Origin of the sequence: Halomonas sp. DQ26W (assembly GCF_003339685.1) — a bacterium.
Classification (GTDB): Bacteria; Pseudomonadota; Gammaproteobacteria; order Pseudomonadales; family Halomonadaceae; genus Halomonas.
Window position 1 is genome coordinate 1 of the sequence record NZ_QPKI01000031.1, and the last position, 48,855, is coordinate 48,855.

Genomic DNA, 48,855 nt, shown 5'->3' on the forward strand with positions numbered 1-48,855 from the left:
CACGGCAGGAAAATACAGCTGTTGGAGCGCTGGTTCCCATCGCGACTGGCGCCGCCAGGCGCCTTGGTAGGCACCACCACGGCAGGAAAATACAGCTGTTGGAACGCTGGTTCCCATCGCGCCTGGCGCCGCCAGGCGCCTTGGCAGGCACCACCACGGCAGGAAAATACAGCTGTTGGAGCGCTGGTTCCCATCGCGACTGGCGCCGCCAGGCGCCTTGGCGGAGGCTGCCGACGTCAGGTCGCCAGCTCCAGGGCGGAGATCCGCTCCAGCGCTCGATAGCGATCGTTGCCGCACAGTGAATGGTCGTAGTCGAAGCGTTCACAAACAGCGGGGCGTCGCGGGTCACCAAACAGCCGGCAAAGGTTGGCGTCGTCTAGCTGTACGCAGCGCACCCCGGCAGGCTTACCCTGGGGCATTCCGGGTATCGCCGAGCTGATCGATGGCGCAATACAGCAGGCACCGCAGCCGGGGCGGCAGGCGCTCAAGGCTGTGCCTCCGCAATCGCCCCCTTGTCGACTCCCTCGAAGGCCTTGACCCGCGTGGCGCGTCCGGTCTCCTTGGTGATTTGTCGTGCCAGCCAGCCGGCGATATATTCCACGGTGGTAGGGTTGGGTAGCGTCAGGCAACGCTCCGTGGGCAGCCGGATCATGAAACGGCCCTGCTCGGCCTGGTAGCGGCTGGTCATCATGCCGCGAACCACGGAATCGGTGCCGGTTGCGATGTCCGCCGCGTCGACCAGGTAGCGATCTCCCAGGCGCTCGGCCCATTCCGCTTCCAGCCCCGGCATGCGCACACCGCGCTGCCAGATATGCAGGCGAGAGCGGTGCCCGTGGGCGATGCGCTGACAGTTGCCGACATGGCGCTTGAGCCCATGGCTATAGGTATAGGCGGCTCCGTCGATCACTTCATCGCGAAGGCGCAGGCGAATGTCGCTGACCCGCGGCGGCGGTCGCTTCATCATCTCCTTCGCTAACAGGTCTGCCAGGCGCTCGGTGGTGATCGCCGGCCACGGCAGCAGGGTAAAGGCCTGCCGCGGGGCGCGAATCTCCATGGCGTAGGGGTGGGTGGCGCGCACGCAGAGCCCTTCATTGCATTCGAAGATGTCCAGCCCGGGCGCCTTCGTCGGGATCAGCAGCGTATGGTCGACGCCGCCATCCAGGCGCGACTTGATCCACGGCTTGACCTCGCCGAAGTCGAACAGCATGCCATCCTCGCCGAGCTCGCCATCGAGCTCGGCATCCACGTGCCAGCTGGCGCCGATCAGGCCGCGCTGCGGGCACCACAGGGAGATATCGAGATGGCTCAGCCGGTTGACGAACAATGTCATCAGTCGAACCCCGCAATTTTGTGGGTTTGCAGCGACAGCCGCCACTGCGGATGGGCCAGGCAGTAGGCCACGGTGGCGCTCATATGGTTTTCCCGCTTGCCCAGGGGCGCGCTGTCCATCGGCTGCAGGAAGAAATGGCGAAAATCGAGCCGCTGAAAGCGCTCCGGGGCTGCGTCCTGCTGGGGGTAGACCAGCTTGATCTCGTCGCCGCCGGTCACCGCCAGCTCCGAGGCCCCCTTGGGGCTGACGCAGAGCCAGTCGATGCCCGGCGGCGGCATGATAGTACCGTTGGTTTCCACCGCCACCTCGAAGCCCTGCCGGTGCATGGCGACAATCAGCGCCTCGTCGAGCTGCAGCAACGGCTCGCCGCCGGTGAATACCACATAGGGAGTCGCAACCCCATCGTGGTCTGGCCACAGCGCGGTCAGATGGGCGGCCAGGGCTTCGGCTTTATCGAAACGACCGCCGTTCTGGCCGTCGGTGCCGAGGAAGTCGGTATCGCAAAAGGTGCAGGCGGCGGTGGCACGGTCCCGCTCGCGGCCCGACCACAGATTGCAGCCGGTGAAACGGCAGAACACGCTGGCTCGCCCGGCCTGGCCGCCTTCCCCCTGCAGCGTATAGAACGCCTCCTTGACGCTATACATCGGACGCCCCTCTGGAAGCCAACGCGGCGGCTTCGGGCCGCTGAACAGTGTCGGCGGCTTCGGGCCGTGTAGAACTGGCGGCGGCTTCGGGCCGCTGTAGATAGCCGAGTGGGTCGCTGACACCATTGGCAGCAAAAGCTTCTAACCGCTCACGGCAGCTGCCGCAGTGACCACAGGCGAGCTCACGGCCCAGGTAGCAGGTCCAGGTGTCGGCGTAGTCGAGCCCCATGGCCAGACCCTCGGCAAGAATTTCTGCCTTGGTCGAACCCAGGTAGGGCGCATTGATCTGCACCGGCTCGAAGTTGGCGATGCCCGCCACCGCATTCATGCGTTCGACGAACTCCGGCCGACAGTCGGGGTAGAGCACATGGTCGCCGCCGTGGGCGCCGTAGTCGACGCGCCCGGCGCCGATATTCACCGCCTTGGCGATGGCCAGCGACAGCAGGATCATGTTGCGATTGGGCACCACCGTGGCGGTCAGGTTGTCGCTGGCGTAGTCGCCTTCGGGCATGTCGCGGCCGGCATCGGTCAGGGCCGAATTGTCGATCAGGCCGTGGATGGCGCGAATATCGACCACCTGATGCGGTACGTCGAGCTCGCGACACACCCTGGCGGCCACCTCGAGTTCGCGGGCGTGGCGCTGGCCGTAGTTGAAGGAGAGGGCGTGTACCGCCAGCCCCTCGCGCAGGGCGCGGTGCAGCACGGTAAAGGAATCCATGCCACCGGAGTAGATCACCACGGTAGCGGGCACGGAAGAAGTATCAGACTGGGTCATTTGAAAACTCGTTGTCGGAGAATTTATCGGGCGGCTTAAAATGAAAGCCGCTGGCCGGGGTCCGGTCCGGCGCGGGCCAAGTTTACGTAACGGGACGAAATCTGGCCAGGACCGGTGCCAGTTGCTAAGATTCTCGCCCCTCATCAAGCACCCAGTGGGCTATCCGAACGAGCGCTGTGGCCTTCCAGCAGAGCGCGTCAGCTAGCACCCGGTGCCATCGTCCTGAAAACGGTGACCTTATGAAAGCCCCTGAACTGCTGTCCCCCGCGGGGACGTTCAAGAACATGCGCTACGCCTTCGCCTATGGCGCCGATGCCGTGTACGCCGGCCAGCCGCGCTACTCGCTGCGCGTGCGTAACAACGACTTCAAGATCGATAACCTGCACAAGGGCATCGCCTACGCCCACGAGCGGGGCAAGCAGTTCTACGTCGCCTCCAACATAGCGCCGCACAACAGCAAGCTAAAGACCTACCTGCGCGACATGCAACCGGTCATCGAGGCCGGGCCCGATGCGCTGATCATGTCTGACCCCGGGCTGATCATGATGGTTCGCGAGCGCTGGCCCGACCAGGTGATCCACCTCTCGGTACAGTCCAACGTGGTCAATTACGCCGCGGCGCGGTTCTGGCAGAAGCAGGGTATCAGTCGCATCATCCTCTCCCGCGAACTGTCGCTGGCCGAGATCGGCGAAATACGCGCCGAGTGCCCCGACCTGGAGATCGAGACCTTCGTCCACGGCGCCCTGTGCATCGCCTATTCCGGCCGCTGCCTGCTGTCCGGCTACTTCAACCACCGCGACCCCAACCAGGGCACCTGCACCAACGCCTGTCGCTGGAAGTACAACACCGTGGCTGCTGCAACCGACGAGACGGGCGACATGGTACCCGCCAACTCCGCCCGCGCCCACGCCGGCAGTGGGGTGTGGACTCCTGATCAAGGTGGGCTGATCGCCTCCGGCGGTGGCAGCGCCGCGTTCGCCGAAGTGGCCGAAAGCACCGCCACCGCCGGTGGCGTGGAAGGCCAGGATGAACTCTCGGCACTGATCGAAGATCGCACCCGCCCGGGCGAGCTGATGCCGGTCTTCGAGGACGAGCACGGCACCTACATCATGAACTCCAAGGACCTGCGCGCCGTCCAGCACGTGCCGCAGCTCACCCAGATGGGTGTCACCTCGTTGAAGATCGAAGGGCGCACCAAGTCCCACTACTACGTGGCACGCACCGCCCAGGTCTATCGCCGCGCCATCGACGACGCTGTAGCCGGTCGTCCCTTCGACATGTGCCTGATGGACGAACTCGACAACCTTGCCAACCGTGGCTACACCGAAGGCTTCTACCGTCGCCACGTCCACGACGAATACCAGAACTACCAGCAAGGCAGCTCCGTCGGCGTGCATCAACAGTTCGTCGGCGAAGTGATGGGCTACGACCCCGGCTGCGGCGTGATGGAAATCGACGTCAAGAACCGCTTCGAAGTCGGCGACGGCATGGAACTGATGCTGCCCGGCGGCAACCGCCGCTTCACTCTCGAACACATCGAGAACAAGCACGGCGAATCCACCGGCGCCGCCCCCGGCTCCGGTCACATCGTCCGCATCCCCATCCCCGGCGAACCCATCGAACCGGAGCGTATCGAATACGCGCTGCTGATGCGGGATCTCGTTTAGGTCGCTGACTTTGTTGGAGCGCCGCTCTGCGTCGCGACTGGCGCCGGCAGGCGCCTCGGCGGAGGCCGCGGCGTCAGCAGTAGCCGCCAGCATCGGCAACACCGCCGGGAGTCCTTCGGCCTCCAGTCGTGATCTGAAGATACTCCTACAGGGTGGTAGTCGCCTGTTATGGCAGGAAAAAGCAGCTGTAGGAGCGCTGCTCCGCATCGCGACTGGCGCCGCCAGGCGCCTCGGCGGAGGCGGCCGAGGTTGGCAGTGGTCGCCACACCGGCAACACCGCCGGGAGGCCTGCGGCCTCCAGTCGTGATCTAAAGATTCTCCTACAGGGTGGTAGTCGCCTGTTATGGCAGGAAAAAGCAGCTGTAGGAGCGCTGCTCCGCATCGCGACTGGCGCCGCCAGGCGCCTTGGCGGAGGCGGCCGAGGTTGGCAGTGGTCGCCACACCGGCAACACCGCGGTCGCGAGCTAAAGCTGCCCCAGCAGTTAATAATCATCAATCCAGCCATATCGCATTCCAATAGGGATACTCCCCGATATTCTCCACCAGCCCAGCCCGTAGCGGATTGGCGACGATATAACGGGCAACGGTTCGAATATCCTCGTCAGATCGCAGGGCGCGGTCGTAATAGCCGGTATCCCATACCCGCAGCCCGACTGACATCGAAACATGGGATTTGTATAGCCTCACGGCATGCGCGAGATTACCTTTCAGTTGCAGCAGCCAGTGGACATGGTCGGGCATGACGACAAAGGACTGTGTCTCGCATTGCGCTTCAAGGGTGGAAATAGAAAACGTACGGCAGGCTTTGCACGCGGTACGAAAATCAGCAAAGAACGGATAGCGACGTCGCGTAACAAGCGTGATGTGGTAATAGTGGCCGGGGATAGAGCGACGGCCTGTTCTGAGAGCGTGCATACCGGGCGTTGTCATTATATAAACTCATGTTGGGCTGGCTCTATTTAGAGTATTTGACTGGGCTAATATGTCGGTAAGCTATTTGCGGATCTTGTTGTAGGCCGTGACCAACAGAGCGTGTAATCATTTTGTGGCGTTTTGTCGCCACACCGGCAACACCGCCGGGAGTCCTTCGGCCTCCAGTCGTGATCTAAAGATACTCCAACAACGGCGTGGCACCGTCGGTGGAGAGAGCAGCTGTTGGAGCGCTCGGTTCGGCGCTCCGAGTCCCCATCGCGACTGGCGCCGTCAGGCGCCTCGGCGGAGGCTGAAACGCTGGCAGTGGTCGCCGGCATTGGCAACACCGCCGGGAGGCCTGCGGCCTCCAGTCGTGAGCTGAAGCTACTCCGACAGCGGCGTGGCAACGTTGGTGGAGAAAGCCGCTGTTGGAGCGCTGCTCCGCATCGCGACTGGCGCCGATAGGCGCCTCGGCGGAGGCGGCCGAGGTTGGCAGTGGTCGCCACACCGGCAACACCGCCGGGAGTCCTTCGGCCTCCAGTCGTGAGCTGAAGCTACTCCGACAGCGGCGTGGCAACGTTGGTGGAGAAAGCCGCTGTTGGAGCGCTGCTCCGCATCGCGACTGGCGCCGATAGGCGCCTCGGCGGAGGCGGCCGAGGTTGGCAGTGGTCGCCACACCGGCAACACCGCCGGGAGTCCTTCGGCCTCCAGTCGTGAGCTGAAGCTACTCCGACAGCGGCGTGGCAGCGTCGGTGGAGAGAATCGCTGTTGGAGCGCTGGTTTCCATCGCGACTGGCGCCGATAGGCGCCTTGGCGGAGGCGGCTGAGGTTGGCAGTGGTCGCCACACCGGCAACCCCGCCGGGAGGCCTTCGGCCTCCAGTCGTGATCTGAAGCTACTCCAACAACGGTGTGGCAGCGTCGGTGGAGAGAATCGCTGTTGGAGCGCTGGTTTCCATCGCGACTGGCGCCGATAGGCGCCTTGGCGGAGGCGGCTGAGGTTGGCAGTGGTCGCCACACCGGCAACACCGCCGGGAGTCCTTCGGCCTCCAGTCGTGAGCTGAAGCTACTCCTACAGGGTGGTAGTCGCCTGTTATGGCAGGAAAAAGCAGCTGTTGGAGCGCTGCTCCGCATCGCGACTGGCGCCGATAGGCGCCTTGGCGGAGGCCACGGCGTTGGCAATGGTCGCTGGCACTGGCACTGGCAACCCCGCCGGGAGGCCTGCGGCCTCCAGTCGTGATCTGAAGATACTCCTACAGGGTGGTAGTCGCCTGTTATGGCAGGAAAAAGCAGCTGTAGGAGCGCTGCTCCGCATCGCGACTGGCACCGATAGGCGCCTCGGCGGAGGTGGTAACCCTTTTTCACGCACTCCGGTAGCGGAAGACTCTCAGGCTGGGGAGGAAGGGGGTCTCTTCCAGGCGTTCGTCGCTGCGCCGGGCGCGGGTGCGGGTTTCCGGCGGTGCGGCGGGGGGCAGGTTGTGGTCGGGCAGGCGGCCGCGGGGGGTGGGCAGAAAGAGGGGCAGGGCGACGTTCATGGCGCGCCGGGTGCGCCCGTCGTCCAGCGGTTCGGTGTAGAACAGGTTGGCGCGCATCAGCGGTGCCTGGCTCTGCACCTGGGCGAGGGGTTCGTCCGCGGGCAGGCCGGCGAGCTTGCGCAACTGGATGCGCACGTGGGGCGCGTCGGTGTCCAGCGTCATCAGCTTGTTCTCGACATCGCCCACGCTGAGCCGCTTGATCGAGCGGCCGCTGGAATACCAGGCCAGGCGTACCCGTGCCACCGGGGCTTCGGCCACGGGAATGGCTCGCCAGCACTGCTTGAGGTGCAGCCGGGCGAGGCCGCTGCCGCGCAGGTGATCGTGAAGCTCGGGATGTCGAAACGGCAGCACCGCCTTGGCTTCGAGCAGCAGTGGCGGGTGGTGGTCGCGGATATGGGCCAGCTGTCTGGCGAATTCGGCCTTGGCGCCATTCACCGCGGCGACCTTCTCCAGCAGGATGTCGTCGGCGGCGACCAGCCCCACATGGCTGCGAGTGGCGCGGCCGTCCTGGCCATCCTGATACCAGAAGTCGAGCAGGGCACGGCGTAGCCATGCCTCACTGGCATCGGCCTGGAAGGCCCAAGCTTCAGCAGGCGAGCGGCTATAGGCCGCCAGCAGTTCCTCGCTGCACTCGATCAGCGCATCGAAGGCCGCTTCCAGCTCGGCCAGCAGGCGGTAGGAGGGCGCCGGCGCCGTGCTCACCGGTCGTCGCCTCGCTCGGCCCGGGCCAGCCACTCTTCGATGTTGTGCTCGTCCATCGCTGGCTCACCGGCGATACGGTGCGATTCGTCGGCCCAGGCACCCAGGTCGAGCATCTTGCACCGCTCGCTGCAGAAAGGGCGGTAAGGGTTTTGTTCGCTCCATTCCACCTTGGTCTTGCATTGGGGACAGGCGACTTTCAGGGGACGTTGGTTCGGTTGGCTCATGAATCCGTTAGGCGTTGGTGGGTATAGGGACATTCTAGCGCCCTCGGGCCAACTCACGATACAGGCGATCCAGCTCTGCCACCTGGGCCTTCAGCCGGGCTTCATCGCCGCCGTTGTCGATCACGTCGTCGGCCCGGGCCAGGCGCTCGGCGCGGGGCATCTGCGCGGCGACGATGGCGCGGGCCTGGTCCTCATCGACATCGTCACGGGCGGCGGTGCGGGCGATCTGCAGGCTTTCCGGCACGTCGATCACCAGGCAGCGGTCAGCCATCTCGCTCTGGCCTGACTCGAATAGCAGCGGCGAGACCAGCAGCACGTAGGGCGCGCCTTCGGCCTGCAGCCGTTCCAGGTGGGCGACGATGCGCTGCCGAATACGTGGGTGCGTCACCGACTCCAGCCATTTGCGCTCGGCCGGGTCGGCGAAGACGATCTCGCGCAGTGCCCGGCGGTTGAGGCTGCCGTCTTCCTGCAGCACCGGCCGGCCCTCCTCTCGGGAATAGCGTTCGGCGATCTCGGCAAGGGCCGGTTCGCCGGGCTCGACCACTTCGCGGGCCACGTCGTCGGCATCCACCCAAGGGGCGCCCAGCGCCGCGAACGCCCGTGCCACGGTGGACTTGCCCGAAGCGATGCCGCCGGTCACGCCAATGATCACATGAACTCTCCGTGAATTCGGGATGGAATCAGAGCATCACGCCGAGATAGAGCGCCATCAGCGGCTCGCCTACCAATAGCGCGATCCAGCCGGCCATGGCCAGAAAGGGGCCGAAGGGCATCGGCGCGCCGCGCAGGCGGGGAATGGCCAACTGTGCGAGCACACCAACGATGGCACCGACGCCGGCGGACAAGATCAGCATCATCGGCAAATACTGCCAGCCCAGCCAGGCACCCAGCGCCGCCAGCAGCTTGAAGTCGCCGAAGCCCATGCCCTCCTTGCCGGTCACCAGCTTGAACAGCCAGTAGAAGCTCCACAGCGACAGATACCCGGCCATGGCGCCGATCACCGCATCGGAGAGCAGCAGCGGCTGGAACAATAGCTGGTAGAGCAGCCCCGCCCACAGCAGCGGCAGGGTGACGATGTCCGGCAGCAGCTGGGTGCGCAGGTCGATCACCGCCAGTGCCAGCAGTGAAAGGCAGGCACCGAAGATGAACAGCCCCTGCCAGGTGGGGCCGTGCAGCGCCAGCACCGCCAGCGCCAGGGCGCCGCCGGCCAGCTCCACCAGGGGATACTGCGGGCTGATGCGCCCTTCACAGTTGGCGCAGCGGCCGCGGCGCTTCAGCCAGCCGATCACCGGCAGGTTGTCGTGCCAGGCGATGGGCGTTTCGCAGCGGGGGCAGATCGAGCGCGGTACCATCAGGTCGAAGCGCGGCGGGGTCTCGTCCGGCAGCTCCAGCGCCTCGCGGGCCTCGGCCCGCCAGCCCAGCATCAGCATTACCGGCAGGCGCACGATCACCACGTTGAGGAAACTGCCCAGGCACAGGCCCAGGAAGGCCACCAAGGGCCAGAGAAGGGCGGGGGGAAGGTCAGTCAAAATAATTCCTTATCAAGCTGCCTCACTTTTCAGCAAGGGCCAGGCGCCTTGCTTGGAGGCATCGAGAATTACCACTTCCACTATACTGCCATCATCGGCATAGCTAACGTGCGTATGCCAGTCCTGTGACACTTCCTTTACGATAGGCTTTTCTGATAGATGCAGTACAAGGATGTCATCAGCTTCGTCGTAAGTGGTTCTCACTGTTACTCCTCCCAGCTGAAGTGGTGCATGATCGTCTTTACGACGAGTCTATCTTCGAGCACCACTGCCGCACAAATCATGTTGTCTTGCCTATCGGCGACGCTCATGGCAATCCAGAGCCGCATGGAATCCTTATATCGAGTATCTCCGATATCCAGCAACTCGAGTAGTAAGGCTTCAGGTATGTTGCGCTCAGCCATACGCTCGCGAGCATGACGCGTAACATGCACATGGCGTGCAAACCGTTGGCAATACAGTGCTTCGCTCACAACACCGTGCCGAGTTCAAATATCGGCAGATACATGGAAATAACCAGGCCACCGACCAGTACCCCAAGCACCACGATGATCAGGGGCTCCAGCAGCGAGGTGAGGGCGTCGACCTTGTTGTCGACCTCCTCCTCGTAGTAGTCGGCCACACGGTTGAGCATGGCGTCCAGCGAGCCGGACTCCTCGCCGATGCCCACCATCTGCACCGCCAGGGGCGGGAATTGCTCGGTCAGGCGCATGGCGAAATGCAGCTGCTGGCCGGTGGCGACATCCTCGCGGATCTGACGGGTGGCGCGTTCGTAGACCAGGTTGCCCGCCGCACCGGCGGCGATGTCCAGCGCCTCGACCATGGGCACACCGGCCCCGTAGGTGGTGGCCAGGGTGCGTGAATAGCGCGCCACCGACGACTTGTCGAGGATATCGCCGATTACCGGGATCTTCAGCGAGAACTTGTGCATGCGATAGGCGAACGCCTTGGAGCGCTTCATGCCCTGGCGCATCAGGTAGACAAAGGCCACCACGATACCGATGCCCCACAGCCAGTACTGCTGGGCGAATTCCGACATGGCGATGGTCATGCGGGTCATGGCCGGCAGCTCGGCGCCGAAGCCATGAAACAGGCTCTCGAACTGGGGCACCACCTTGATTAGCAACAGCGCCGTGACGCCGATACCCACAGCGATGACCGCAATGGGGTACCACAGCGCCTTCTTGACGCGCCCTTTTAGCGACTCGATCTTCTCCTTGTAGGTGGCGATCCGCTCGAGCATGCGGTCCAGAGAACCGGAGCTCTCGCCGGCCTCCACCAGGTTGCAGAAGAGATTGTCGAAATGGTTGGGGTGCTGGCGCAGTGCCTGGGAGAAGCTCGACCCGGCAGCCACCTCGTTCATCATCTGCTGCACCACAGCGCTCATGGCCGGCTTGCGGATGCTTTCAGCGACCACCTGGAAAGCCTGCAGCACCGGCACCCCGGCGCGAATCATGGTCGCCATCTGGCGGGCGAACAGCATGATGTCCCGCGGCTTGATGGTACCCATGCCGCCGCCGAACCCACCCTTGCGGCGCACGTTCTTGACGATGATGTTCTGGTTGGCCAGCTCCCGCTCCACCTCGGATTTCTGGGCTGCCACCACCTCGCCACGTACCAGGCGCCCGCCCGGGCCTTTTCCCGACCAGTTCCAGCGGTAGAGTTTCAGCTTCCGAGGCGCCTTCGCCGTTCTGGTTGCCATTGGGATTCCTGCTGCGTAGGAGAAAAGTAATGATGTATTTTTAGGGATTCCCGTCATCAACCGCTATATCGACTCGTTTGTCAGTTGATTTAGTGTGAACTCACTCAATCTTTCGTTACACGGTTGACCTCAGTCAAGCTTGTAATGCCCTGCATCACCTTCACCAGGCCACTTCGGCGCAGGTCCGGATGGCCTTCCTTGCGGGCCAACTGGTCGAAATCCATGGAGTTACCCTGGCGCATGATCAGCTGGCTCATGGCGCTGCTCACCGGTACCACTTCGTAGATGCCCACCCGGCCCTTGTAACCCAGGGTGCAGTGCATGCAACCCACCGGCTCGTAGACAGTGGCGCTGCCCACCTCCAGGTCGGTGAAACCCTCGCGCAGCAGCGCCTCGCGGGGAATCTCCACGGGCTGCTTGCACTGCTTGCACAGCCGACGCGCCAGTCGCTGAGCAATGATCAGGCTGACCGAGCTGGCGATATTGAAGGGTGGCACGCCCATGTTGGCCAGGCGGGTCAGGGTTTCTGCCGCCGAATTGGTGTGCACCGTGGAGAGCACCAGGTGCCCGGTCTGGGACGCCTTCACCGCGATCTCGGCGGTTTCCAGGTCGCGAATCTCGCCGACCATCACCACGTCCGGGTCCTGGCGCAGGAAAGCGCGCAGGGCACTGGCGAAGTCCAGCCCGATCTTGGGCAGCACATTGACCTGGTTGACCCCCGGCACCTTAATCTCCACCGGGTCCTCCGCGGTACAGATATTGCGCTGCACCTCGTTGAGAATGTTCAGGCCGGTATAGAGCGTTACCGTCTTGCCGCTGCCGGTGGGGCCGGTGACCAGGATCATTCCTTGGGGGTGGTCGAGCACCGTTTCGTAGAGCTTTCGCTGCGCCGGCGTGAAGCCCAGCGCATCGATGCCGATCTGCGCCGAGGCGGGGTCGAGGATACGCAGCACGATCTTCTCGCCGTACACCGTGGGCAGCGAGTTGACGCGAAAATCGATGGAACGGGTCTTGGAGACCTTGAGCTTGATGGCACCATCCTGAGGCAGGCGGCGTTCGGAGATATCCAGCCGTGCCATCACCTTCAGGCGCGCGGCGATGCGCGCGCGCATGGAGAAGGGCGGGCGTGCCGCTTCCAGCAGCATGCCGTCGATACGCATGCGCACCCGGTAGCTGGTCTCGTAGGGCTCGAAATGAATGTCCGAAGCGCCGCGGCGGATGGCATCGAGCAGGATCTTGTTGACGAACTTGACGATCGGGGCATCGTCGGCGCCACTATGCGCGGCGTTCTGGCCTGCCTCTTCGCTGAGGTCCACCCCCTGGTCGAATTCCAGCTCGCTGACCGCATCGTCGACCCCGGCCAGGTCGTCCATCATGCTGGTCTCGTTCTGGGCCAGGTAGGCCTCCAGCACCGGCAGCAGCTGGTCGACGGGGCAGAGCACCGCCTCGATGCCCAGCCCGGTGGCAAACTGCAGCTCATCGAGCTGGGCCAGAGTCGAGGGGTAGGGCACCGCCACTGTCAGGCGGTGGGAGCGGCGCATCAGCGGCACCACGCACAACTCGCGCAGCAGCTTTTCGGGGTACTCGCTGGAAGGCGGCAGGCTGGCCAGGCGCAGGGCGTCCAGGTCGACGATGGGCAAGCCATATTCCCAAGCGGCGCACAGGGTGCCCTGGCGGGCGGTAACCATGTTGGCATCGATCACATGTTGAAGCAGCGTGACCTCGGTTTCGCGCGCCTCCTGTTCGGCACGTTCCGCCGCGGGGCGTGACAAAAGGCCATATTCCACCAGGCGCTTGGCCAGGCCATGCAGGCCTTCGGCTGCCTGCATCATGGCGGTGGAGTCATCGGCAGTGCCGGCTTCCGAAAAGGGGCGGTTACTGTTCATGGCGCCTCTGTCGTTGGGCCGCATGGCGGGTGGCAATAGGTGAATGGAATACCAATATACTAGTCCTTCGCCTGGTGCCAGCACAGCGCTGATCTAACGTGGACTCAACCCTGGTATCAACCCGCTGGTACATTATCATGAGTGATGATTGTGAGGCAGACGCATGTTGACCTTGCACGTTGCCAAAGTGTAATTTAGTGTAAGTCATAAGGTGTGGTTTCAGTCACGGTCCGCATCACAACGAAAGGGGCGTTCGCCCCGGCTGCAGGTCAGGGCTTGTCGCAACCGGACGACACCGCTGCAGAAAAGCAAGACAAGAAATAAAGCAAGAAAGACAGAAAGACAGAGACAGCAACCGGAAGCCTGTGGCTTCCAACCAAGGCCACGACCGGGCACAGAGCAGGGGAATAGGGCGATGAACATGATGAAAGAAATGCAGAACCAACGGGCAACCAGGAAGGGCCAGGGCGGCTTCACACTGATCGAGCTGCTGATCGTGGTGGCGATCATCGGCATACTGGCGGCGATTGCGATACCGCAGTATAACAATTACTTGGATAGAGCTTCTGCAAACGCTTGCCAAGGCCAGCTTGTCGCATCAAGAAATGTCTATCTTGCAGAGTTGACTCAGGATGATGATGCAGTAATGGCTGTCGGAGGGGATGCCTGTGAAAGTATTACGGGGATTCCTGCGGCCGGTGTGGTGACGGGAACTGTGAATGCAAAGTCTCCACGCGGAGCTGATCTTGCTCTTAATGTCGAAACTGGACAAACAACCAATAGTCTTAATTAAATTGTAATTTTGATAGATAATAAGGTGACGTCCCTTTATTGTCTAGATTAAGCATAGCGGCCGGCATCATGCTGGCCGCTTTTTTGTACATGGCCTTTAGCGCCAGGCTGGTGCAGTAACCGTAGCTGTGCACGCCTCCCGAATGGACGTTCACGGCTCATGGCGTACAGTTACGTATCTTAGCGTAATCATATCGTCGTGTCGGAGATGAGGCTTTCTGGCTCAAAACAGCAGGGCGCTGCCCTGATAGTGGTGTTGGTCCTCCTGACCTCCTCGCTTATGGTGGGTGTGTCGGCCATGCAGGGCAGCCTGCTCAACGAAAGGCTGGCGGGTAACTACCGTGCTGCCGCTCAGGCGCAGATGGCCGCCGAATCCGCCGCAGTTGAGCTCAGCAACTACCTGCAGCAACTTCAAACGACTCCCGGCAACGTGACATCCGTTCTCGCTAACCTTCCCTTCCACGACGGGTTGCAAGCCCCGCAAGACGACTGGGCGGCGTGCCGTGGTGAGTTTTGCTGGGAGGACGCCGCCGTGAGCCCGATAAACCTGGCGCCTGGAAGAGCAAGGTTGTTGCCTTGCCGCGATGAGGACAATGGCGATGACTCTCATATTCTTATCGAAGGGCAAGCCGGCCACATAGATACCCCTACCGTATATCGCCTTGATGGCACTCGATCCGCTCTTTTCACCCAGCCGCCTGGCTGCCACCAATTTTTATTGCTGGCATTGCCGCGGATGCGGATATATCAGTGGCCCTCTTCTAGGCAGTCGCGAATCGGTGCGACGGATTAGCAGGGCAACAGCGACCCGAATTGGCCGGCTATCTACTTCGATCACTTGCAGGGTAAGCCTTCGTCGGCCTTGTTACGTTCTCCAAGGCCGAGTTGATTGCCACTATGGCAATCGATCTATTCTCGGACCTGGAAATGACACGTGCTGGGGTTTTGACAGCTCTAGCGCCAACGGCTTTCTTAGAGATGGCTGAATGCACTAGTTCTGGTAAGCCTGTATTAGCCAACTTCCATCTTCCCTGCGCATTCACCGCCTAGACTGTCGATACGTGCCCCACTGGAGGTCGACAGTATGAAAACGCGTAATGGATTGACGATACTTGCCGCTGCCACGCTCAGCCTGGCGTTGGCTTCTACCCAGTTGCAGGCGCAGCCGGTGGAGCCCCGTGGGCAAGGACAGGGCCAGGGTCAAGGTCAAGGGCAGGGCAACAGTCAGCGTGGCCAGGGCCAGGAGCATCGTAAGGAGCATCGCCAAGAGCATCGCCAGGGGCGAGGTCAGGCAAGTGAGCGCCGCCAGCAGGTTACCGAGGATGGCGAGCGCCGCGAATGGCGCCGGGATGGCGAAGCGCGACGTGAAGGCCGCGGCGACTGGGAGCGCGAGCGCCGCTCCGGCAGCGATGGTTTTCGCGATGACTATCGTGAAGGGCCAAGAATCGATGAGCGGGAGATACGGCGCTTCTTCGGCGAGCGACGTGAGTGGATCGACGTCGATCGCTCACGCGATAGCCTGCCGCCGGGCATTCGCATGAACCTGGAGCGCGGCAAGCCGTTACCGCCGGGAATTGCCAAGCAGTTTGATGGCCGCCTGGCTCAAGACCTGCCCCGTTACGAAGGTTATGAGTGGCGCCGTGCTGGGCCTGACGTGATACTGGTGGATATGGTCAATGATGTCATTTACGAGGTGCTGCGGGACATTCTTTACTGATCGTCTAAAGCAGTGATTCGCTCGCGCAGGCATTTGTGCAGTGTTCCCTTGACTATCAACAGCCGCCCACAGGGCGGCGTTTTCGTTTCCGCACTAAGTCGCTTGATCGTTGACGCCTCAATATTTGCCGGTTGCCACCTACTTTGGCCAAACTGATGTAACGTATAAAAAATAGGCTTACATATTGTCATAAGGCGCTGCTTGATGTATTTATAGTCTCCGCATCCTGTAAATTTTCTCGACCCAAGGAATACACATCATGTCTCTTCTCAGTGAATTCATGCAGAAAGAGCAACAGCTCAAGCAGCTCCAGGCCGAAATGGATCGGCTGCAGAACGATGATCGCCTGAAGGCCGAGCTGGCATTCAAGGACAAGCTTGAAGCACTGATGCGCGAATTCAACAAGAGCTCTGCTGACGTCATCGGCCTGCTGGACCCGCAGGGTAACAAGCCAGCTACCGCCAAGTCTTCGCCGGCAGCCGGTGGTCGTCGCAAGCGCAAGCTCAAGATCTACAAGAACCCGAACACCGGTGAGGTCGTGGAAACCCGCGGCGGTAATCAGAAGACGCTGAAGGCGTGGAAAGACGAGCACGGTTCCGACAAGGTCGAGAGCTGGCTGGTACGCGTCGAGGAGTGATCGTCTCCTCCGCGCTGAATTGATAGCCACTGGATTGGCAGCAGTAGAACAGTTTCAAGCGCCGGGCCCAGTGGGCCCGGCTGTTGTTAATTTCCAGCTTTCAATCTCGGTGTTCAAGAACTGTTGAGATGGCTTTGCTGGCACCAGTCAAGGGCGCGTGACAAACACCGGTAGTAGTACTTCGGCCCCTTGCTGCAACAGTCGTACCTGAGCGGGTTCGCCGCTGGCGTAGCAATGCTTTTTAGCCAAACCCTCCCTTACCAGGTACTGCAAGGCATCGGGAATCTCTTCCGGATTTTTTACCGTAAGGCGGGCGTGACGCTGCTCCGGTAATTCCAGCACTCGAAAGGAAGCCGGGATGGCTAAACCGTCTGCGGCCTGCTGATCGATTAGCGGCCCGATATCGATGCGCTCAAATTCGCAGGGAAGGGGCGTGCTATGGAGAACGGCAATGGTGGGGGCTTGTTTGATTCGTTCGGGTAGAGTCTCGGCTCCTTTGGCTAGATGTGCCCACTTGTGGAGGTTGGTAAGGCTGCTGGCACCGCTCTTCTGATAGAGGCGGGTTACCAGCGCCTGTCGAGGCGGCAAGCTACGAATATCGAAGTCTGGCGGGGCGCCACTGTGACCCTGGCAGTAGGTGGGAGAGCGTAACTTAAAGCGTTGAGTCTGCCGGTATTGGCGGGGCGTTTGGTGATAGCGCCGCTGGAAGGCGCGGCTAAACGCCGAATGGTTTTGATAGCCGCTCCTGATGGCGATGGTATGAATGCTGGAGGGTGTCAGTGCGAGTAGGCGCGCGGCTTTTTCCAGTCTCAAGGTGTCGCGATAGGCACTAGGCGAGAGACCGAAGCACTGTTTGAACCTGCGGCGTACCTGTGAGGTCGAATAACCGAGTCGATTGGCGAGGTCATCGATTCCCAACTGGCTAGTCAGGTGGTCCTGCAGCCAGATTTCCGCTCGCATCATCTCGTTGAACATTAGCTGGTCCCTTGCGCTGGATCCTGCAGTAATTCTTGACTACTGCTTCCATTTTATGTTGGCGCTTTCTAGTGGCGCCGCTGGGTGGTCACATAGTTGTTCCAACCCGAAGTATTTATTGGTTTTATGCATCCCTTTATGCGCTGTTGCGGTTGTCGAAGGCAAGTTTGGTGACGGGAGTTGATCGTTTGTGCATAATTTGTAGTCTAGCTGTAAATTCAGATTAACAAAAAATGCAAATAGTTATCAATGCCAGTCGAGCGTTCCCGGCTTCGCTCCGAGAATCAATGGCGGTATACTCATCAACAGACATTAAATCGAGTGCTGGTCGGTACTTGAGCTTTAACGGAATCTAATGAAACAACACAAACCCAACCGACACATGGACGAGCGCGAAAAGCTGCGCAAGTTTCGTGAACTGGACGACGCCTTCGCCGAAGCGCTTCGCGAGCTGGAAAAGCCCAGCTCACGGCTCGTCATCCCCACCGGTCCGCCGGTTCGCAGCCTGGCGGAACAGGAAGCGGATGACGAGCAGGCTCGCCAGCATCTCTTTGAAGAGCGGCTAAAAACGCTGATGAGCGAATACGCTCAACCCAGAGATAGCGTGGCCGTTCTGCTGCGCACAATGCAGTCACTCGGCCTCATTGCTTGAATGGCTGCCTGAGTCGCCGCCTGAGTCGCATATGACCTATTTCGTCGTGATGGGCAGCCTGGCGCTGTCTGTCTTGTTCACCTTTAGCTGGGCGCTATGGCGCACGGCTCGCTGGGCCAGTTCCAGCTTGCCCGGCGGTGGGCGCCGCAAGGGCGCTACTCGCAAGCCGGCCAAGCGTCCCGCGCAAGCCAAAACACGCAAGCCCGCCCCCAAGGCTGCCGCGAAACCCGTCAAGAAGCCTTCTGCGAAAGTCAGGCGTGGACCCAGCCGCCTGACCCAGTGGCTGGCCGGATGGCAGGCGGCACTACCGCTGGCTGTGGTCACCACGCTGATTTACCTCGTCGCCCGGCTGGTCGAACACGGTATGAGCTTTCGTCCGCCCCACACCGTGCCCGGCGGCTTCCACAGCTTGATTATCGTGCTCGGTTGGGTCGCCGCGGCAATGCTCACCCTCGCGCTGATCAACCGGCTCGCCGCCTGGCGCTGTCGTTGAAGCCGCGTTTTATTCCCAAGTACCACCGCGGTGGTAGAGCATTCCAACCGACTCCCGTAGAATCGAACGATTAGCTCGAAAGGGGAAGTCGAGCGCCTGCTCGGCTCAGGATCGCGATATGGCGGGACAGGCGAGTGAACGCCTTACACCACCGAATGCTCGTAATTCGTCACTCCAAGCTCTTTTTCACGCTAACGACTAGTCAGCAGGGCAAGGGAATTGCCCGTAACAATCCCTGGGCGGTAGCGTGCCTGGAAAGTGGGGAAGCGCCCCGACGGAAAGGATCGCTGTAGGAACGCTGGTTCGGCGCTCCGAGTTCCCATCGCGACTGGCGCCGCAGGCGCCTCGGCGGAGACTGCCAGCGTTGGCGGTAATTACCAACACCGTCAACACCGCCGGGAGTCCTTCGGCCTCCAGTCGTGATCTGAAGATACTCCGACAGTGCAGTATTTGCCGACCTTGTTGGAGCGCTGCTCCGCATCGCGACTGGCGCCGCCAGGCGCCTTGGCGGAGGCCACGCCCGAGGCGATAGCCGCAACGTTTCCAATGCCCGCTGCCGCAAGAGAAGATGTTTCCCGAAACCTCAAGGAAGAGAGTGAAGACCCCATGAGCGATCCACTCCCTCGTCAGGATCACGACAGTCCATGGAAGGAGGCCTTGGAGTGGCACTTTCCCGAGTTCATGGCCCTGTTGTTTCCCGGCATCTACCCCGAAATCGACTGGTCGAAGGGGCATAGCTTTCTCGACAAGGAACTCCAGCAGATCACCCCGGACGCCGATAATGGCCGGCGTTACGCAGACAAGCTGGCCAAGGTCTACACCTACGACGGTCTGGAGACCTGGGTGTTGATCCACGTTGAGGTGCAGAGTGAACCCGAGGCCGATTTTGCTGCCAGAATGTATACTTACCATTACCGGCTGCTGGATCGTTACGGCGTCGATGTGGTCAGTCTGGCGGTGCTGGCCGACGCCAGCCCAGGCTTCCGACCGCAGCGCTTCCAGCGTGGCCGCTGGGGCTGCGAAGTGGACTTCCGCTTCCCGGTCGCCAAGTTGCTGGATCTCGATGCCACATGGGCTGACCTGGAAGCCAGTGACAATGTCTTTGCGCTGGTGGTGATGGCCCAACTGAAGGCCAAGCAGCTTGATGACGGACACGAACTCAAGCGCTGGAAGGCACACCTCACGCGATTGATGTACCAGCGTGGCTACGCCAAGCAGCAGATCATCGAACTGTTCCGGCTGATCGACTGGATGATGCGGCTGCCGGATGCTCTGGAACGTGAGTTCCTCGACGAACACTATGCCTTTGAGGAGGCTCAGCACATGCCCTATGTCACCAGTGCCGAACGTTTCGGAATTGAGAAGGGTCGCCAGGAAGGCCGTCAGGAAGGTGAGTTGTTGCTGCTCACCAGGCTGATCACGCTGAAATTCGGCGAGTTGCCCGCCTGGGCGCGAGAAAGGCTTGAACACGCTACCACCGACGAGTTGGAAGCCTGGGCAGAGCGCATCCTGAGTGCCGATAGCCTGGAAGCGCTGCTGAAAGAGTGAGCGATTCAGTAGCCACCACCAAGGCATGGAAACCGTTGTTGGATCTTGTAAAGGAAGGCTGCTATGAGCATCCGCGAGTCCGACTGGAAAGCCTTCAAGCGGCTTCGAGCAGTGGCACTGGAACGGTTTTCGCAGCGCGTTCTGGATGAGTGCCAGCAGATCTGTTCAAAAAGGGATGCTACGGCTCATGAGCGCTACGGCGAGTTGTATGACTTAATCCATAAGCGTAATCGCGAGATGGCGCATGCCTTTGATCACTTCAGCCGTTCTAGAGCGCTTTCGTGCCTGCGGCTAATCCGGATGCATAACCTGTTGACGGAAGCTGAGGTGGCCGAGTTCAGCGAGGAAACGCAGAGAGCGACCAATATCGCCAGGTAACGGAAATCCAACCTTGGAGCCCTCGGTTCGGTGCCCCGAATTCCCATCGCGACTGGCGCCGCAGGCGCCTCGGCGGCGGCTGAAAGCGTGGCAATAACCGCAACGTTTCCAACACCGCCGGGAGTCCTTCGGCCTCCAGTCGTGATCTAAAGATACTCCGACAGGGTGGTAGTCGCCTGTTATGGCAGGAAAAGGCAGCTGTTGGAGCGCTGGTCCCCATCGCGACTGGCGCCGCAGGCGCCTCGGCGGAGGCTGCCAGCGTTGGCGGTAATTACCAACACCGTCAACACCGCTGGGAGTCCTTCGGCCTCCAGTCGTGATCTAAAGATACTCCAACAACGACGTGGCACCGTCGGTGGAGAAAACAGCTGTTGGAGCGCTGGTTCCCATCGCGACTGGCGCCGCAGGCGCCCGGCGGAGGCTGCCAGCGTTGGCGGTAATTACCAACACCGTCAACACCGCCGGGAGTCCTTCGGCCTCCAGTCGTGATCTAAAGATACTCCAACAACGACGTGGCAACGTCGGTGGAGAAAACAGCTGTTGGAGCGCTGGTTCCCATCGCGACTGGCGCCGCAGGCGCCTCGGCGGAGGCTGCCAGCGTTGGCGGTAATTACCAACACCGTCAACACCGCCGGGAGTCCTTCGGCCTCCAGTCGTGATCTGAAGATACTCCAACAACGACGTGGCAACGTCGGTGGAGAAAACAGCTGTTGGAGCGCTGCTCCGCATCGCGACTGGCGCCGCAGGCGCCTCGGCGGAGGCTGCAGCCGCTTGATAACTGCTACGCTTTCATGACCGCCTTGGCGCACCAGATGCTACATTTCAAAGAACGCTAAGCGCAGGCCGCCCTCCAGGACGACAGCACACAAGGTTAAAATAGTGAAACTGCTGATCACCGGCATGGCCGGTTTTATCGGATATGCCGTGGCCAAGCGCCTTAGCGGACAAGGCCATGAGATCGTCGGCATCGACAATCTCAATGAGTACTACGATGTCTCGCTCAAGCAGTCACGGCTTGACGACCTTGCCGTCAACTGCGGCGACGTGCGCTTCATCAAGCTGGATCTGGGCGACCGTGTCGGAATGGCGGCGCTGTTCCGCGACCAGCGCTTCGACCGGGTGATTCACCTCGCCGCCCAGGCGGGCGTTCGCTACTCGCTGGAAAACCCCCACGTCTACGCCGACTCCAACCTGATCGGCCACCTCAACGTGCTCGAGGGCTGCCGGCAGCAGATGGTGAAGCACCTGGTCTACGCCTCGTCCAGTTCGGTCTACGGCATGAACGGCAAAATACCGTTTTCCACCACCGACAACGTCGACCATCCCGTCAGCCTCTACGCGGCCACCAAGAAGGCCAACGAGTTGATGAGCCACACCTACGCGCATCTATATAACGTGCCGACCACAGGGCTGCGTTTCTTTACGGTCTATGGCCCCTGGGGCCGGCCCGACATGGCTATTTTCAAGTTCGTCAAGGCGATGTTCGAAGGCAAGCCAATCCAGGTCTATAACCATGGCGATATGTCACGGGATTTCACCTATATCGACGATATCGTCGAAGGCATCGTGCGTGTACTCGACGTGATACCCCAGCCCGACGCCGACCGGGCTGGCTCTGTGGCTACACCAGACAAGAGCACCGCCCCCTATTCGCTCTACAACATCGGCTATGGCGCCCCGATATCGCTGATGGCCTTCATCCGCGCCTTGGAAGCTGCCACCGGCCGCGAAGCCATCTGCGAGTACCTGCCCATGCAGCCCGGCGACGTCCCCCGCACCTGGGCCGACACCGAAGCCCTGCTGCAAGCCACCGGCTACCGCCCCAAAGTCAGTATCGACGAAGGTGTAGCGCGATTTGTCGAATGGTACCGCGGATTTTATAACGTCTAATTGTGTCAGAAGTGTCGGTCGCACCCACCACGGCATGACAAAACAGCTGTTGGAGCGCTGCTCCGCATCGCGACTGGCGCCGGTAGGCGCCTTGGCGGAGGCCGCAACGGCAGCTGTTATCGCCACCATCGGCAACACCGCCGGGAGTCCTTCGGCCTCCAGTCGTGATCTGAAGATACTCCAACCACGACGTGGCAACGTCGGTGGAGAAAACAGCTGTTGGAGCGCTGCTCCGCATCGCGACTGGCGCCGGTAGGCGCCTTGGCGGAGGCCGCAACGGCAGCTGTTATCGCCACCATCGGCAACACCGCCGGGAGTCCTTCGGCCTCCAGTCGTGATCTGAAGATACTCCAACAACGACGTGGCAACGTAGGTGGAGAAAACAGCTGTTGGAGCGCTGGTTCCCATCGCGACTGGCGCCGCAGGCGCCTCGGCGGAGGCCACGCCCGAGGCGGTAGCCGCAACGTTTCCAACACCGCCGGGAGTCCTTCGGCCTCCAGTCGTGATCTGAAGATACTCCAACAACGACGTGGCAACGTCGGTGGAGAAAACAGCTGTTGGAGCGCTGCTCCGCATCGCGACTGGCGCCGCAGGCGCCTCGGCGGAGGCCACCGCCGTCGCAAAACCACACCACAGACTAACACCGCTCTACGGATATCATGGACGATTACCCCCAGATCCTTCACCACGGCGGCGCGGCCGGCGTCACCGGCAGCTGCCACCGGCTGCAACTTGCCACAGACCGTGCACTGCTGATCGATTGTGGCTTGTTCCAGGGCCAGGATGCCGATCACCTCGACAGCCTCGAACAACACACCGTGCGTTTCCCGGTGGAGGACGTACTGGCCCTGGTGGTCACCCACGTGCACATCGACCACATCGGCCGGCTGCCGTACCTGCTGGCGGCGGGCTACAAGGGGCCGATTCTCTGCTCGGTGCCATCGGCACGGCTACTGCCCTTGGTCATAGAGGACGCACTCAAGGTCGGCTTCACCCGCGACCGCGCCCTGATCGAGCGTTTCCTCGAAGAGGTTCAAAGCCGCCTGGTCGCCATCGACTACAAGACCTGGCACACCGTCATCGACGACGAGCGCCACCGCATCAAGGTCAGGCTCAAGCGTGCCGGGCATATCCTCGGCTCCGCCTACGTGGAAGTGGATTTCCACGACAAGGCCAGCGGGAAAAGCCAGCGCACCGTCTTCTCCGGCGACCTGGGCGCACCCCATTCGCCGCTGCTGCCCGCGCCCAAGCCGCCGTACCGGGCTGACGTGCTGGTACTGGAGAGCACCTACGGCGATCGCCTGCACGAAGACAGGCGCCACCGCCGCGACCGGCTCAAGGCCGCCATCGACAGGGCACTGGAGAATGGCGGCACCGTGGTGTTCCCCGCCTTCAGCGTGGGCCGCACCCAGGAGCTGCTCTACGAACTGGAAGGGCTGATACACCACGGGCGCGACGCGCGCTGGCGCGAGCTCGAGATCATCGTCGACTCACCCCTGGCCGCCCGCTTCACCGAGGTGTACCGCGAACTCAAACCCTGGTGGGATGCCGAAGCACACAACCGCCTGCGTAGCGGCCGTCACCCGCTCAGCTTCGAGAACCTCTACACCGTGAACGGTCACGAAGCCCACGAGCGCACCGTCGATTACCTGGCCGAGAGCCACCGCCCCGCAGTGGTCATCGCCGCCAGCGGCATGGTCAGCGGGGGCAGGGTGGTGAACTATCTCAAGCGCATGCTTCCCGACGAACGCCACTGCGTACTGTTCACCGGCTACCAGGCCCACGGCACACCCGGCCGCGACATCCAGCGCCATGGCCCCGGCGGCGGCTGGGTGGAGCTGGACGGCCAGCGCATCGATATCCGCGCCCGGGTGGAAACCGTGAGCGGCTACTCGGCCCACGCCGACCAGTTCGATCTGCTCAACTTCGTGCGCCGCATGCGCCAACCGCCCCGGGAAGTGCGCCTGGTACACGGCGACCCCCGCGCCCAGGCCGCCCTCAAGACGAAGCTGCTTGAGTGGGCCGAAGGGGCAGGGCACGAGTTGAGGGCGACGTTAGGTAGCGACTACCTGAGCAACAGCAAGTGAAATTTTTGTAATGCCCTCTGAACGCTTACGCTATGATCCGGGCGAACATCGCCTCAAGCATTGCTGGAACAAGCCCGAAGCGGTATTTGTGCGCCAAGGTAGTGCGCTGATTGGAAAATGCCCATCGACATTGAGCAAGCAGCTGGCTGAGCAGCTGCTGAATGATGGTATCGGCTACCCCATTGGGCAGGAAACCCCCGAACGTATCTACAATCTGTATGATGGCGTTGTGTATGAGGCGGTATGCTCAGGTGACAGTTGGCATGGCTATCCTTGGCGTTACCGACCGGGACGTAGATCTCTACCTCGCCAGATCAGGCAAGAACTAGAGCGCCGTGCCGAACAGCAGAATTGTTTGTCTGGCTATAAGCACTGGATGAAACAACATGGCCGCTGAACTGGAACTCATCGTAGACACCGCTCCTTCGCAAGGCAGCCTGGAGCACGGCTGGCTGAAAGCGACACTGCTGCTTGATGGCCAGCCCTACTGGTACGGTGGAGATGATCAGGACAATCCGCTCAGCCTGGACTGGACCTGGATCGACTTGCTCCAGTACATCGGCAAGAACTGGTCGGCGCTCATGCTTGAACAAAGTTGCCCGTTGCCTCTGGACGATGTTCCTCACCCTGGCAAACTGCTCCAAAAGGCTGAAGCACGCTGGGAAGACATGCCTGAAGCCTTAGTCATGGCTGAAGAAAACCAAATGCTGCAGTACCTGGATCGCCACAATATTGCTACCGCCTTGAGCGGCGCCAACCTGCCTATGTTGCTCTGGCAGCGCAGCGGCAATACCCTGTGGCTGGTCGATGAAGAAGAACAGGCGCGGCGTGTGGACTTTTTCTCACTACGCCAACGGCTTGAAACAATCGGCGATACCCTGGCCGAGGTGTTTTCAAGTAGCCCCCAACCTCATGTAAAGATGGCTGTCAGTCAATGGCGTCGGCGTGAACAGCAATTGCAAGATGATTATCTTGCATATAGCACAGGGCTGGATGCCAAGCGTCTCGCCACCTTGCGAGAGATGGTTAAGCTTGAAGGCGCCTCGGATACTCGGCAGGAGCCTGTCTACTTGGCAGCTGCCAGAATGACCCGCCATCATCTTTCCGTTGAGCAGATTGCTCAGGTCATACAGCGCCTGCAACAAGCCCCATCGACCGGCAAGCAACCCTTTTCTGCGTTTATTGATGGAGCCAGTTTACAATTGCAGCAAATGGAAGATGAACCTCCTTTCGAGCAGGGATATCAACTGGCACGCTGGCTACGTGAGCAACTGAAACTGAAGGATGATAAACGTTTTGACCCCGAATTGCTTCTTGTCAAAGAAAATGTGGCGATGGACAAGATTTTTTTGGAAAGTGCTAAAATCGACGCCATTGCATGCTGGGGCACTATCGATCCCTTAATCCTTTTGAATAAGAACGAAGAGGCAAGGGTGGCCAAGTCTTATAGCCAGCGCAGCACACTCGCACATGAAGTTTGTCATTTGCTGATCGACCGCGATCGTGCGCTGCCGGTGGCAGAAGTATTAGGTGGTGAAGTAGATAGCGAAAGCGAAAAGCGCGCCAATGCTTTTGCCGCAGAGCTCTTGTTACCCCAAGCTCATGCTACAAGCGTATATAGAACATCTCCCAGCCTGAGCGAGGCAGTAGAAAAATTAGTGCGTACCCATCAGGTCAGCCGTCAACTGGTTGCGTATCAACTGCATAACGCAACCGATGTTATGCTCAATGAGGATGACCGGACTGCACTGCGTAATTATGGGGTAAGAGCGTAGTATCTAGGCTTTGTCTGAAAATTCGGTGCCCCCCACGCCCTGATGTGCCAGTTTTGGAATTGCAAGACGTCGTGCTGTCATAGGAATATCGTTGATAATGTCAATCGACTTCCAGAGTCACTTCAAGAGAAAGTGCTGGATTTCACCTTTTTTTTGATGCAGAAAATTGAGAAAGGCGAGCTGAGAAGCCTGTCCCAAGCTCAGCTGTCTTGCCTGGTGTGCCAAGCCATGACACTTGGCCAGGGTGGTGGCTCTGCCACATGCCGTGCAGCTGCGCAACGCATTCACTAGCTGGCTGAAGCAAGTCTGGACCAGGCACCAGGCACCAGGCACCAAAGGAGCAGTGGCCTAAGCCGCCGCATGATATTCATCATGCTGCAGTAATCTGCCCGCCAATTGCCTCTATACTTACATTTCTATACGAAAAGCCGCATAGAGCCCGAGTGCAACCATCGCGTAGAATACCGGCCTGACCGAAAGGAGCAGGCACTCCGCCACCGGCAGAGACGATGGTCACTCAGGGCATGGGAATGCGCCCGGTTCAATCCCCAGGCGGTAGCGTGCCCGGGACACACCATCAACTCGCAGACTCGCAAGCAGGGATGACATGAACGTTACGGTTTTCGGTACGGGATACGTAGGGCTGGTGCAAGGCGCCATTCTGGCGGACGTGGGGCATCACGTAATTTGCGTGGATGTCGACGCCGACAAGGTCGAACGCCTGAAGCAGGGCGACATCCCCATCTTCGAACCCGGCCTGGCACCGCTGGTGAAGGATAACCACGCCGCCGGTCGACTGGAATTCACCACCGATGCCGCGGCCGGCGTCAAGCACGGACAGGTGCAGTTCATCGCCGTAGGCACCCCGCCGGATGAAGATGGCAGCGCCGATCTCAAGTACGTGCTGGCCGTGGCCGCCACCATTGCCGAGCACATGGAAAGCGACCAGATCATCATCAACAAGTCCACCGTGCCGGTGGGCACCGCCGACAAGGTGCGCGAAAAGGTCGACTCGGTGCTGGAAGCCCGCGGCCGCAAGGAACTGCGCTTCGACGTGGTCTCCAACCCCGAGTTCCTCAAGGAAGGCAGCGCCGTTGCCGACTGCCAGAAGCCCGACCGCATCATCATCGGTACTGCCAGCAAGCAGACCGAAGACGTAATGCGCGAGCTCTACGCCCCCTTCAACCGCAGCCGTGACCGGGTGATCGTCATGGACGTGCGCAGCGCCGAGCTGACCAAGTACGCCGCCAACTGCATGCTGGCCACCAAGATCAGTTTCATGAACGAAATGGCCAACCTGGCCGAGCACCTGGGCGCCGACATCGAAATGGTACGCCAGGGCATCGGCTCCGACCCGCGCATCGGCTACCACTTCATCTATCCCGGTGTGGGCTATGGCGGCTCCTGCTTCCCCAAGGACGTGCAGGCGCTGATCCGCACCGCCGGCGACATCGACTTCGACGCCAAGGTGCTCAAGGCCGTGGAAGCCCGCAACATGGATCAGAAAACCACCCTGTTTCAGAAAATCAGCAAGCACTTCAATAACGATTTGGCGGGCAAAACCTTCGCCATCTGGGGCCTGGCCTTCAAGCCCAGCACCGACGACATGCGCGAAGCCCCCAGCCGCGTGCTGATGGAAGCACTATGGGAAGCCGGCGCCAAGGTGCAGGCCTTCGACCCCGAAGCCATGGAAGAGACCCAGCGCATCTACGGCAGCCGCGACGACCTCTCCCTGTGCGGCACCAAGGAAGCCGCCCTGCGCGGTGCCGATGCCCTGGTGATCGTCACCGAATGGCAGGTCTTTCGCGCACCGGACTTCGACTTTATCCAGGAACAGCTGGCCGAACCAGTGATCTTCGATGGGCGGAATATGTTTGAGCCGAGGCGCATGGCGGTGAAGGGTTTCACTTATTATTCCGTTGGTCGGTGAAGAGTTAAACTATTTGCTGCTTCTCTCCCGCCTGACGAAAGGCGGGATAGGCAGTCGTCAAGAAAACGTGGACCTATTAGATGTCTCAGCTTGAGCAAACGCCTCAGCAACCCCAGCACTACCAAGATGATGAAATCTCTCTAGTAGACTTGGCAAAAATACTGATCAAGCGGTGGAAAGTGATTGTCATCACCTTTCTGGTCGTGGTTTTCGGGGCGTTGGCGTACGCGCTTATGCAAGAGCGCACCTATCAATATGTTTCGATCTACCATGTGGCGGAACAAGTCAGCTCCCAAGGCGTACCAACCGGCTTGGAGTCACCCAGTTCGGTCATCGCCAAGATGGAGAACCTCTACCTGGGAACAGTGAGCCGTCAGTTACGTGAAGCTGAGGGATTGCAATCATTACCTTTGGATGTTTCTGCAAGCCAACCCGCGGATACCTTATTGGTACGGCTGACATCAGAAGCTAGTGAGAATAATGCGAATCTTGTTGTCAGCATGCATGAACAGCTACTGGCCAAAATTACGGAAGATCAAGGTAAGTTGATGGAACGAAACCGAGAACGGTTGGAACAGCAGCTGGAAACAGCCGAACAGGCAATGTCGGCGGTCGAGCAATCCGATAGGGCTGGGGAGTTAATGGCCACGTATATCGATCGTATCGCCGAAATCGAAAATCGCCTAGCCCAGCTCAACGAAGGTCAGGTGGTGCAAGTGGCAGTTCAGAGCCAGGCGCCAACCGGCACCAGCCGAACATTGATAGTAGCACTGGGCCTAGTGTTGGGCGGTATGCTGGCCTTAATGATGGCGTTTCTTTCGCACTTTACAAGTTTGGTACGGGCCAGTCTCCGTGATGAAAAAAGCGGTTGATTGATAGGAATCTACAGAAAGATTTTCGTATTTTTGAAGTAACATAACCCCAATTATCGATAAATACACCTAAAAACAGTGGTTTAGGTGGGATGTTAACAGTGGTCTTAACAGGGTTGTTAACAGGCCAGGCTTGCATTTCTACCGAGGTGCTCTGCATTTTTACAGGGCAACCGATGAAATGACGTTTTCTGCAATTTTGCAGGATTGATATCAAGATAGGTCCTGCGCAGCCAAGTCCGAATTGGCACATTTGATGAGGTACTCTGCAAAATTGCAGAGGAAAGCGCGAAATGCCAATTCATGCATTTTTGCTGATTTTCGTAAGCACGAAACTGATTGTTGTAGCTGTTAGTTTGCTGAAAATTATTTATTCGTTGCTTAATGCCGAATCTCATGAACTAGTTTCAGAAACCTCAATAAACCAAATGCCACACAGATCACTGCTTCTTGAAGCAATCCATTGCCATGCCTTAAAGTTCATAGGCAACTGCAAATTTTTAAATTTGTGAATAGAGAATAATGGTGATATGTCAAATTCACAGGATGTTTTGATCGGCAAGCTTCAAAGCAAGGAAGCTGTCATCAGCATCGTCGGCCTTGGCTATGTTGGCCTGCCGCTGATGCTGCGCTACAATGAGATAGGTTTCCGTGTGTTGGGCATTGATATCGATCAAAATAAGGTTGATCACTTGAATGCCGGAAGAAGCTATATCGAACATATACCGTCCGCGAAGGTGTCCAGCGCGGTTCAGTCCGGCTTCGAAGCTACCACCGATTTCCGTCGCGTTGTCGAAGCCGATGCTTTAATTCTTTGCGTTCCCACGCCACTTAATAAGTATCGCGAGCCGGATATGAGTTTCGTGATCAACACGGTTGAAGCGCTCAAGCCCCATCTGCGTGAAGGGCAGGTGGTTTCCTTGGAGAGCACTACGTATCCTGGTACGACTGAGGAAGTGTTGTTGCCGCGAGTGCAGGAAAATGACTTGGTGGTGGGTGAAAACCTATTCTTGGTCTATTCACCCGAGCGAGAAGATCCCGGTAACCCGAATTTCGAGACTCGTGCCATCCCCAAAGTGTTGGGCGGCCACACATCGGCCTGCCGTGATGTGGGCATCGCGCTCTATGCTTCCGCCATCGATAAGGTGGTGCCGGTCAGTTCTACCAAGACGGCGGAGATGACCAAGCTGTTGGAGAATATCCATCGCGCGGTAAATATCGGCTTAGTCAACGAAATGAAGATCGTCGCCGACCGCATGGGGATCGATATCTTTGAGGTGGTGGATGCCGCAGCCACCAAGCCGTTTGGTTTCACCCCCTACTACCCAGGTCCCGGTCTTGGCGGTCACTGTATCCCAATTGATCCGTTCTATCTGACTTGGAAGGCACGTGAGTACGGCCTGCACACTCGCTTCATTGAACTATCCGGCGAGGTGAACCGTGCCATGCCCGAGTACGTGGTTGGCAAGCTGATGGATGGCCTGAACGATCACAGCAAATCCTTGAAGGGCAGCCGCGTGCTAGTGCTCGGCATCGCCTACAAGAAAAATGTCGACGACATGCGAGAGTCCCCCGCGGTTGAGATTATGGAGTTGATCCAAGCTAAAGGCGCGATGATCAGCTACAGCGACCCGCACGTGCTCGTCTTTCCTAGGATGCGGGAACACTACTTTGAATTGGAAAGCGTCGAGCTTACTGCGGACAGCCTCGCTTGCTTTGATGCGGTGGTACTTGCCACCGATCATGCCCGCTTCGATTTCGACTTGATCAAACAGCATGCCAAATTGATCGTGGACAGCCGCGGCATTTACCGCGAACCCGCTTCACACATCATTAAGGCCTGAGGAAAAATACCTAATGACCAAATTTGCTTTAATCGGCGCAGCCGGTTATATAGCACCGCGCCACATGAAAGCAATCAAAGATACCGGAAACGACTTGGTCGCTGCATTAGATGTAAATGACTCGGTTGGTATAATAGATAGTTTTTTTCCGGATGCGGACTTTTTTACCGAGTTTGAACGCTTTGATCGGCATATCGACAAGCTTCGTCGCAGCAAAAGCGAAAGTCAGGCGGATTACATTGCCATCTGCTCTCCCAATTACCTGCATGACTCACATATGCGCTTTGCCCTACGTTCAGGAGCGAATGCCATCTGTGAAAAGCCGCTGGTGCTGAACCCCTGGAACATCGACGGCTTGCAAGAGATTGAGAAGGACACCGGCCAGAAGATCAACACAATTCTGCAGTTGCGGCTTCACCCTTCCATCATCGCTCTGCGCGACAAAGTCCAAAGCGGCCCCAAAGATCGAAAATACGAGGTAGATCTCACCTACATAACCTCTCGAGGTCACTGGTATCTGCAGTCATGGAAGGGCGACAGCAAGAAATCCGGGGGAATTGCCACTAACATAGGTGTTCATTTCTACGACATGCTGCATTTCATCTTCGGTGATCTGCAACAGAACGTGGTGCATTACAGCTCAGATACTAAAGCTGCTGGCTACCTTGAATATGAGCAAGCACGAGTACGTTGGTTCCTTTCTATTGACGTCAATGATGTGCCTGCAGAGCTACGCGCCGATGGGCAGCGTACCTACCGATCGATTACCTGCGACGGTGAAGAGATCGAGTTCTCCGGTGGCTTCACGGATCTGCATACCCGCAGCTACGAAGAGATACTCAAAGGCAAGGGTTTCGGCCTGGAAGAGAACCGCGTCGCCATCGAAACGGTCTCACATATACGCGATGCAGACCCGCAAGGACTCACAGGTGATTACCACCCCTTTCTGAAGCAGGTAATCGCATGAGTGTCAGGATCCATGACACCGCCGTCGTCGACGAGGGCGCCCAACTCGGGGAAGGCTCCCGCGTATGGCACTGGGTTCACGTCTGCGGCGGTGCGCGCATCGGCAAAGGTGTGTCACTGGGCCAGAACGTCTTCGTCGGCAACAAGGTGGTCATCGGCGACCACTGCAAGGTGCAGAACAACGTTTCGGTTTACGACAACGTGACCTTGCAGGAGGGTGTGTTCTGCGGCCCCAGCATGGTGTTCACCAACGTTTATAATCCCCGCTCGCTGATCGAGCGTAAAAGCGAGTACCGCGATACCTTGGTCAAGCAGGGCGCCACCCTGGGTGCAAACTGCACCATCGTGTGCGGTGTGACCATTCGCGAGTACGCCTTTATTGGTGCCGGCGCGGTAATCAATAAGGACGTACCGGCCTACGCGCTGATGGTCGGCGTACCGGCACGTCAGATCGGGTGGATGAGCGAGCACGGCGAGCAGCTCGACATTCCGCTGGAAGGGAAGGGCGAAGCGGTATGCCAACATACCGGCGACCGCTATGTGTTGGATGGCAAGAAGTTGAAGAAGGTGAACGCATGATTCCGTTCATTGACCTGTCGGCTCAGCAAGCCTGTATCAAGGACAAGATCGACGCAGGCATCCAGCGGGTGCTGGCCCATGGGCAGTACATCCTCGGGCCTGAAGTGGCCGAACTGGAAGAGAAGCTCGCAGCCTACACCGGCGCCAAGCACTGCATCACATGTGCCAACGGTACCGATGCGCTGCAGATCGCCCAGATGGCATTGGGCATCGGCCCGGGCGATGAGGTGATCACACCCGGCTTCACCTATATCGCCACGGCCGAGACAGTGGCTCTGCTGGGCGCAAAGCCGGTCTACGTGGATATCGACCCGCGCACCTACAATCTCGACCCTACCCTGCTCGAAGCGGCCATCACGCCGCGAACCAAGGCCATCATTCCGGTATCGCTCTACGGCCAGTGCGCCGATTTCGACGCCATCAATGCCATTGCCAAGAAGCATGGCATTCCAGTGATCGAGGATGCCGCCCAGAGCTTTGGTGCCACCTACAAGGGCCGCAAGTCCTGCAATTTGTCCACCATTGGCTGTACGAGCTTTTTTCCGACTAAACCGCTGGGATGCTATGGTGATGGCGGGGCAATATTCACCAATTCTGAAGAATTGGCTACCATTATTCGTCAAATTGCCAGGCACGGACAGGACAAAAGATATCATCACGTTAGAGTCGGAGTTAATAGCAGACTTGATACGATTCAGGCAGCGATTCTCTTGCCTAAGCTTGAAATATTAGGCACTGAACTGTCTGAGCGTAATAGAGTTTCTGAAATATATGTAAATTGTCTAAAAAAAATAGGGAAAGAAAAGATTCTAAAGCTGCCGAATATTGCTGCGGATTATGTCAGTGCGTGGGCTCAGTTTACGGTCTTGGTACCTAACCGAAATGCACTTCATGAATACTTAAGTAGTGTCGGTATTCCAACAGCTATTCATTATCCATTCCCTTTAAATAAACAGCCTGCAGTTCGAGATATCAGCGTGAGTTTGCCTGTGGCGGAGAGAGTTGCTGATCGGGTATTGTCTCTTCCCATGCATCCCTACCTAGCCAATGATTCTATACGGACCATCTCCGAATCTATTTTAGAGAGTGTTGATGTTATCGTTAGGTAAAAGTGGATTAGTCTACTTAGTCTCCAATATTGCTGTGGCTGCTGTACCATTTGCTCTTCTTCCTGTGCTTACGCATTACCTTTCACCGACGGAGTACGGTGTCGTCGCAATGTTTACGACGTTCTTGCCCATAATTGGCGCTTTTGTCGGTCTTAGTGTTCATGGTGCCATATCAAGACGATGGTTCGATAAAGAAAACGTAAAAATAGACGAGTACGTCTCCAGCTGCATATTTATACTTCTATGTAGCATGGTCGTGGTATTGATAGCCATTGGTGTTATGTCTTCTTGGTTGAGTGAAGCACTTTCTTTGCCATTGCATTGGCTTGTTGCTGCTGTTGTTGTTTCTTTTTGTGGATTTTTAATTCAGGTTAGACTAGTTATTTGGCAAGTTGAGAGCAAGCCTATACATTACGGCATTTTTCAATTTGGTAATGCTTTTTTGAACGCAGTTGTGTCTTTGGTATTGGTAGCCATATTGCTATATGGATATAGTGGGAGGCTATGGGGGTACCTGGTTTCGGCGCTTTTTTTCGGGGCCTTGGGTATTGCCCTTTTGAAAAGGGATAGAATGTTGGGGGCGAGAATTCGCAGAGAGTATATTAAAGATGCACTTATGTTTGGCGTCCCTCTTATCCCTCATGTGATTGGTTCTTTCCTGATTGTTATTGCCGATAGATTAGTAGTCAAGGAGATCCTTGGAACAGAACAAGCGGGAATATATATGCTTGCTGTACAGGTTTCCCTGGTCCTGAATATGATATTTGTTTCCTTGGAGAAGGCTTACACTCCTTGGCTTTATAAGCGACTTAAAGATAATATCAGTCACCAAAAGGAAGGCGTCGTTAGATTGACATATTTGTTATTTGGTTTGATATCAACTCTGGTTTTTGTAATGATTTTCCTGTCTGATATACTCATCAATATCATTGCTCCTCCTGAGTATTCTGGCGCTGCTGAGGTATTGCCGTGGCTGTTCATGGCGCAGGGATTTCACGGGATGTATTATCTTGTTACTAACTATTTATTCTTTAATAGAAAAACTTATGTTACAGCATCAATTACTATTTTCTGTGGTGGAATTTCGATATTTTTGACAATAATACTGACTTACAATTTTGGGCTAGTCGGTACAGCTGTAGGTACAGCCATAGGTCTGTTTTTTCAATTTTCCCTAACGTGGTTAATGGCAGCGAAAGTACATTCCATGCCTTGGTTTAGGAAAGCTACTGAATAATATTTATGAATGCGTTGGAGAGAAAAAGATGAAGGTACTTGTTACGGGGGCAGATGGGTTCATCGGTTCGCACCTGACCGAGCTCCTCGTCCGTGAAGGCTACCAAATAAAAGCGCTTTCCCAGTACAACTCATTTAACTATTGGGGTTGGCTGGAAGATGTCGACTGTCGGGACCAAATCGAGGTGCTCAACGGTGATGTGCGTGACCCGCACTATTGCAAGCATATTACCAAAGATGTCGATGTCATCTTCCACCTGGCGGCGCTGATAGCGATTCCCTACTCCTACGTAGCACCGGACAGCTACGTGGATACTAATATCAAAGGCACGTTGAATATCTGCCAGGCGGCGCTTGAAAATGGCGTCAAGCGAGTGATTCACACTTCAACCAGTGAGGTCTATGGCACGGCTCAATACGTCCCGATCGACGAGGACCACCCGCTGCAGCCGCAGTCGCCCTACAGCGCTTCGAAGATCGCAGCCGATGCCATGGCGATGAGCTTCTACAATGCCTTTGATCTGCCGGTGACAGTGGCGCGACCCTTCAATACCTACGGGCCACGTCAGTCAGCTCGTGCGGTGATTCCCGCTATCATTAGCCAGGTCGCCAATGGCTTGAAGCAGATCAAGCTTGGCGATGTCTCGCCGACCCGCGATTTCAACTATGTCGAAGATACCTGCCAAGGATTCCTGGCGCTGGCCAACTGCGACGCTGCCGTGGGCCAAACGGTCAATATCGCCTCGAACTACGAGATCTCGGTGGGGGATACGCTCAACCTCATTCGTGAACTGATGGGCAGCGATGTCGAGTTCATCACTGACGAGCAGCGCCTGCGGCCAGGCAAGTCCGAAGTCTTCCGCCTGTGGGGGGACAATACTCGTATCCGCAAACTGACCGGTTTCGCCCCGCAGCACGATATCCGTGCCGGCCTGCAGAAGACCATCGACTGGTTCACCCAGCCCCACCATCTGGCCAAGTACAAGGCTGATCTCTACAACGTTTGAGTGCTGCAATGCTGCAACCATTGATCGATTTCGTGCGCGACCACTATCGCACAAACAACTTTATCCCTCTGCATGCCCCTGTCTTTAGCGGAAACGAAAAAGCCTACGTTGGCGAGGCCATCGATTCCACCTTCGTCTCCAGCGTCGGTGCCTTTGTGGGCCGCTTCGAGCAGGATATGGCGGCCTACACCGGCAGTCCGCGTGCGGTTGCTACGGTCAACGGCACTGCGGCCCTGCACGTGGCGCTGCGGTTGGTGGGCGTGGAACAAGACGATTACGTGATCACCCAGCCGCTGACTTTCGTCGCTACCTGCAATGCCATTGCCTATTGCGGCGCGATGCCGATCTTCGTCGATGTGGATCGCCATACCTTGGGTCTTTCTCCCACGGCGCTGGCGGAGTGGCTTGAGGCCCACGCCTTTCGTGATGACAGTGGTCAGTGCAGGCGGCGCGAGGACGATGGCGTTATCCGTGCCTGTCTGCCTATGCACACCTTCGGCCATCCGGCGAACTTAGACGGCCTAGTACGGGTCTGCCGCGATTGGGGCTTGCCGCTGGTGGAAGACGCCGCCGAGTCCCTGGGCAGCACTTATCACGGCCGACATACAGGCACCATCGGTGACCTGGGCACGCTGAGTTTTAATGGCAACAAGGTGATCACCACCGGCGGCGGGGGGATGCTCCTGGCCGACCAGGCGCTAGGCGAGCGGGCCAAGCATCTCACCACAACTGCCAAGCAGCCGCACACCTATGAATACGTGCATGACGAGTTGGGCTACAACTATCGGCTGCCGAATCTCAATGCTGCCCTGGGCTGTGCCCAGCTTGAGCAACTCGATGCCTTCATCGACGAGAAGCGCCAGTTGGCGGCCGACTATGCGGCTTGCCTGGCCGGTAGTGAGATGACGTTTGTCACCGAACCGGAAGGCTGCCGCAGCAACTACTGGCTCAATGCCATCATTTGTCCGGATCGTCCCCAGCGCGACCAGCTGCTTGAGGTGACCAATCAACAAGGCATCATGACACGCCCGATATGGCAGTTGATGAACCACTTGCCCATGTATGCCAAGGCCCCGGCCGGCGAACTGCCTAATGCCTTGTGGCTGGAGTCGCGCGTGGTCAATCTGCCTAGCGGTATCCGCGCTGCCCAAGGAGCAATTGATGCGTAAGATTGCAGTCTTCACGGGGACGCGGGCCGAGTATGGCCTGTTATATTGGCTGATGAAGGAAATTGAACAAGACGGGTCACTTGAACTCCAGCTCATTGTAAGCGGTATGCATCTGTCGCCGGAATTTGGTGAGACCGTTACTGCAATTGAACAGGATGGTTTTACGATTGATGCGCGAGTAGAAATGCTGCTTTCTTCGGGAACCGGTGTGGGTATCGCTAAATCTATGGGGGTGGGAACTATTGGATTTGCTGATGCCTTGGATCGGCTACGTCCTGACTGGCTTGTCGTCTTGGGGGACCGGTTTGAAGCTTTGTCTATTGCCCAGACAGCTATGGTTATGCAAATTCCGCTGGCTCATATTCACGGCGGCGAACTCACTGAAGGCCTGATCGACGAGGCCATCCGCCATGCCATTACCAAGATGGCTCAGCTGCATTTCACAAGCACAGAAAGGTATCGCAGCCGGGTCATTCAGCTCGGCGAACAGCCAGATCGTGTTATCAATGTCGGAGCTCCGGCGATTGAGAACATCCTTCGTATACAGTTGCTTGATCAAACAGAGCTGGAGCATTCGCTGAAATTCAAGCTGGGTGAGCGCCCACTCCTTGTGACGTATCATCCGGTCACGCTGAAAGAGGGGGGAGGAATTGAATCGTTACGGGAACTTTTGTCAGCACTTGAGGAGCTGCTACCAGAAACTAAGATCGTATTGACATTTCCGAACGCAGATGCTCATGGGCGCGAGCTTATTCCCGTTTTGCAAATTTTTGCGAAAAAATACCCTGAGAGTGTCTTACTCATCACATCACTTGGCCAGATTCGTTATCTCAGTCTCATGAAAATTTGTGGTGCTGTTGTTGGAAACTCATCAAGTGGACTTCTTGAGGCTCCAGCTATGGGTGTACCGACAGTGGATATTGGCATCCGGCAAAGAGGGCGCCTCAAGCCCGAAAGTGTTGTTCAGGCGGAGGAAGATTTGGAATCCATCCGTGGGGCATTGAAAATAGCGCTTTCACCCGCCCATCGTCAAAAATGCATCCATGCTCCCAACCCCTACGGAGACGGTCACGTGGCTAAAAATATCGTTCATTCTCTAAGAAGTATTTCCGGAAAGAAAAGTCTTTTTAAAGTCTTTTACGACTTGGAGTTTTAATGAGAATATGCTTGATAGGCTGCGTCGAGTTTAGTGGATGGGCTCTTAAGAGATTGTTTGAGCTAGAGTCTGTAGGCATCTGCACCGTCGCTGGCGTTATAACGAAGAAAGCCTCATCATTCAATGCCGATTTTTGTGACCTTTCAGGCTGTGTGGAAGAAGTGAATGCTGATCCGGCCATTGTTCACTTTTACAAGAACCAGGAAGCGGCGACTTCATTCATCAGGGATGTCAGAGCAGACATTGTGTTCTGTTTTGGCTGGAGCTCACTGTTGGGCCCAGAGATGTTGTCAGCTGCACCCAGAGGGGTGATTGGGTTTCATCCCGCGGCATTGCCCCAAAACCGGGGGCGTCATCCGATCATATGGGCGCTGGTACTGGGGTTGGATGAAACGGCCTCTACGTTTTTTCAGATGGATGAAAAAGCAGATTCGGGGCCGATCCTTTCCCAAAAGCCTGTTCCAATTTCGCCAGATGATAATGCCAGTACGCTCTACCAGAAAATCACCGAAACGGCCCTAGCGCAGATAGAGCAATTTACCCCGGCGCTGGTCCGGAACAGTGCCAAATTTCAGCCCCAAGACCACACTCAGGCAACCTACTGGCGCAAGCGTAGCCTAACTGACGGAATTATTGACTGGCGAATGGATGCCGTTGCTGTTCATAACTTGGTCAGGGCATTGCACCACCCATATCCGGGCGCCGAGTTCCAGTCAGTCCAACATGGCGCTGTAAAGGTGTGGCAGACCAGCCTGTCGGAATCATTATTTTCCAGGAATTTTGAACCCGGCAAGATCCTGGATGTGCAGCCTAGGCGGGTTCTCGTCAAATGCGGTGGCGAGAGTGCTATCTGGCTGGAAAATATCAAGTTGGGATTAAACTGTATTGAGGGCGGCTATTTATGATACAAGCTTCAACCACGGTATTAGTTATCGCTCCCCACCCGGACGATGAAACTTTGGGGTGCGGTGGTACTCTACTAAAACTGAAAGCCCAAGGTGCGAACGTCCACTGGTTGATTGTTACGACCATTGCGGGTGTCCCAGGCTTTTCCAGCACCCAAGCACAGAAGCGCGCCCAAGAAATTGATTTAGTCGCTGAAGAATACGGGTTCGACGGCGTTCACAAGTGTGAACTGCCAACCGCCATGTTGGATACGTTAAATAAGGGCGAGTTAGTTTTCTCGATGGCTGAGGTGATAAATCACCTTAAGCCAGATACCTTGTTCTTACCTTACCGCAACGACGTGCATAGCGACCATGCGTCGGTTTTCGATGCCATTGTATCGGCCAGTAAGTCTTTTCGCTCACCGTTTGTACGGTCAATCTATGCTTACGAGACTTTGTCTGAAACAGACTTTGGTTTACGTCCAGACGATTCAGGTTTTCGTCCCAATCTCTATATTGATATTGGTGGTTATTTAGAGAAAAAAATTGATATAATGAAGCTTTTCGATGGAGAAATGGGTGTATTTCCGTTCCCACGAAGTGAGGAATGTATTCATGCATTGGCTACCTTGCGAGGTGCACAATCTAATGCCCAAGCAGCAGAAGCTTTTATGATTCTCAAGGAAATTCGATGAGTGGAAAGACTTACATCATAGCCGAAGCGGGGGTCAACCATAACGGCGACCGTCAACGCGCCTTTGATCTAGTCGATGCGGCTGCCATTGCCGGTGCCGATGCGGTCAAGTTTCAGACCTTCAATGCGAAACGGCTGGCCGCGCTGACCGCTCCCAAGGCCGCTTACCAGAAGCAGACCACCGCAGCCGATCAGAGTCAGCTCGAGATGCTCGAGGCCTTGGAACTGCCCCTCGAATGGCACGCTGCGCTACAGGTCCATGCGCACCAGCGGGGCATTGAGTTTCTGTCCACGGCCTTCGACATCCAGAGTCTGGCGTTTCTGGAAACCCTCGACTTGCCGTTCTACAAGGTGCCTTCTGGGGAGCTGACCAACGGTCCCCTGCTTTGGGCCTTTGCGCGCACCGGTAAGCCGTTGGTTCTCTCCACTGGCATGGCCACGCTCTCCGAGGTCGAGCAGGGCCTGGCCGTCGTCAGTCATGCGCTGAGAAATGACCAGCCGCCTACCTCGCTGAACGAGGTCTGGCAGTGCTGGAGCGATCCCCTGGCGCGTGCCGCTCTGGTCGGCCAGGTTAGCCTGCTGCACTGCACCTCTCAGTATCCCACCCCGATGCATGAAGTGAACCTCAAGGCTCTGAACACGCTGGCCGAGGTGTTCCGGTTGCCGGTGGGCTATTCTGATCACACCCAGGGCACGCTGATTCCAGTGGCCGCCGTGGCTCGCGGTGCCACAATCCTCGAGAAACATTTTACCCTCGATCGTCAGTTGTCTGGTCCGGATCACAAGGCCTCGCTGGAACCGGATGAGTTGAAGCGCATGGTAGGAGAGATCCGCGCCATCGCCGAAGCCCTGGGGGACGGTCAGAAGGTGCCCCAAGCAAGCGAATGGGATACTCGGAGTGCCGCGCGGCAGAATCTGGTCGCGGCTGCCCCCATCAAGCAGGGCGAGCAATTCTCCGCCAACAACCTCACCACCGCGCGGGCCGGGCAGGGCGAGCTGGCCATGGCCTACTGGGATCGTCTTAACCAGCCCGCTGCCCGTGATTATCAGCCGGGAGAGGCGGTGTGAGCCCTTTGCCCGTCATTTTGCTGGGGGGCGGTGGGCACGCCAAGGTGGTGCTCGATCTGCTTCGTGTCCTCAAACGTAACGTTCTTGGCGTTTGTGACCCCGGGCTGGCTGACCAGGGTATCCAACTATGGCGCGGCCTATCGGTGCTGGGTGACGACCACGCGGTCGAGCGATATGCCCCTGCTGACATCGAATTGGCCAACGGTACTGGCAGCTTGCCGGGCAACACATTGCGGTACCGTTTGCACACGCAGTTCACGCGCCAGGGATACCGCTTCGCTACGCTGGTCCATCCCAGCGCTATTCTCGGCTCGGGCGTCAAGCTTGGCCAGGGGGTGCAGATCATGGCCGGAGTGATCGTGCAGGCTGATAGCCGCATTGGCGATAACGTCATCCTCAACACACGGGCGTGTATCGATCATGACGGTGTGATCGGTGACCATGTGCATGTGGCCCCCGGTGCCGTGATGTCAGGTGACGTCACATTGGGCGACGGTTGCCACATCGGCGCCGGGGCTAATTTGCTGCAGGGGATACGGCTCGGCAGCGAGGTCGTGATCGGCATCGGAACCACCGTGCTTACCAACGTGGCAGCCGGGCATCAACAGACAGGCCAACCGCCCCGAGCACCACGCCGTATCAATGAGGAATGAGTTGACGATGAAGAAATGGGAACGCGCTCTCGTAAGCCCCGTTACGACTCTAGGCGAAGCGATCAAAGTGTTGGATCGTGAAGCCCTGCGCATTGCGTTGGTCGTCGATGATCAACAACGCTTGCTCGGTACTTTGACCGATGGCGACGTGAGACGTGCTCTGTTGGACAAGCAAACAATGGATGCGACCGTCGAGGAGATCATGTTCCGCCTCCCCAAGGTGGCATATCAGGACTGGAGCAAGGCCCGAATGCTGGCTTGGATGGAGCAGCACGAGCTGCTGCAGCTTCCCATCGTCGACGACCATAACGTCCTCATCGGGTTGGAGACACTGCATGGCTTACTGCAGAAGCCGCGCCAGGACAACCCGGTATTTCTGATGGCCGGGGGATTTGGCAAGAGGCTACGCCCCCTGACCAATACCTGTCCCAAACCGATGTTGCGGGTCGGTGATAAACCGATCCTCGAACTGATTCTCGAAGGCTTCGTCAACGCGGGCTTTCACCGCTTCTATATTTCCACGCACTACATGCCGGAACAGATTCGCGATCACTTCGGTGACGGCAGCCAGTGGAATATTAGCATTCAGTATATTTATGAAGAAATCCCTCTTGGCACTGGGGGGGCGCTGGGGCTGCTGCCTCATGATGAGATCGACCTGCCGTTGTTCATGATGAATGGAGATATACTCACTAACCTCAACCTCTTAGCGCTATTAGCATTTCATGAGGAGCATGGTGGTAAGGCCACCATGTGTGTGCGCGAGTTCGATTATCAGGTGCCTTACGGCGTTATCGAAGCTGACGGTCAACGTGCCAAAGCTATAGTCGAGAAGCCGGTGTATACTTTCAATATCAATGCGGGGATCTATCTGCTTGCTGCCGATCTTGTTAAGAGCGTAACCCCAGGAACACGAATTGATATGCCAACATTGCTGGAGAAGCAAATGGCTGATGGTAACGGGGTCAACCTCTATCCACTGAAAGGGTACTGGTTAGATATTGGTCAAGTTGATGATTTTCAGCGTGCACAGGCGGATGTTGAGGGACAGCTACATGGCCGGTAATATCGATTCACTTAAGTCTCACGCGATCATACCTGCTCGACGCGGCAGCAAGCGTTTGCCTGGCAAGAATATGCGTGAATTGGCAGGTAAACCACTGATCCAGTGGACCATTGAGGCTGCACAGCAAAGTCGAGCCATAGGTACCGTGATTGTTACCAGCGACGATCCCGCTGTGTTGTCATTGGCTCTTGAACTTGGTGTGGATGCCGTAATCGACCGGCCTTTCGAGTTGGCGACGGATACGGCCAAGACCTCAGCAGTAATCATGCATGCTATTCACTTTATTAAGGCTCAGGGGGTTCACCCCAATACCCTTTGCCTACTCCAGGCTACATCCCCTTTGCGGACCGCTAATGATATTGATGACGCTCATGACCTTTATGTCGCTTCAAAAGCACCAGCGGTGATTTCGGTATGTCAACTAGATCATCCCATCGCTTGGTGCGGAGCTCTGGACGAGAGTTTGTCAATGCGAGACTTCGCAGAAAAGATCCGTGAGGAGAAACTGAGCCAGGATCATGAGAAACATTATCGGTTGAATGGAGCTATCTATATTGCGCGCTATGATGCTTTCATTCGAATGAATGGATTCTTAAGTAATGAGACTTTGGCTTATATAATGTCAAGGGAGCATTCTATTGATATAGATGAAGAGATGGATTTCAAACTTAGTCAACTAATGCTAGATAAATATGCGTAAAATTAGCAAGATTTATCATTTTATCATTGCTCTAGGCTTTCATCAGAGCAAATATTCAAATATAAGAAGATCTCCTTTGCTATTGATACGGCATGATTCGGACTGCGGCTACAGATATCGCGGACGTATTTATTCACAAATTATAGATTCATTAGCAGATTTCGCTCTATACCATGGTATAAAGAGTTTGAGTATTGCATCGCCTTTTAGCCGATTTAGTGGTGCTTCTGCCCACAACGACCCATTGGCATTTAACCGAACTTTTCTTCGAATCGCTCTAGTCTCGGCGATTCTTGCGCGGGTCGTGGGCCATAGCCGTGCCCTTGCTTACAAACGTGAAGCCAGCATCGCAGTATGGGAGAGAATACTGAATCGAGCACAGCCGCAAGTGGTCATTGGTATTCAACCTAATCGGTATTTGTGTGCTGCTTGCAAGGCGGTGAATATATCTGTTTATGATTACCAACACGGGGTCATTGCCCCTGATCATTGGTGGTATGGCAATGTTTTACCGAAAGAAATACCGTATGATGAACTACCAAGTGGTATCCTCTGTTGGGACAGAGCGAGCGCTGAATCTCTTGTTTCATGGGCGCCGAAGCGCGCGGTTCAGGTCCGCATTCTGGGAAATCCATGGTTTAAAAGATTCGAAGATAGAATTCCAAGCGACAATCTCGTCAATGAGGCATTGGACCTAGGTGTTATTTGCAATGACGGCAAGCCCGCAATTCTTATATCATTGCAATGGGGTTTAAAAGAGCACTACTACTACGACACTGAATTCAACAACGTGATGTGTGAAGCCCTCGTCCAGGTCATTAAAAGAACTCATCAGCGCTACAATTGGATGCTGCGACTTCATCCGGTCCAACTCCATGGCGTTGAAGGCCGCGAGACACGTGAGTTTCTTCGCCGAGAGTTTGGTCAGCTCGAGGGGGTGGACTGGGAAGAAGCTAGCCGGTTGCCCCTGCCTGTCGTGTTGAAGCGTACCCAGCTTCACATAACAGACATGAGTACAGTGGTCACCGAATCAGCTTGGTACGGAGTTCCATCAGCGATTCTCAATCCCTTTTTAAGACCAGGAGAAAAATTAGAGACATTATTTAAAGAGGAAAGGAAAATTGGTATCGCAAGCTTGGTTAAACAAAGTGTGCCTGACATTGAGCAGTGGATTGTAAACGCTCTGGAAGCCCAGCAAGAAACGCACGCTGTGGAACCCGAAGAGAGCCTGTTGGAATTTTTGAGGGAGACTGTTTCCGTTGACGACACGCTCGACGATACAAATTATTGATTATGGCGCTGGTAATATTGCTTCCGTAGCAAACATGATCGAATACGTCGGTGGAGAAGCCGATATTGTAATCTCGCCAGATCAGCTGAAATGTGATGTAAAAATCATATTGCCGGGTGTTGGCGCATTTGACCATGGCATGACCTGCCTAGAAGAGGGTGGCTGGATTCCAGCATTGGTGGAGTGTGTGCAAACAAAACGTACACCCATTCTCGGAATTTGCCTTGGCATGCAGTTGATGTGTAATAGTAGCGAAGAGGGTCAAAGGCCGGGACTCGGTTGGATAGATGCGTCGGCACGCAGATTTACATTCTCTGCTGACAGCGGACTTAAAGTTCCCCACATGGGATGGAACCGTGTTGTGGTATCAACGTGCGATGAACTGGTCAGCGATGAGACGGATACCGAGAAGAGGTTCTACTTCGTGCATTCTTATTATATTAGTTGCGCGCGGGAGGAGGACGTCATTTTAACTTGCCATCATGGTCATGATTTCGTGGCGGGTTTTCATCGCGAGAATATTTGGGGGCTACAGTTCCATCCAGAGAAAAGTCACCGGTTCGGAATGGAAGTGTTCCGCCGCTTCCTGGAGGTGTGAGGTGTTAAGTCATCGTGTGATACCTACCCTTCTATTGAGTAAAGGTGGGTTAGTAAAGACCACCAAATTCAAACAGCCGAAGTATGTGGGTGACCCAGTAAATGCTATTCGCATTTTTAATGAGAAAGAAGTGGATGAGTTGGTTGTGTTGGATATTGATGCCTCCCGTGAGGGTCGAGAGCCGGACTACGATGCGATTGCTGAATTTGCTTCCGAGTGCTTCATGCCTCTTGCGTATGGAGGCGGGATTCGAACTGTAAAGCAGGCGCGTACGCTCTTTTCACTTGGGTTAGAAAAAGTCGTTCTCCAGACTGCAATTCTCGATAATACAGAACTTATTTCAGATATTGCCCAGCGCTTTGGTTCGCAAAGTGTTATTGCTTCAGTCGATATCAAACGAGATTGGAGGGGACGGGCAAAAATATGGTCAGCTGCAAAACGGAAAAAACTCGACCCTCCCTGGTTGGATAAACTGCAGGAGTTCGTTGATGCTGGAGCAGGTGAAATTCTACTGAATAGTGTAGACAGGGACGGTACGCAGCAGGGTTATGACAACGAGCTGATAGCGACAGCGGCTAAGGCGCTCTCGGTACCGGTGATTGCCCTCGGAGGAGCTGGAAAACTCGAGCATCTGGCCTCTGTGGTAGAGTCCGGTGCGTCCGCAGTGGCGGCTGGTAGCCTGTTTGTGTTTCAAGGGCCCCATCGCGCCGTCCTCATCAGCTACCCTCGCTACTCAGTCCTCGAATCTCTGTTTCGGAGTTAATATATTATGGCATCAACCAACCATCAGATATGTATCCGCTGTGTCATGGACACCACGGCAAAAGACATTAGATTTGATGAGGACGGTATCTGCAACTACTGCACTTACTTTGAAAACCATGTAAATGATGTTGTGTTTGAGTCGGAAGAGGAACGTTCTGTCAGGCGAAAACAGTTCATCAAGGAGGTAAAAGCTGCAGGGAAAAGAAAGCCCTATGACTGTGTAATGGGGCTTTCGGGAGGTGTGGACAGCTCTTATGCTCTTCATCTGGCTTTGCAAGAGGGACTTAGACCATTAGCAGTCCACATGGACAATAACTGGAATTCCGAGTTGGCCACAAACAATATTAAAAATCTGGTTTCTGGACTTAATGTTGATCTTCATACTCACGTGATAAATTGGCCAGAATATCGGAATCTCATGCAATCGTTTTTTGATGCTGACGTTATTGACGTTGAGCTTTTGTACGATAACGCAATGTTGGCAGTCAACTACAATCAGGCGAGGAAGTACGGTATAAAGTATATTCTGAGTGGTAGCAACTCCGCCACGGAAGGGATGCCAATGCCGCAAGACTGGAACTGGAAGAAGTGGGATAAAAAGAATATAAAGGCTCTTGGAAAGCGCGGTGGAGTGAAGGTAAAAACCTTCCCATCGATTGGAATAGTTGATTACCTAATTAACCGTTTAGTTTACGGTATTCAGTGGGTTCCGTACCTTGATTATTATGATTATCAAAAAACTAAAGCTATGGACTTGCTGGAAGAAAAATATAATTATAAACGATATCCATATAAGCATTACGAATCTGTGTTTACCCGATTTTACCAAGGTTACATTCTTCCTGAGAAATTCGATGTGGATAAAAGGAAGCTGCATCTCGCCACTCTGGTTATGAGTAACCAAATAAGTCGAGAAGAGGCCCTTAAAATTTTAGAGAGTTCACCTTATCCCACCGAAAAAGAATTACATACGGATAAAAAATATTTTTTAAAAAAAATGGGTTGGACAGAACAAACTTTGGAGCTTTATCTGAGACGTGAGCCCCGAGCGCACGATGAGTATCCTAGCAGTGTTATATTATGGGAATTTATGAGGAAGTTGTATAAAGCATATAAATAATTCTGCCAAATTACTTGTGTTTATTAACTAGTACTTGTCCGGTTCTATGCTGGAAATATTTGACAGACAAGCATTTATTGCCATAGCGTGCTTTCATCAAGGCTTTATCTGGAACTACGCAAAGATAACCTTGATCTGATTGCATCATACACCATTGTCTGCGAATTGAAATCGGAACTGGTTTCGCCAATTGGGGTGGTTTACGAATCGGCGACACAGTTACTGATATTGATTAGGTGTCGGGCCCCAGGCCTTATCCGTCAATGTAGATGTCAAGCCCAGTCCCTCAGTGATCACCGGCGTCGCACCGCCTGGAAGTGGACGAAGCGCTTGCCCAGCATGATCACCGCCGTTGCCGACCGGCTGCGTGAGGAGTGGAGCCCCCAGCAGATCAGCGGTTTCATGGCGCTCTTGGCCGGCGTAGGCGTCAGTCATCAGTGGATCTACTCCTTGATCTGGGATGACACGGCGCAGGGTGGCGATCTCTGGCAGCATCTCCGTCAGCCCAAACGGCGCAGCAAGCACCGGGCCCAGGCCAAGAGCGCAGGGCTTGGCATGATTCCCAACCGGGTGGGCATCGAGCATCGCCCGGCTGAGGTCGATGACCGGCGCTTCATTGGCCACTGGGAGGGCGACACCTTGATCCAGGGGCACAAGCAATCAGGGCTAGTCACGCTGGTAGAGCGTCATAGTGGTTACCTGCTGGAGGCACGGCTGCCCAAGATCTCGGCGGAGTTGACGAAGGCGTCCATGATCCAGTTGTTGAAGCGTCACCGCGGAGCGGTGAAGACCATAACACTGGACAACGGGCTACCTGCGTAAGTGGCAGCATCATGGACAAAAAGGCCCTTGCCAATGTCAGCATAGCCCAGGCATCGGCAAGGGAATCATTCCTGGCAGCCCGCCATGTCTCGGAGCAGTGGCACACCATAGTGACAGGGGTCCAAGCCGTTCAGCTTGGCCCGACAGGGCTTAACAGAGGCTCATGGCATCCTGGCGGGCGGGCACGACCATTATCTACGGGGTCCTTGCGGCCCTACGGCCTCGCGAGAGCTGTCCCGCCGCCAGGAATGCCATACTCATGATAGCCCCGGTAGTCGACCTCTTGCTTGATCAGGGCATGCGCGACGCGGGCCATCTTAGCCGCGACGGCGGTGAGGGCCTTGCGCTTCAGGTCGGCATTGGTCGGATCCGCTTGCCTGTAACGCTCGAACTTGCCGCGAAAGCTGTTCTCACGCATTCGAATGGCGACCGTGGCCGCCAGCCAATAGGCATAACGAAGCCGGGCATTTCCACGTTTACCCAGTCGGTAACGGCTGCAGGTATTGCCACTCTGCGAGGCTGCCAGGTTGAAGCCGCAGAACTTCAAATACTGGCGGTGGTGCGAGAAGCGCCGAAGATCCCCGCTCTCCGCCAGGATCATCAAGGCGATGATCGGTCCAACTCCAGGCAGCGTCTGTAGCCGTACGAAGTCGGCGTTATCGCTCAGGTATGCCGCCGCCTGAGTCTCCAGCGCTTGGCGTTGCTCGGTCAGCGTGAGGATAGCGCCTTAGCTGAAGCTGGAAGGTACCGATCGCTGGCGAGTCTGGTGCAACGGGGAGACCCATGCTGGCGTGGGCCGTTTCGTAGAGGCCTTCCAGAAACTGCTGCTTGGCGACCTTGCGACCGACACACTCCCAGGCAGCCTCGACAAAGGCCTCGCGGCGTAATGCCATGATGCTAGCGGGGGTCAGGAAGGCTAGCAGGAAACGAGAGAACCAGATGGCCCGAGAGGTGCTCAAGTAGCGTTCCATCTCCGGAAAGTACAAGGTCAGGTAGTGGTTGACCAGGCTGTGCTGGCAGCGGGAGCGCGCCCGCGAAATCTGCTGATAGGTATTTGAAATTTCCTGAATGTCAAAGAACCCTTCGCGCAGCGGATCGTGAAATGGCTGCACCATGCCGTGGGTCAGCAGGTACATCAAGACACGCGCATCCTTGCGGTCATGCTTGTCCCACGAGGTATACAGCGCTTACCGCACGCGAGCGCAGGCAAGGGACGAGGCTAGATGCACCTGAATACCGGCCTGCGCCAACCAATAGGCAATCGGACGATGGAAATCCGCTGTTGGCTCCAGCACCGCCAGGACGGGGATCTTCTGTTGTTTCAGGAAACCGATCAGCTCGTCATGGCCACCACGTGTTAATGGCCAAGTAAAGTGACCCAGTACCGGCCAACGCTTTTGACCCACCCCCGAGGTGGCAGCGCTGCCACCATCCACCTACCGTGTCGGCTCAGCCAAGGGTCGGGACGGAGATGT

General features: G+C 56.9%; 50 protein-coding genes. 34 read left to right on the forward strand and 16 right to left on the reverse strand.

From position 1 onward, the window contains the following. Positions 1–236: 236 nt before the first annotated feature. The 4 genes from DU490_RS14530 to queC are packed head-to-tail and all read right to left on the reverse strand — an operon-like array spanning position 237 to position 2,749. On the reverse strand, positions 237–488 hold the full coding sequence (locus DU490_RS14530; protein WP_114574997.1) for a YkgJ family cysteine cluster protein: 252 nt from the start codon (positions 486–488) through the stop codon (positions 237–239). Further along, positions 485–1,330 (reverse strand): 6-carboxytetrahydropterin synthase, encoded by an 846-nt coding sequence (locus DU490_RS14535; RefSeq protein WP_114574998.1) that lies wholly within the window; start codon positions 1,328–1,330, stop codon positions 485–487. The genes DU490_RS14530 and DU490_RS14535 overlap by 4 nt, the downstream gene beginning before the upstream one ends. Beyond that, positions 1,330–1,974, reverse strand: coding sequence for a 7-carboxy-7-deazaguanine synthase (gene queE, locus DU490_RS14540; RefSeq protein WP_114574999.1), 645 nt, complete (start codon positions 1,972–1,974; stop codon positions 1,330–1,332). Before queE ends, DU490_RS14535 begins: the two co-directional genes overlap by 1 nt. Then, entirely contained in the window at positions 1,967–2,749 is a 783-nt protein-coding gene (queC, locus tag DU490_RS14545) for a 7-cyano-7-deazaguanine synthase QueC (protein WP_114575000.1), read from the reverse strand. The genes queE and queC overlap by 8 nt, the downstream gene beginning before the upstream one ends. 239 nt (positions 2,750–2,988) lie before the next feature. On the opposite strand from queC, the gene yegQ reads away from it, so the two are divergent. Beyond that, positions 2,989–4,416 (forward strand): tRNA 5-hydroxyuridine modification protein YegQ, encoded by a 1,428-nt coding sequence (gene yegQ, locus DU490_RS14550; RefSeq protein ID WP_114575001.1) that lies wholly within the window; start codon positions 2,989–2,991, stop codon positions 4,414–4,416. 492 nt (positions 4,417–4,908) lie between these two features. Here yegQ and DU490_RS14555 read toward each other — a convergent pair whose 3' ends face one another. The 9 genes from DU490_RS14555 to pilB all read right to left on the reverse strand — a co-directional run bounded on the left by DU490_RS14555 (position 4,909) and on the right by pilB (position 12,904). Then, positions 4,909–5,346: an REP-associated tyrosine transposase gene (locus tag DU490_RS14555; RefSeq protein WP_114575002.1), complete on the reverse strand. Its 438-nt coding sequence runs from the start codon at positions 5,344–5,346 to the stop codon at positions 4,909–4,911. A gap of 1,341 nt (positions 5,347–6,687) precedes the next feature. After that, positions 6,688–7,563: a DNA replication terminus site-binding protein gene (locus tag DU490_RS14560; RefSeq protein ID WP_114575003.1), complete on the reverse strand. Its 876-nt coding sequence runs from the start codon at positions 7,561–7,563 to the stop codon at positions 6,688–6,690. Further along, positions 7,560–7,787 carry a DNA gyrase inhibitor YacG gene (yacG, locus tag DU490_RS14565; RefSeq protein ID WP_114575004.1) on the reverse strand — a complete coding sequence of 76 codons (228 nt, stop codon included), beginning with the start codon at positions 7,785–7,787 and terminating at the stop codon, positions 7,560–7,562. The genes DU490_RS14560 and yacG overlap by 4 nt, the downstream gene beginning before the upstream one ends. A gap of 34 nt (positions 7,788–7,821) precedes the next feature. After that, positions 7,822–8,439 carry a dephospho-CoA kinase gene (gene coaE / locus DU490_RS14570; RefSeq protein WP_114575005.1) on the reverse strand — a complete coding sequence of 206 codons (618 nt, stop codon included), beginning with the start codon at positions 8,437–8,439 and terminating at the stop codon, positions 7,822–7,824. 28 nt (positions 8,440–8,467) lie between these two features. Further along, entirely contained in the window at positions 8,468–9,316 is an 849-nt protein-coding gene (locus DU490_RS14575) for a prepilin peptidase (protein ID WP_404872851.1), read from the reverse strand. Positions 9,317–9,328: 12 nt separating this feature from the next. Further along, complete coding sequence (locus tag DU490_RS14580; protein WP_083517494.1) at positions 9,329–9,520, reverse strand: DUF2283 domain-containing protein; 192 nt, start codon at positions 9,518–9,520, stop codon at positions 9,329–9,331. Between the two features lie 2 nt (positions 9,521–9,522). Then, positions 9,523–9,789, reverse strand: coding sequence for a DUF4258 domain-containing protein (locus DU490_RS14585; protein WP_309485747.1), 267 nt, complete (start codon positions 9,787–9,789; stop codon positions 9,523–9,525). Then, positions 9,786–11,018 carry a type II secretion system F family protein gene (locus DU490_RS14590; RefSeq protein ID WP_114575007.1) on the reverse strand — a complete coding sequence of 411 codons (1,233 nt, stop codon included), beginning with the start codon at positions 11,016–11,018 and terminating at the stop codon, positions 9,786–9,788. The genes DU490_RS14585 and DU490_RS14590 overlap by 4 nt, the downstream gene beginning before the upstream one ends. A 104-nt stretch (positions 11,019–11,122) precedes the next feature. Further along, on the reverse strand, positions 11,123–12,904 hold the full coding sequence (gene pilB, locus DU490_RS14595) for a type IV-A pilus assembly ATPase PilB (RefSeq protein ID WP_114575008.1): 1,782 nt from the start codon (positions 12,902–12,904) through the stop codon (positions 11,123–11,125). A gap of 415 nt (positions 12,905–13,319) precedes the next feature. Between pilB and DU490_RS17665 the strand changes: the two genes are divergently transcribed. The 4 genes from DU490_RS17665 to DU490_RS14615 all read left to right on the forward strand — a co-directional run bounded on the left by DU490_RS17665 (position 13,320) and on the right by DU490_RS14615 (position 16,050). Next, entirely contained in the window at positions 13,320–13,697 is a 378-nt protein-coding gene (locus DU490_RS17665; RefSeq protein ID WP_404872852.1) for a prepilin-type N-terminal cleavage/methylation domain-containing protein, read from the forward strand. Positions 13,698–13,904: 207 nt separating this feature from the next. After that, positions 13,905–14,489 (forward strand): PilX N-terminal domain-containing pilus assembly protein, encoded by a 585-nt coding sequence (locus DU490_RS14605; protein ID WP_114575009.1) that lies wholly within the window; start codon positions 13,905–13,907, stop codon positions 14,487–14,489. A gap of 291 nt (positions 14,490–14,780) precedes the next feature. Next, positions 14,781–15,413: an anti-virulence regulator CigR family protein gene (locus DU490_RS14610; protein ID WP_114575010.1), complete on the forward strand. Its 633-nt coding sequence runs from the start codon at positions 14,781–14,783 to the stop codon at positions 15,411–15,413. Between the two features lie 259 nt (positions 15,414–15,672). After that, positions 15,673–16,050, forward strand: a complete 378-nt coding sequence (locus DU490_RS14615; RefSeq protein WP_114575011.1) for a histone-like nucleoid-structuring protein, MvaT/MvaU family — start codon at positions 15,673–15,675, stop codon at positions 16,048–16,050. A gap of 147 nt (positions 16,051–16,197) precedes the next feature. Here DU490_RS14615 and DU490_RS14620 read toward each other — a convergent pair whose 3' ends face one another. Further along, positions 16,198–17,025 carry an AraC family transcriptional regulator gene (locus DU490_RS14620; protein ID WP_114575012.1) on the reverse strand — a complete coding sequence of 276 codons (828 nt, stop codon included), beginning with the start codon at positions 17,023–17,025 and terminating at the stop codon, positions 16,198–16,200. 355 nt (positions 17,026–17,380) lie between these two features. Between DU490_RS14620 and DU490_RS14625 the strand changes: the two genes are divergently transcribed. The 29 genes from DU490_RS14625 (at position 17,381) to DU490_RS14760 (ending at position 47,380) form a co-directional block, all read left to right on the forward strand. Further along, on the forward strand, positions 17,381–17,677 hold the full coding sequence (locus DU490_RS14625) for a hypothetical protein (RefSeq protein WP_258801677.1): 297 nt from the start codon (positions 17,381–17,383) through the stop codon (positions 17,675–17,677). Positions 17,678–17,708: 31 nt separating this feature from the next. Further along, on the forward strand, positions 17,709–18,170 hold the full coding sequence (locus tag DU490_RS14630; protein WP_114575014.1) for a hypothetical protein: 462 nt from the start codon (positions 17,709–17,711) through the stop codon (positions 18,168–18,170). Positions 18,171–18,776: 606 nt separating this feature from the next. Beyond that, positions 18,777–19,718, forward strand: a complete 942-nt coding sequence (locus DU490_RS14635) for a DUF4351 domain-containing protein (RefSeq protein WP_114575015.1) — start codon at positions 18,777–18,779, stop codon at positions 19,716–19,718. Between the two features lie 63 nt (positions 19,719–19,781). Beyond that, a complete protein-coding gene (locus DU490_RS14640; RefSeq protein WP_114575016.1) occupies positions 19,782–20,096 on the forward strand; it encodes a hypothetical protein in 315 nt (104 codons plus the stop codon). A gap of 879 nt (positions 20,097–20,975) precedes the next feature. Continuing rightward, on the forward strand, positions 20,976–21,986 hold the full coding sequence (locus tag DU490_RS14645) for an NAD-dependent epimerase (RefSeq protein WP_114575017.1): 1,011 nt from the start codon (positions 20,976–20,978) through the stop codon (positions 21,984–21,986). A gap of 659 nt (positions 21,987–22,645) precedes the next feature. Next, the gene (locus DU490_RS14650) at positions 22,646–24,073 is read left to right on the forward strand and encodes an MBL fold metallo-hydrolase RNA specificity domain-containing protein (RefSeq protein ID WP_114575018.1); all 1,428 of its coding nucleotides are present in this window, start codon (positions 22,646–22,648) and stop codon (positions 24,071–24,073) included. 10 nt (positions 24,074–24,083) lie between these two features. Beyond that, the gene (locus tag DU490_RS17030; RefSeq protein WP_147270470.1) at positions 24,084–24,470 is read left to right on the forward strand and encodes a hypothetical protein; all 387 of its coding nucleotides are present in this window, start codon (positions 24,084–24,086) and stop codon (positions 24,468–24,470) included. Then, positions 24,460–25,848 (forward strand): ImmA/IrrE family metallo-endopeptidase, encoded by a 1,389-nt coding sequence (locus DU490_RS14655; protein ID WP_114575019.1) that lies wholly within the window; start codon positions 24,460–24,462, stop codon positions 25,846–25,848. The genes DU490_RS17030 and DU490_RS14655 overlap by 11 nt, the downstream gene beginning before the upstream one ends. A gap of 607 nt (positions 25,849–26,455) precedes the next feature. Next, positions 26,456–27,778 carry a UDP-glucose/GDP-mannose dehydrogenase family protein gene (locus DU490_RS14660; RefSeq protein ID WP_114575020.1) on the forward strand — a complete coding sequence of 441 codons (1,323 nt, stop codon included), beginning with the start codon at positions 26,456–26,458 and terminating at the stop codon, positions 27,776–27,778. 80 nt (positions 27,779–27,858) lie between these two features. Next, positions 27,859–28,650 carry a Wzz/FepE/Etk N-terminal domain-containing protein gene (locus DU490_RS14665; protein WP_114575021.1) on the forward strand — a complete coding sequence of 264 codons (792 nt, stop codon included), beginning with the start codon at positions 27,859–27,861 and terminating at the stop codon, positions 28,648–28,650. A gap of 530 nt (positions 28,651–29,180) precedes the next feature. Next, complete coding sequence (wbpA, locus tag DU490_RS14670; protein WP_114575022.1) at positions 29,181–30,494, forward strand: UDP-N-acetyl-D-glucosamine 6-dehydrogenase; 1,314 nt, start codon at positions 29,181–29,183, stop codon at positions 30,492–30,494. A 13-nt stretch (positions 30,495–30,507) separates the two neighbouring features. Then, complete coding sequence (locus DU490_RS14675) at positions 30,508–31,461, forward strand: Gfo/Idh/MocA family protein (RefSeq protein WP_114575023.1); 954 nt, start codon at positions 30,508–30,510, stop codon at positions 31,459–31,461. After that, positions 31,458–32,039, forward strand: a complete 582-nt coding sequence (locus DU490_RS14680) for an acyltransferase (RefSeq protein ID WP_114575024.1) — start codon at positions 31,458–31,460, stop codon at positions 32,037–32,039. Before DU490_RS14675 ends, DU490_RS14680 begins: the two co-directional genes overlap by 4 nt. After that, entirely contained in the window at positions 32,036–33,148 is a 1,113-nt protein-coding gene (locus DU490_RS14685) for a DegT/DnrJ/EryC1/StrS aminotransferase family protein (RefSeq protein WP_114575025.1), read from the forward strand. Before DU490_RS14680 ends, DU490_RS14685 begins: the two co-directional genes overlap by 4 nt. Then, entirely contained in the window at positions 33,132–34,385 is a 1,254-nt protein-coding gene (locus tag DU490_RS14690) for a lipopolysaccharide biosynthesis protein (RefSeq protein WP_114575026.1), read from the forward strand. Before DU490_RS14685 ends, DU490_RS14690 begins: the two co-directional genes overlap by 17 nt. 28 nt (positions 34,386–34,413) lie before the next feature. Next, positions 34,414–35,391, forward strand: coding sequence for an NAD-dependent 4,6-dehydratase LegB (locus DU490_RS14695; protein ID WP_114575027.1), 978 nt, complete (start codon positions 34,414–34,416; stop codon positions 35,389–35,391). Positions 35,392–35,399: 8 nt separating this feature from the next. Beyond that, the gene (locus tag DU490_RS14700; protein WP_114575028.1) at positions 35,400–36,560 is read left to right on the forward strand and encodes a LegC family aminotransferase; all 1,161 of its coding nucleotides are present in this window, start codon (positions 35,400–35,402) and stop codon (positions 36,558–36,560) included. Next, positions 36,553–37,716 carry a UDP-N-acetylglucosamine 2-epimerase gene (neuC, locus tag DU490_RS14705; protein WP_114575029.1) on the forward strand — a complete coding sequence of 388 codons (1,164 nt, stop codon included), beginning with the start codon at positions 36,553–36,555 and terminating at the stop codon, positions 37,714–37,716. The genes DU490_RS14700 and neuC overlap by 8 nt, the downstream gene beginning before the upstream one ends. Continuing rightward, on the forward strand, positions 37,716–38,621 hold the full coding sequence (locus tag DU490_RS14710; RefSeq protein ID WP_114575030.1) for a formyltransferase family protein: 906 nt from the start codon (positions 37,716–37,718) through the stop codon (positions 38,619–38,621). The genes neuC and DU490_RS14710 overlap by 1 nt, the downstream gene beginning before the upstream one ends. Next, positions 38,618–39,298, forward strand: coding sequence for a PIG-L deacetylase family protein (locus DU490_RS14715; RefSeq protein WP_114575031.1), 681 nt, complete (start codon positions 38,618–38,620; stop codon positions 39,296–39,298). Before DU490_RS14710 ends, DU490_RS14715 begins: the two co-directional genes overlap by 4 nt. Further along, entirely contained in the window at positions 39,295–40,365 is a 1,071-nt protein-coding gene (neuB, locus tag DU490_RS14720) for an N-acetylneuraminate synthase (protein ID WP_114575032.1), read from the forward strand. Before DU490_RS14715 ends, neuB begins: the two co-directional genes overlap by 4 nt. Further along, positions 40,362–41,018 (forward strand): acetyltransferase, encoded by a 657-nt coding sequence (locus tag DU490_RS14725; protein ID WP_220270510.1) that lies wholly within the window; start codon positions 40,362–40,364, stop codon positions 41,016–41,018. The genes neuB and DU490_RS14725 overlap by 4 nt, the downstream gene beginning before the upstream one ends. Positions 41,019–41,025: 7 nt before the next feature. Then, positions 41,026–42,084, forward strand: a complete 1,059-nt coding sequence (locus DU490_RS14730; protein ID WP_114575033.1) for a nucleotidyltransferase family protein — start codon at positions 41,026–41,028, stop codon at positions 42,082–42,084. After that, positions 42,074–42,784, forward strand: a complete 711-nt coding sequence (locus tag DU490_RS14735) for a cytidylyltransferase domain-containing protein (RefSeq protein WP_114575034.1) — start codon at positions 42,074–42,076, stop codon at positions 42,782–42,784. Before DU490_RS14730 ends, DU490_RS14735 begins: the two co-directional genes overlap by 11 nt. Next, entirely contained in the window at positions 42,777–44,075 is a 1,299-nt protein-coding gene (locus tag DU490_RS17035) for a hypothetical protein (protein ID WP_147270471.1), read from the forward strand. Before DU490_RS14735 ends, DU490_RS17035 begins: the two co-directional genes overlap by 8 nt. Continuing rightward, positions 44,044–44,673, forward strand: coding sequence for an imidazole glycerol phosphate synthase subunit HisH (hisH, locus tag DU490_RS14745; protein WP_220270512.1), 630 nt, complete (start codon positions 44,044–44,046; stop codon positions 44,671–44,673). Before DU490_RS17035 ends, hisH begins: the two co-directional genes overlap by 32 nt. Position 44,674: 1 nt before the next feature. Then, entirely contained in the window at positions 44,675–45,436 is a 762-nt protein-coding gene (locus tag DU490_RS14750) for an AglZ/HisF2 family acetamidino modification protein (protein WP_114575036.1), read from the forward strand. A 6-nt stretch (positions 45,437–45,442) separates the two neighbouring features. Beyond that, entirely contained in the window at positions 45,443–46,558 is a 1,116-nt protein-coding gene (locus DU490_RS14755) for an N-acetyl sugar amidotransferase (protein ID WP_114575037.1), read from the forward strand. A gap of 195 nt (positions 46,559–46,753) precedes the next feature. Further along, the gene (locus DU490_RS14760) at positions 46,754–47,380 is read left to right on the forward strand and encodes an IS30 family transposase (protein ID WP_258801679.1); all 627 of its coding nucleotides are present in this window, start codon (positions 46,754–46,756) and stop codon (positions 47,378–47,380) included. Positions 47,381–47,594: 214 nt separating this feature from the next. On the opposite strand, the gene DU490_RS17670 is transcribed toward DU490_RS14760, so the two are convergent. Together DU490_RS17670 and DU490_RS17675 are read right to left on the reverse strand one after the other, a co-directional pair. Next, positions 47,595–48,101, reverse strand: a complete 507-nt coding sequence (locus DU490_RS17670; RefSeq protein WP_114575038.1) for a transposase — start codon at positions 48,099–48,101, stop codon at positions 47,595–47,597. Next, entirely contained in the window at positions 48,037–48,516 is a 480-nt protein-coding gene (locus tag DU490_RS17675) for a hypothetical protein (protein WP_114575039.1), read from the reverse strand. The genes DU490_RS17670 and DU490_RS17675 overlap by 65 nt, the downstream gene beginning before the upstream one ends. Positions 48,517–48,855 lie beyond the last annotated feature (339 nt).

What these genes read in the sequence shown, in the direction of transcription:
- neuC (WP_114575029.1), top strand. Translation starts at nt 36,553, where the DNA reads ATGCGTAAGATTGCAGTCTTCACGGGGACGCGGGCCGAGTATGGCCTG.
- DU490_RS14660 (WP_114575020.1), top strand. Translation starts at nt 26,456, where the DNA reads ATGAACGTTACGGTTTTCGGTACGGGATACGTAGGGCTGGTGCAAGGC.
- DU490_RS14675 (WP_114575023.1), top strand. Translation starts at nt 30,508, where the DNA reads ATGACCAAATTTGCTTTAATCGGCGCAGCCGGTTATATAGCACCGCGC.
- DU490_RS17675 (WP_114575039.1), bottom strand. Translation starts at nt 48,516, where the DNA reads ATGTACCTGCTGACCCACGGCATGGTGCAGCCATTTCACGATCCGCTG.
- DU490_RS17035 (WP_147270471.1), top strand. Translation starts at nt 42,777, where the DNA reads ATGCGTAAAATTAGCAAGATTTATCATTTTATCATTGCTCTAGGCTTT.
- DU490_RS14690 (WP_114575026.1), top strand. Translation starts at nt 33,132, where the DNA reads ATGTTATCGTTAGGTAAAAGTGGATTAGTCTACTTAGTCTCCAATATT.
- queE (WP_114574999.1), bottom strand. Translation starts at nt 1,974, where the DNA reads ATGTATAGCGTCAAGGAGGCGTTCTATACGCTGCAGGGGGAAGGCGGC.
- DU490_RS14610 (WP_114575010.1), top strand. Translation starts at nt 14,781, where the DNA reads ATGAAAACGCGTAATGGATTGACGATACTTGCCGCTGCCACGCTCAGC.
- DU490_RS14680 (WP_114575024.1), top strand. Translation starts at nt 31,458, where the DNA reads ATGAGTGTCAGGATCCATGACACCGCCGTCGTCGACGAGGGCGCCCAA.
- DU490_RS14665 (WP_114575021.1), top strand. Translation starts at nt 27,859, where the DNA reads ATGTCTCAGCTTGAGCAAACGCCTCAGCAACCCCAGCACTACCAAGAT.
- DU490_RS14735 (WP_114575034.1), top strand. Translation starts at nt 42,074, where the DNA reads ATGGCCGGTAATATCGATTCACTTAAGTCTCACGCGATCATACCTGCT.
- yegQ (WP_114575001.1), top strand. Translation starts at nt 2,989, where the DNA reads ATGAAAGCCCCTGAACTGCTGTCCCCCGCGGGGACGTTCAAGAACATG.
- DU490_RS14730 (WP_114575033.1), top strand. Translation starts at nt 41,026, where the DNA reads ATGAAGAAATGGGAACGCGCTCTCGTAAGCCCCGTTACGACTCTAGGC.
- queC (WP_114575000.1), bottom strand. Translation starts at nt 2,749, where the DNA reads ATGACCCAGTCTGATACTTCTTCCGTGCCCGCTACCGTGGTGATCTAC.
- DU490_RS17030 (WP_147270470.1), top strand. Translation starts at nt 24,084, where the DNA reads ATGCCCTCTGAACGCTTACGCTATGATCCGGGCGAACATCGCCTCAAG.
- pilB (WP_114575008.1), bottom strand. Translation starts at nt 12,904, where the DNA reads ATGAACAGTAACCGCCCCTTTTCGGAAGCCGGCACTGCCGATGACTCC.
- neuB (WP_114575032.1), top strand. Translation starts at nt 39,295, where the DNA reads ATGAGTGGAAAGACTTACATCATAGCCGAAGCGGGGGTCAACCATAAC.
- DU490_RS14640 (WP_114575016.1), top strand. Translation starts at nt 19,782, where the DNA reads ATGAGCATCCGCGAGTCCGACTGGAAAGCCTTCAAGCGGCTTCGAGCA.
- wbpA (WP_114575022.1), top strand. Translation starts at nt 29,181, where the DNA reads ATGTCAAATTCACAGGATGTTTTGATCGGCAAGCTTCAAAGCAAGGAA.
- DU490_RS14605 (WP_114575009.1), top strand. Translation starts at nt 13,905, where the DNA reads ATGAGGCTTTCTGGCTCAAAACAGCAGGGCGCTGCCCTGATAGTGGTG.
- DU490_RS14535 (WP_114574998.1), bottom strand. Translation starts at nt 1,330, where the DNA reads ATGACATTGTTCGTCAACCGGCTGAGCCATCTCGATATCTCCCTGTGG.
- DU490_RS14700 (WP_114575028.1), top strand. Translation starts at nt 35,400, where the DNA reads ATGCTGCAACCATTGATCGATTTCGTGCGCGACCACTATCGCACAAAC.
- DU490_RS14695 (WP_114575027.1), top strand. Translation starts at nt 34,414, where the DNA reads ATGAAGGTACTTGTTACGGGGGCAGATGGGTTCATCGGTTCGCACCTG.
- DU490_RS14555 (WP_114575002.1), bottom strand. Translation starts at nt 5,346, where the DNA reads ATGACAACGCCCGGTATGCACGCTCTCAGAACAGGCCGTCGCTCTATC.
- DU490_RS14715 (WP_114575031.1), top strand. Translation starts at nt 38,618, where the DNA reads ATGATACAAGCTTCAACCACGGTATTAGTTATCGCTCCCCACCCGGAC.
- DU490_RS14630 (WP_114575014.1), top strand. Translation starts at nt 17,709, where the DNA reads ATGACCTATTTCGTCGTGATGGGCAGCCTGGCGCTGTCTGTCTTGTTC.
- DU490_RS14655 (WP_114575019.1), top strand. Translation starts at nt 24,460, where the DNA reads ATGGCCGCTGAACTGGAACTCATCGTAGACACCGCTCCTTCGCAAGGC.
- DU490_RS14615 (WP_114575011.1), top strand. Translation starts at nt 15,673, where the DNA reads ATGTCTCTTCTCAGTGAATTCATGCAGAAAGAGCAACAGCTCAAGCAG.
- DU490_RS14635 (WP_114575015.1), top strand. Translation starts at nt 18,777, where the DNA reads ATGAGCGATCCACTCCCTCGTCAGGATCACGACAGTCCATGGAAGGAG.
- DU490_RS14620 (WP_114575012.1), bottom strand. Translation starts at nt 17,025, where the DNA reads ATGTTCAACGAGATGATGCGAGCGGAAATCTGGCTGCAGGACCACCTG.
- DU490_RS14650 (WP_114575018.1), top strand. Translation starts at nt 22,646, where the DNA reads ATGGACGATTACCCCCAGATCCTTCACCACGGCGGCGCGGCCGGCGTC.
- DU490_RS14590 (WP_114575007.1), bottom strand. Translation starts at nt 11,018, where the DNA reads ATGGCAACCAGAACGGCGAAGGCGCCTCGGAAGCTGAAACTCTACCGC.
- DU490_RS14710 (WP_114575030.1), top strand. Translation starts at nt 37,716, where the DNA reads ATGAGAATATGCTTGATAGGCTGCGTCGAGTTTAGTGGATGGGCTCTT.
- DU490_RS14625 (WP_258801677.1), top strand. Translation starts at nt 17,381, where the DNA reads ATGAAACAACACAAACCCAACCGACACATGGACGAGCGCGAAAAGCTG.
- DU490_RS17665 (WP_404872852.1), top strand. Translation starts at nt 13,320, where the DNA reads ATGAACATGATGAAAGAAATGCAGAACCAACGGGCAACCAGGAAGGGC.
- yacG (WP_114575004.1), bottom strand. Translation starts at nt 7,787, where the DNA reads ATGAGCCAACCGAACCAACGTCCCCTGAAAGTCGCCTGTCCCCAATGC.
- DU490_RS14755 (WP_114575037.1), top strand. Translation starts at nt 45,443, where the DNA reads ATGGCATCAACCAACCATCAGATATGTATCCGCTGTGTCATGGACACC.
- DU490_RS14685 (WP_114575025.1), top strand. Translation starts at nt 32,036, where the DNA reads ATGATTCCGTTCATTGACCTGTCGGCTCAGCAAGCCTGTATCAAGGAC.